Raw genomic sequence first — 52,293 nt, 5'->3', positions numbered from 1 at the left:
GGAGCGACCCCGCCGTGTCTGATGCACCAGACCGAGCAGCCCAACAGCGCCTACGAGGGCGGCCCGGACTCGCAGCCGCCTCAGCAGCTGACCTTCCTCGCCTACTACACCGCAGCCGGCAAGGAGCCCTTCTGCGACGGCGGGACCGCCACCGACACCGACAAGGCCTGGGCCCAGCTCTACGTGCAGCTCACCACGAGCGCGGACAACGTCTCCACGGTCCTCGGCTGAGGGACTCCGGGTCCCTCCTCGCGGGGCGCCGGTTCCCGCCGATGACGGGCCCGGCACGGAACACTGCCCCCCGCGGGGGCCCGAGGGGCAGCGTGCCCGTCGATGGCAACGGGGCTCGCCGGTACCCGCCCGATCCGGGCCGACCGCTCCCACCACCCCCGTTCTCGTGGGGCCGCACCACCCGCGCGACGGTGCGTCCTGACCGGCCCGGACCCGGCCGCCGACACCGCACGACGGGGACGGGGCTCCCGGCACCTGATCGGAGTCGGCGTCGACCGGCATCCCTCCGTTCGCGCTTCGTCACCTCCGGACGCCCGCTGCGGCGCGCCCGGCGATCTACCGTCGTCCGGGTGATCACCACGCGTCGCCGGGCGCGGACGGCACCCGGCATCGTCCTGGTCGGGGTGCTGCTCGCCGCGTGCGGCACCGCCGCGCCACCTGCGGCGGCCGGGACCACCCTGGTCGCCACGCCGCTCCCGTCGACGGCGCAGGTTCCCGGGACGGCGACGTGGGCGCCGTGGCCGTCGGCCCAGCACGACGCCCGCCACAGCGGAGCGTCGACGACCGACGGCCCGACGACGGGCGCGATCCGCTGGAGCCGCGACCTCGGCGGCGGCATCACCCCGGGTCCCGTCGTCGGACCCGACGGCACGATCCACGTCGCCGGGAACGACGGCGTCCTGCACGCGATCGACCCCGCCACCGGTTCCGACCGCTGGACCCACGACTCCGGGCACCCCGGCGGCGGTGACCTCTCCACCTCACCGCTCGTCCTCCCTGGGCGACCCGGTGTACTCCTACCCGGCGCTGACGGGGGACGGCGTCCTCGTCGTCGGCAGCCGCAGCGGCCGGCTGGTGGCGATCGGCTGAGGCGCGCAGTGTCGAAGGACCCCGTCGACCGGTCCGGACCTTCCGCCGCTGCTGGCCGGAGCGCACCCGACGACGGGGGCGGCCGGCACTCAGCGGACGACACGCCCGGCCGGCCGCACCGGGCTGACGCCGGAGGCGGCGAACCGCAGCCCCGTCACGCCGGGCACGGCCCCGATGATCGAGGCGAGGGCCCAGCGCTCGACCGGGTCGGGGTCGGGTCCGGTGAGCACCACACCACCCCGACGCACGGTCACGCCCCACCCGCCGAGCCCGCGCTGCCGGGCGAGCCGGCCCCGCACGTCGTCGCCGATCTGCGCGTCATCCGGCGCCAGGGCCCGGATCAGGTCCCGTTCGGTGACCGTCCCGAGAACCACGCCGTCCTCGACCACAGCCAGGCGGCCGAGCCCGGAGAGGCGCAGTACGCCGATCACCTCCGCCACGTCCTGCTGGGGATGGGCGACGAGCGCACCGGCACCGGGAGCCTGCTCGGCCGGGCCCAGCACCGACATCTCGCACACCCGCATCCGGTCCCCCTTCATCGCACGACGCCGCCCGACACGACGCCGCCGGCCCCGATCCGGGGTGAGCAGCAGGGGCGGATCCGGCCGGGCTCGGTACTCGTCCCGAGCCTCGCAGCCGCTGCCCGCACCCGGCAGGGCCCTCCGGCCCGAACCGGCCGACCTTCGCCCCTGGCCGCCGCGGCGCACCCGCAGCAGCATCGACGGCATGTCCGAGAACCCGCACGCCGCCCCACCGTCCGGCCTCCGACGCAGCCGGGCGGACCAGGTCCTCGGCGGCGTCTGCGCCGGGATCGCGATCCGCCTCGGGGTGGACCCGGTCCTCGTCCGCATCGCCGCCGTGGCCGCCGCCCTCGTCTCCGGTGGCGTCGCCGTCGGGGCGTACCTGCTCGCGTGGATCGTCCTCCCGCAGACCGACGACGGCCCGCACGGCGTGCTGCCACCGGTCGGCCCCGGACACGCCCGCCAGGCCTGGACCGCGGCCCGAGGTGACCTGCGGTCCCTGGCCACGTCGCTGCAGGGGCCGCCGTCGGAGGCCGAGCGCCAGGAGCGCTCCCGGGCTGCGGCGATCGACGCCGCGCTCACCTCGCTGGGCGACCGGCTCCGCGACCCCGAGGTGCGCGACGGTGCCCGCCGGGCCGCCACGGGCGTGTCGACGGCGGTCGGCGCCAGCGTCGACGAGCTCGCCGCCCGGGCCCGCAGCACCCGATGAAGTACGTCTACGCGTTCTCCGAGGGGAACAGGGACCTCAAGGACCTGCTCGGCGGCAAGGGCGCGAACCTCGCCGAGATGACGAACATGGGGCTCCCGGTGCCCCCGGGGTTCGTCATCACCACCGAGGCCTGCCGGACCTACCTGCGGACGGGCGTCGAGCCGCCCGGGCTCGGCCCGGAGATCGACGAGCACCTCGCCGCCCTGGAGGCTGCGACGGGCCGGCGGCTCGGGCAGGCCGACGACCCGCTGCTGGTCGCGGTGCGCTCCGGCGGCGCGTCGTCGATGCCGGGGATGATGGAGACCGTTCTGGACGTCGGGCTCACCGACTCCTCCGTACTCGGTCTGGCCCGGGTCACCGGCGACGACCGCTTCGCCTGGGACTCCTACCGCCGCCTGATCCACATGTTCGGCACGACCGTCCTGGGCATCGACGGCGCGCACTTCGACACCGTGTTCGACGAGCGGAAACGCCTCCGCGGCACGGCCTCGGACGTCGACCTCGACGCCGGCGACCTGCGGGCCGTCGTCGCGGCGTTCCAGGGCGTGGTGCGCGAGCACAGCGGCCACGACTTCCCCCAGGACCCCCACGAGCAGCTGACGATGGCCGTCCGCGCGGTCTTCGCGTCCTGGAACTCGCCGCGCGCCGCCACCTACCGCCACCGCGAGCACATCCCCGCCGACCTGGGCACCGCGGTCAGCGTCGTCGCGATGGTGTTCGGCAACCTCGGCGCCGGATCCGGGTCCGGTGTGGCGTTCACGCGCGACCCGGCCACCGGGGAGAAGGGCGTCTACGGCGACTACCTCGAGAACGCCCAGGGCGAGGACGTCGTGGCCGGCATCCGCAACACGCTGCCGCTCACCGAGCTCGAACACCGCGATCCTGTTTCCTACCACCGGCTGCGCGAGATCATGGCGACGCTGGAGCACCACTACCGCGACCTGTGCGACGTCGAGTTCACCATCGAGCGCGGCACGCTCTGGATGCTGCAGACCCGGGTCGGCAAGCGCACCGCGGCGGCCGCGTTCGTGATCGCCTGCCAGCTCGTGGACGACGGCCTCATCGACGACGACGAGGCCCTGCGCCGCGTCACCGGTGACCAGCTCGCCCAGCTGATGTTCCCGCGCTTCGACGCCGCGGCCGGGGCGAAGGTCCTGACGGTGGGGATGAACGCCTCCCCCGGCGCCGCGACCGGCGTGGTGGTCTTCGACAGCCCGACCGCGGTGGCGCGCGCGGCCGCCGGCGAGCGCGTCATCCTCGTCCGGAACGAGACCACCCCCGACGACCTCGACGGCATGATCGCCGCGCGGGGCGTGCTGACCAGCCGCGGCGGGCGCACCAGCCACGCGGCGGTCGTCGCCCGCGGGATGGGCACGACGTGCGTGTGCGGCGCCGAGGAGCTCGACATCGACGTGGCCGGCCGCCGGCTGACCGGCCCCGGAGGCGTCGTGGTGGCCGAGGGCGAGGTGATCTCCATCGACGGCGGCACCGGTGAGGTCTTCCTCGGCGAGGTCCCCGTCGTGCGCTCCCCCGTCGTCGACTACTTCGAGGACGGATCCACCGCCACCGGTGGGCTCGTGCACGCCGTGCACCGGCTCATGACCCACGCCGACACCCGCAGGCGCCTGGAGGTGCGGGCCAACGCCGACACCGCCGAGGACGCGGACCGCGCCCGCCGCTTCGGGGCCCGGGGCATCGGCCTGGCGCGCACCGAGCACATGTTCCTCGGCGACCGGCGCGAGCACGTCGAACGGCTCGTGCTCGCCGACACCGACGCCGGGCGCGATGCGGCCCTGGCCGCGTTGCTGCCGTTGCAGCACGACGACTTCGTCGAGCTGTTCACCGCCATGGACGGGCTGCCGGTCACGATCCGCCTGCTCGACCCGCCGCTCCACGAGTTCCTCCCCGACCTCACGACGCTCGCCGTACGCGTGGCGCTCGCGCAGGAACGTGGCACCACGGACGAGCGCGACGTGGCCCTGCTCGCCGCGGTCCGCCGACTCCACGAGGAGAACCCGATGCTCGGGTTGCGAGGCGTCCGCCTGGGCATCGCCGTCCCGGGCCTGTTCGGCATGCAGGTCCGCGCGATCGCCCGGGCCGCCGTGACCGCGACCCGTGCGGGGATCGACGTCCGCCCGGAGATCATGATCCCGCTGGTCGGCGCCGCGGCGGAGCTGCGCGACGTGGTCGCGGAGATCACCGCGGTCCTCGAGGAGGAGGCCGCCGCGACCGGCGTCCGGCTCGACGCGCCGCTCGGCACGATGATCGAGCTGCCCCGCGCCGCGCTGACCGCTGGTGCGATCGCCGAGACGGCCGCGTTCTTCTCCTTCGGCACCAACGACCTCACCCAGACCACGTGGGGCTTCTCCCGCGACGACGTCGAGGGCTCGTTCTTCTCCCGCTACCTCGACCACGGCATCTTCGCGGCGTCACCCTTCGAGACCCTCGACGTCGAGGGCGTCGGACGGCTGATCGCGCTCGCCGCCGCCGAGGGCCGTGCGGTGCGGCCGGACCTGCAGCTGGGGGTCTGCGGCGAGCACGGCGGGGACCCGGACTCCGTCCACTTCTTCCACCGCGCCGGCCTCGACTACGTCTCGTGCTCACCGTTCCGGGTACCGGTCGCCCGCCTCGAGGCCGGTCGGGCCGCCCTCTCCGGAGCGGTCGGGCCGTAGACGTGGGAACCACCATGGAGCCCTCAGGGCGTGGCTGCAGGGCGGAACCAGGCGTGTGCACGCTGCTTGGTCGTGCCCAGGGCGGCCCCGATCGCCGTCCAGGTCGAACCGGTCGCGCGGGCCGCCAGAACGGCGTCACGACGCCATCTCAGCAAGACCTCGACTAGACGCCGATTGGCCTCGATGGCGTCCATGGCGGACACCTCGGGGAGCCCGGCCAGGGATTCCCCCGCAACGGCAGGATCCTCGCCCCGCTCCAGCGCCTCACGCCACGCCATCTGTGCCTGATATGCGGTGCACACGAGGTAGAGCCGCTGCACGTCGGTGATTTCTCTCGCCACAGCACCGCACCCATTCGGCTGGACATCAGATCGGGATCGCCGAGCCGGGCGATCGGCCACCGCAGGTTCCGCGTTCGTCGCGAGCGCGCCGGCCCGACCAGCGTCATACTGTCGCGGGCGATCGGTCCGAGCAGGTCGGACGGCCGACGCCCAGCGGGTCGACCTGGCCCGCAACCGGCCAGGTCGACCCGCGTCACACGGTGATCAGCTGGTCAGCGCACGCCACGGCGACCGTAAGCGCCGGCCACGATGGCTACTCCGATCGCGGCGATGACGACCTGGATGAGCAGCAGGATCCACGGGAAGCCACCGTTGGAGTTGCCGTAGCCGAGCGCGCCGGCGATGAAGCCGCCGATGAACGCGGCCACGATGCCGATCACGATGGTGAGCCAGATCGGGATGTGCTGCTTTCCGGGCACGACGAGACGCCCGAGCAAACCGATGATCGCGCCGATGATGATCGCGGAGATGATGCCGGTGATGGTCATGCGAGAACTCCTTCAGGGTCGGATGAGGGTGGATACCCCGACAAGTGCCGAACAAAGCACCAGCTCGCCGCCGGTCATGAATGACACCAGAACGTGACCTGTCCGGCCATCCCGTGAGCCCATTGCGATGCAGCACCGGAGGCCGTTCGGCGCAGTGCTGAGCGCATGTGACGGAAGCGTCGTCAGGCGGGGCGCCCACCATCGAGCAGACGGGACTCGATGGCCTGCGCGGGGAGCGGACGACCGAGCAGGAACCCTTGCCCGATCACGCCCAACCTCCCCCGGATCCCGCCCGGCTGGAGGCTGCTGATCAGGCACTCGCACTGGACAGCGGACTCGATGCCCTCGACCACGCAGCTCAGCCCCAGCTCGTGAGCGAGACCGAGCACCGCACGCACGATCGCCACGCTGGCGGGGCTCTCCGGGAGACCCGCCGTGAAGGATCGGTCGATCTTCAACGAGGTCACCGGCAGTCGGGCGAGATGACGCAGGCTCGCGTATCCCGTACCGAAATCTCGAGGGCGATCTTGACACCGTGCTCGCGGAGCTCGTGCAGAGCACGGACGGCCGCATGGCCCGCATCGAGCATCGCGGTCTCGGTGAGCTCGAGAGTGAGCGACCCGGCCGCGAGGCCCGTCCGCCGCAGAGTCTCGCGCACCTCGGCTGCGACGTCGGAGAGATCGGCCTGGTGGGCGCTGAGATTGACCGAGACACCGAGGTGCCGCCCCGTGGGATGCCGCGCATGCCATCCGGCCAGGTCGGTGCAAGCGGTCTCCAGTACGTGCCGCCCGAGCGGGCCGATCATCCCCGTCCGCTCGGCGACCGGGATGAAGTCGACGGGGGGTACGGCGCGCCCCCACTGGTCATGAAGGCGGGCCAGCGCCTCCACCCCGACCAACCGACCGTTCATCAGGTCGACCATGACCTGGTAGTCGACCGAGAGCCCGGCCTGGCCCGGCCGGCGGACCTCATGATCGGCAGCCGGTGCCGCGTCCAGCCTCAGCGCGGCACGCAGACGCGGGATGATCTCGCCGTACTCACGCGTCACCGCCGCGCGGCTACACGGCCGAGCGGCGCTCGCTGAGCCTGCACGACCCGGAGAGGCTGCGCGGGGTCATCGAGGTTCGCGGGGCCGAGCTGCGGGAGCTGACCGTCCTGGCGAACGGACGTCAGGAGCGACTGAGGGCACCGTGAGGCCGCCCTCTGTCGACCACGACTCATCGACAGGGCTATGACGGATTGAGATACCTGAAGTAAAAGGCGCCAAAAATGAGAACAATTCCAATATTTACGGCCAGTCGCGGCCAGAAGAGGTTCCTGAAAAACAGGATGTCCACGCCGATCACGATGACGACCATGGCGAGCACGTAGAGCACGACGATCGCAGGCCTTCCCATCGTGGCTTTCTACTCTGTGCGGCGGCTGATCGACAGAGGTGGGCTGGCCCGGCTCGCTTGGCCGTGACCCGCGCGCCGACGGTCGGCATCGGGCCCCAGACCCGCTGTCGAGTCACGGGACAGGTCCGATCACCTGCCCCGGTCACCGTCAACAGTCCTCGCCGGTGCCGACGTCTCGTGGCCGTGACGTCGCCGAGGATTCCGTTGCCCGGGAACCGTCACGGCATCCGATCGCGGGTCCGTGGCCCGAGCGGACGCTACGTGTTCACCGTGTACTGGGTTCGGACTCATCATCACCTGATCGGTCGTACGTAGCAGAGAGTCGCCACCGTAGGTGACTTTCTGGCGCCGACGCTGGAGGGGGGGACGGGCGACGCCGTCACCAGCCCTGCCACCGACGCCCCGAACACACGCGGTCGACACCTTCCATGCACCGCCGCCAGGAGTCCGGTCGTGGCCTCCTGCGTCGCCGATGTCCGGTGGGCGGGGGCCGTTGGTCCCTGGTCGTCCCGCCGGACGGATGTGGATGCTGGACGGGTCGCGACCGACAGCCGCGACCCGGGCGGGAGGTCGGTGGTGGCGACGCGGTCATGGTGGTCAGACGGTGTCCCGTTGCTGGCAGTGTGCGGGGCGGGCCTGGCGGGGGGCGGTACGGCCCACCTCTTCGGCGCCGCCGCGGCGGGTGATCTGCTGTGGGCGGCAACGGCCGTGGCCGCCGGGGTACCGGCGATCTGGTGGGTGGTGCAGAGCCTGCGGCGGCGGCAGCCGGGCGTGGACGTGATCGCCGTCCTCGCGCTCGCAGGCACCCTGCTGGTGAGCGAGTACCTGGCCGGTGCGGTCATCGCGGTCATGCTCGCCTCCGGCCGGGCGCTGGAGGCCCGCGCAGGTGCCCGCGCCACCCGCGACCTGCACGCCCTGCTCGCACACTCGCCCCGCGTGGTGCACCGCTACCTCGACGGCCAGCTCACGACCCCCGCCCTGGAGGACGTTGTCCCCGGTGACCTGCTGATGGTCGCCGCGGGCGAGGTGGTCCCGGTCGACGGCCGGGTGGAGTCCGGCACCGCGGTGCTCGACGAGTCGACGCTGACCGGGGAACCGCTGCCGGTCGACCGGCCACGGGGCGACGCGGTGCGCAGCGGCGCGGTCAACGCCGGCGGCCCGTTCGACCTGCGGGTCACCACCACCGCGGCCGAAGGCGCCTACGCGGGCATCGTCCGTCTGGTCCGCGAGGCCCAGGCCGACACCGCACCGTTCGTGCGCCTCGCCGACCGCTACGCCGCGATCTTCCTGCCGATCACGCTCGGCCTGGCCGCGGTGGCGTGGTGGCTCTCCGGCGACCCGGTGCGGGCGGTCGCGGTGCTCGTGGTCGCCACCCCGTGCCCACTCATCCTGGCCGCCCCGGTCGCCATCGTGTCGGGCCTGTCGAGAGCGGCCCGCCGCGGAGTGATCATCAAGGGTGGTGGGCCGCTGGAGCGCCTCGCCCACGGCACGGTCCTGCTGTTCGACAAGACCGGAACCCTCACCGAGGGCCGCCCCGCGGTCTCCGACGTCATCACCGCTCCCGGTGTGAGCGGCGACGACGTGCTGCGGCTGGCCGCGTCCCTGGACCAGGTGTCCCCGCACGTCCTCGCCACCGCCCTGGTCGAGGCCGCCCACACCCGCGGCCTGACCCTCGCTCTGCCCGACGGGGCCGACGAGACCGCGGGGCAGGGCGTCCGCGGACGGGTCGAGGGCCACGAGATCCGGGTCGGCAAGGCATCGTGGGTTGCCCCCGATGCCGGACCGGCGCCCTGGCTGCGCGCCGCCCGCCGCCGCGCCGCCCTGGACTCGTCACTGCTGGTCTTCGTGGGGATCGACCAGGTCCCGGCCGGGGCGATCCTGCTCGACGACCCCGTTCGCGCCGACGCCGCCGCGGTGATCCGCCGGCTGCACCAGGCTGGGGTCACCCGCACCATCATGGTCACCGGTGACCGTGCCGGGGTCGCCGACACCGTCGCCACCGCGCTGGGTGTGGACGAGGTCCTCGCCGAGTGCACCCCGTCGAGCAAGGTCGACGCCGTCCGCGCCGCGGCCGCCCGCCACCTTCCCGCCGTCCGCGAGGTGTACCGGATGCTCACCGACGAACTGCTTCCGCACGAGGCCGCCGAGCTCTACCCGATCCTGGCCCGCACCCTCGGCGGCACCGACCCGCTCGTTCACCCTCGCCGAGCCGGGCGGGTGCAGCCGACATGACGGCGTCCTCGTCGACGTCACGGGCTCTCCAACCGCATCGTCGACCGCGGCCGACCCATGACCAACGCAATTCCGTGTGGCTGCTCGCCCGGCACGACAGCGCTCGCCATACTCCGTGCTCAGGTAATGGTCTCCGGTCCGGGTCGGGAGCACCGGCTTCGCGGCGGCCGCGTCACCGTTGATCGTGACTGCCATGGTCCGCGGGATCGAACAAGAAGGGTGAACCTCGTTGACCGACGACAGCACGACCGAGGCGGGAACCTCGCCGGAGGGACCCGGCAACACCCCCGTCGACACCACAGCGGGCGTCCGGCAGACACACCCCGGCGAGACCCACGTCGGCGGACTGAGCTCACGGCTCAACTGGCTGCGCGCCGGCGTGCTGGGCGCGAACGACGGCATCGTCTCCGTGGCCGGTCTCGTCGTCGGAGTCGCCGGAGCGACACTCGAACGCAGCCCCATCCTCATCGCCGGTGTCGCCGGGCTGACCGCCGGCGCGGTATCGATGGCCCTCGGGGAGTACATCTCCGTCAGCAGCCAACGCGACTCCGAGCTGGCCCAACTCGCCACCGAACGCCACGAGCTCACCGCGGACCCCGGGGCCGAACTCCACGAGCTCGCCGCCCTCTACGAAGCCAAAGGCCTCACGCCGGCCACCGCACGCACCGTCGCGGCGGAGCTCACCGCCCACGATGCGCTCGCCGCGCACGTCGATGCGGAGCTCAACCTCGACCCCGACGAGCTGACCAGCCCGACCCACGCCGCCGCGGCATCGGCGCTGTCGTTCCTGCTCGGCGCCGCGCTCCCGCTCATCGCCATCCTGCTGCCGCCCCCGGCGTGGCGGGTCCCGGTCACCGTCCTCGTCGTCCTCGTCGCGCTCGGCCTGACCGGCTGGACCAGCGCCCGCATCGGCGGCGGCAATGCCCGCCGCGCGGTCCTGCGGGTCGTCATCGGCGGCGCCGTGGGACTCGCCGTCACCTACGGAATCGGACATCTCTTCGGCGCGGCCGTCGGGTGACCGGCCGTGGCGCCGCCACCGGCCGGTCGCAGGATCCGCGGCGAGGCCGTCCCATCCGGCGTCGACGCACAGCTCTGAGGTCGGTACGGGATGCGATACCCCCATAGGTATCAAGCGTAGGATGGTCGCTGTACCCCAGAAGGCATCACCGGAGGAGGAGCGGGCATTGAAGATCGAGGACGATGTCGTCGGCAGCGTTGTCAACCGACTGCGCCGCGCGGAAGGCCAGCTCGGCGGCGTCATCCGCATGCTGCAGGACGGCCGCGACTGCAAGGACGTGGTCACCCAGCTCGCCGCCGTCTCGCGGGCACTGGACAAAGCCGGATTCGCGATCATCGCCTCCGGCCTCGTGCAGTGCCTCGCCGCCGGCGAGGACGGCGAGCTCGACCGCGCCCAGATGGAGAAACTCTTCCTCTCCCTCGCCTGACCCACCCCACCTCACCTCACCTCACGGAGACCGCCATGTCCGCACACACCGTCACCCTCGACCTCTCACACGACGACGCCATCGACGCCGTCACCGCCGCCCTGGCCACCCAGGGCTTCGGAGTGCTCACCACCATCGACGTCCGCGCCACCCTCAAGGCCAAGCTCGGCGAGGACGTCGAGGACTACACCATCCTCGGCGCCTGCAACCCCGCCCTCGCCCACCAGGCCCTGTCCACCGACCCCGAGATCGGCCTGCTCCTGCCCTGCAACGTCACCGTCCGCCAGGCCGACGGCCACACCCTCGTCCAGGCCGTCGACCCCGCCGAACTGCTCGCGATGGCCGGCAACGGCTACCCCCACGCCGAGCTCGCCGCCGTCGCCAAGGACGCCTCCACGCGCCTGCACGCCGCACTCGACTCCCTGACCATGAGCTGAGGATCGCGGTCCTCCGCCCGGGAAGGACATGATGTGAGGCCCTGCCCGACGCCTCGACCGGGTGGTCACTCCGACGGCGGCCGGGACCCGGCCCGTGTCGTGACTTCGGGGTCCACGCGAGGCAACACGCAACGTGCCGCCACCAGCGAAGCGATGCCGAGCAGCACTCCACCCGTGACGTCGCTCGGGTAGTGGACGCCGAGCATCACCCGCGACGCCGCCACCCCCGCGACGAACACCACGACCAGCCCCACGACCGACGTCCTGAGTGCCCGCCGTGCGGCCGACAGCTCACCCAGCACGACCACGAGCACCGCACCGAACACGGCCGCGCTGCCCGCGGCATGACCGGACGGGAAGCTGAAACTAGAGGCGTGGCTCACCGGATCGATCAACACGGGCCGCGGCCGGGCGACCAGGTCCTTGACCACCGTCTCCACCCCGAGCTCCAGCAGCCGGGCCACCACGACGAAGGCGGCGGCCCGCCACCGCCGCGCGAGCAGCAGGACCACCGCAGCCACGGCCGTCACCACGTCGACCGCCACCGGACTGCCCGCGTCGGTCACGATCACCGCAACGGTCAGCAGCCAGGAGTGGGCGAGAACGTCCGCGTGGGCGTCCAGCACAGCCACCCCGTCGAGACGGGCCAGCGGCTCCCAGCCCACCACCACGGCTGCGCCGAGCATGACGAAGGCCACGACGGCGATGGCGCCGACCGCGACGCTGCGCCGGCTCATGCGCGCGGGCCGCTACCGGCTTCGCGCCGGGAACAGATCAGCGGTCGCACCGAGGTGCCGAGCAGCCGTTCGGCCGCGGCGGTCGTCGGGCCGCGCAGCCCGAGAACCACGGCCGCGGCCACCGCCGCGCCGAACAGCAGACCCACCGCGACATCGCTGGGATAGTGGACACCGACGTAGACCCGTGAGAACGCGAGGAGCAACGCGAGTACCGCAGCCACCGCACCCAACCTGCGCTGCAGGATCCACAGACCGACCACGAGCGCACCGGCGATGACGGCGTGGTCACTGGGCATCGAATAGTCCGCGCTGCACGGCAGCAGCGCCTGCGCGTCCGGCATCGCGGCGCACGGCCGGGGCCGCCCGATCAGCGTCGAGACCACGTTCTGGTTGACCAGCACCGCGGCGACGGCGGCCACACCGGTGAGGACCACGACGGCCACCTGAGCGGCGGCGTCGGGCCGGACGCGGGCCCGCAGCCAGCCGATGACGAGGAGCAGCGCGATCAGCACCGGCCCGGCCCACAGCGCGTAGACGCTCAATACCCCGTGCAACGCGGGAGTGGCGCGTGCCCAGTTGTCGACGGCGAGGAACCAGGCGGAGTCGAACGACATTCGTGCAGATCTCATTTCGGGTCACGGCAGGGCGGTCTTGGCCTCGACGGTAGATACGGGCAGGTGAAGGAACCTGATGACCGTGGCAAACGGGCAGCAAGAACACCCGACGACACCTGATCACACAGTGAGGAGCCGGCCAACCGACGGTGTACGGGGCGCATGATCACCCATCGACGGCTTCGGTCGCCGACTGTGGAGACCTGGGTAAGGGGACGGTTAAACATGGAGGAGCCCGACGTCCGACCGGCCGACCCCGTTGACTCAGCGCCGCCGATAACTGAGGCTGACCTCGCCAGCACTGAGGCTGCACTCAGAGAGGAATCCGGCTGTGGGCGAAGGTCAGACGGTGGTGCTCGGGATCATCGCGGGTGCGACGATCCTGCTCGGTCTTCCTCTGGGCCGGCTACGTTCACCAGCCCCCGGGATGCGTCTGCTCCTCAACGCCTCCGCGATCGGGGTCCTGATCTTCCTGCTCTGGGATGTGCTCGCACACGCCTGGGAACCCGTCGACGCAGCATTGGGCGCCCTGCACGACGGATCCGGCAGCCTCGGACCGGTCGTCGGCTACGGGCTTCTGTTCCTCGGTGGGCTGGCGGTCGGCCTGCTCGCCCTGGTCTCCTACGAGGGTCGCCTCGCTCGCCACCGCTCGCCCCGCGCCGCCGGGCCCGGGGCGATGCTCGCCACGGAACTGACGGGCCGCGCCGAATGGTCGCCCGCCCGACGCCTGGCTCTGCTCATCGCCGTCGGGATCGGGCTGCACAACTTCGCCGAGGGCCTCGCCATCGGCGGCAGCGCGGGCCAGGGCGAGATCGCGCTGGCCACCCTGCTCGTGATCGGGTTCGCGCTGCACAACGCCACCGAGGGCTTCGGGATCGTCGCGCCGCTGGCCGCCGCCGGTGAGCGGCCCAGCTGGAGGTTCCTCCTGCTGATGGGCGTCATCGGTGGTGGTCCGACGATCATCGGCACGGTGGTGGGCCGCCAGTTCGGCAGCGACGTCGTGAGCGTGCTGTTCCTGACGCTGGCCGCAGGCTCGATCCTGTTCGTGATCATCCAGCTCATCGGCGTCGCCCTGAAGTCCCCGCAGCGCCACCTCCTCTATTGGGGCGCGCTAGCCGGGATGGCGGCCGGATTCGTCACCGACATGATCGTGACGGCAGGCGGTGCCTGAACCGGGAGCAGCAGCGTGAACGTCGGAGGCGAGGGACGGGTGAGTCGCAACCGGCCGCCCTCGGCCTCCGCGAGGCTCCGAGCGAGGGCCAGGCCGATGCCGTGCCCGGCGGCCCGGGACGAGCGGCGCACGAACAACTCGGCATCCGCCACCTCGATCCCCGGCCCCTCGTCGGCGACATCGACGGCCAGCGCACCGGCAGCATCACGCACGGAGACCGTCACGGCACCGCGACCGTGCACGGCCGCGTTGTCGAGCAACACCGTCAGCACCTGACGGACCGCGGCCGCCGATGCCAGCGTGACCGGCAGCGCAGGGTCGCACCGCACGGTGAGGGTGCGCCCGAGATCCCGGGCCCGCCACTGGGCGCGGACCTCCTCGAGCACCGCGTCCACGTCGAGGGGATCGGTCGAACGAGGCGTGTCGCGGGCCAGTGCGAGCAGGTCGTCCACGGTGTCCTGCAGTCGGTCCGTCGCCGCGAGCCCGGCCACGATGGCCGCTCGTGGGTCCCGGTCCGGATTCTCGATCGCCGACTCCAGCTCGAGTCGCAGCCCCGCGAGCGGCGTCCGCAGCTGGTGGGAGGCGTCGGCGGAGAATGCCCGTTCCCGCTCGAGGAGCGACCCGAGCCGCTCGGCGGTGCTGTCGAGCGCACCGCCGACGGCGTCGATCTCGCCGACGCCGCTGCGCGGGCCCCGGACGCTGAAGTCGCCCTCGCCCAGCTGTCGTGCGGCTACCGCCAGCTCCTCCAACGGACGGACCAGGCGCGCGGCGTACCGACGCGCCAGCACCCACACCGCCGTGAGCGCCACCAGCGCCAGCCCTGCCATCGCCGCCCACACGAGACCCGCACGGAGGTAGACATCCGAGCGCGGGGTGCTGGCCCGCACCACGAGTGGCGGGTGGCCGACGACATTCACCGGCACCGCGACCACCAGGTCCCCGCCGGTGTCACCCGCCACGGGATCATCGCCGACCGCCGCCCGCACCGGACCGTCCGCCACCTCCGGGCCGGTGCCGACCAACCGGGCCCCCGACGTGTCGTAGACGGCGAGCGTGCCTGTGCCGTCATCGGTGATGTCGATCCCGGCGGAGCTGGGGGGGACGCGGCCGGTGGCGATGTCGGCGGCGACCGTGATCGCGGCGACGTCCGCGCCGCGTTCGAGCTCGGCCCGCTCGTCACCGAGGAGGTAGGCCGCCACCCCGACGGCGAGTGGCAACCCGAACAGGACGATCGCCAGCACCGACGCAGCCACAGCCAGCCCGGCGATCCGTCTGCGCATCGCGCGATCCTCCCAGTAGTGCGTTGTCCTGCGCGCCGCAGGCTCGGAGTTCCACGACCTCAGCGAAGGCTTGCCGCGATGAAGTCGCGCTCGTCGGGGACGAGGTGACGCTCACCCCGGCCGGGCATGGTCGGGAGCAGCGTCGTCTCCACCGGAGCCGCCGAGCCCGGCCGTTCCGCTGCGCGACGGCGCTGCCTCGCTCGTCGTGCACCGTGACGGGCCTTCCCGATCGGCGGCGGACCGGGGGCCGGGACCGGCTCGTCGTCGCGTACGTCTCCTCAGGTCCACCCGTCGAGCCCGGGGTCAGAGCACGCCGAGGGTGTTGGCGGCCACGTAACCGCCGACCACGATCAGCATCACCGCGAAGGCTCTGGTCAGGATGTCGCCGGAGAACTTGTCCGCGACGCGCTTGCCGAGCAGGCTCCCCACGACGGCGAGCACGGTGAACGGCACGACGATCCGCCAGTCCAGATGCAGCGGGGAGCCCAGCCGCGACGCCATCGACGACACCGAGTTCAACGTGATGATCAGCAGCGAAGTACCGATGGCGTAGGTCATCGGCATCCGCAGGATGATCACGAGCGCCGGGACGACGAGGAAGCCGCCGCCGACGCCGAGGAACCCGGTCATGAAGCCGACGGCCAGACCGCTGAGGACCACCTTGGTCGCCGTTGCGACGAGTCGCCCGCGGTCGACGACGACCTTCGCGGCGGCCCCTCCGGTGGGCACGGTCGGGCTCTCGCCTCCCGGTGCGGGGGCCGGTCGACCGGACCGGTTGTCGATCAGCATGGCGGCGGCCGCCACGACGGTGATCGCGGCGAAGGCGAGCAGGAGGACGCGCTGGTCGACGGCGTGGTTCAGACGGGTGCCGAGGTAGGCGGCGGGGATACCCAGCACCCCGAAGGTCAGGCCGGTGCGCCAGTCGATCAGGTCCCCACGGAGCCGCGCGAGGGTGCCGAACAGGGCGGTGATGCCGACGATGAGGATGCTGCTGGTGGTGGCACTCTGGGCGGTGAGCCCGAGGACGTAGACCAGCAGAGGGATGGTCAGCACCCCGCCCCCGCCGCCGAGCGCGCCGATGACCAGGCCCATTCCCAGGCCGAGCGCTGCCGCCAGTACGAGCATCAGCCGACCGCGTGCGGAGTGCCGCCGTCGGTGGTGATCGGCAGGCTCTGCTCGGCCCAGGCCTTCATGCCGCCCGCCAGGTTGCGGACGTCGAGCAGCAGCGCGCCGTCAGCGGCCAGGGCGCTCGCGGCGGTGGGACCGATCTGCGCGACCGGGGCGGTGCCCGTCATCGTTTCGCGTCCTCTCCGGATGCGAATACCGGGAGGTCGGTCCGCAGTCGGTAGCCGTCGTGGACGGCGATGTCGGCGGTGACGGAGAACCGGTCGCCGCGCAGGAGGGTGTGGCGCCATTCGACAGGCCGGCCGTCCGAGCAGCCGACGCGTTCGATCGCGAACAGTGCCACGTCCGAGGTGATGCCGAGCAGCTCCTGCTCGGCTGGAGTCGGCACCACCGCACGGATGTGTTCCTCGCCGGAGGTCATCGCCACCCCGCACAGTCGGGCGTACTCCGTGTAGAGGGCGGTGTGGGTGAAGTCCACGTCCAGCAGCGGGGCCGCGATCCGCTCGGGCAGCCACACCTTGTCCAGCGCGAGGGGCTCGGGCCCGGCCAGCCGGAGCCGTTCCAGATAGACCAGCGGGGTCGATTCCTCCAGGCCCAGCCGGGCGGCCATCACCCCGTCACGACGAACGTCGAGTGCGCACACCACGCTGCGCTGCGGCACACCGGTGGCCTGTACGGACTCGAAGAGGCTGTAGATCGACCCGATCCGCTGGGCGATCTCGACCGGCGCGGCGACCCGCGGGGCCCGTCCCCGTCCGGTGACGAGAACTCCCTCTTCCCGCAGGATCCGCAACGCCTGCCGGACCGTGAACCGGCTCACCTGGTACTCCTCGGCCAGCGCCAGCTCACCCGGGAACTGGTCGTCGAACGCCCCGAGGTGCAGACGCCGACGGAGGTCGACGAGGAGATGCAGCCACAGTGAGCCGTCACCGCGGGGCAGGACGCGCGGGCCGATCTCGCTCCGTCCGACCACCGGTCACCCCTCCTGCCATCATGTGGACCCTACCGCCGGAATGTACGGTCATTTGAGCCCCCCGGCAAGGACGGTCACGGTCCGCGTGGGTCCCTCGCTTCGGACGGATTGCCCGGCGGCGCCGTGAAGTGGTCGAATGGGTCCGTGACGGCAGCGAACTCCCCCGGGCGGAACACGTTCTGCGTGTGCCTGCTCGCGATGGATCAGCTGTCGGTCGACGACCGTCGGTGTCCGGCCACCTCCCAGCCTCGTTGACCTGATGGTCCAGGGCCCCGGGCCCGGATCACGTCGTCCGACACGGAAGCGTCGCCACCGATGAGCACCCCCACTCCACGCCACACCCCTGCCCCGCCGGACCTCCCGGCCCACCCCGACCCCCACGACGACGGCCGCGCGGCGGAGGCACCGGACCGAGGTCTCCTGGAACGGATCTCCGAGGCCGTTCGAGCCGCACACGCGGCCTCGGTGCCGTTCTGACCCCCCGGTCACCGACCGGTCAGGCGACGCCGCAGCGCCCCGTGATCGTGTCGATCACCGGGATCGACGGCTCCGGTGTCATCGAGTAGTCGCACTCGGCGAGCGGCATCGCGTGCCGTGCCGTGCCGTGGTCTGCGGGCACGAGGCGTACCCGTCGTAGCGGGCAGCGGGCGCCCGGCCGGCGAACTCCTTTCACCCCGAACATGCCCGGTGTCGGCAGCACCGGGTGGATGTCCATCCGGTCGAGCACGCCCTGCTCACGCCAGCAGTCCGCCGCCAGGTAGGCGATCTCCCGCGGAGCACCCGCGCACCTGATCGGCCCGGCCGGCATCATGAACACCGCCGTGCCGACCGCCACCGGGCGGATCCATGTCACGCCCTTCGGCATGACCGAGGCCTGCGGCTTCGCACCGGCCTCGAGTGGCGACGGTGGGACCCGCACCGTCTCCGCCCACGATGACGATCTCGTGTCGAGCCACGACCGACCCCTCGCGGGGCAATGTACGGACATCTTGCCGTGGGCGATCAGCGAATGAGAAAGCCAGGTATGCCGGCCTGCCGCCGATGACCACGAATACCCGTTCCGGTTGACCTGGCCCCGCCGGAGGCCTACCGTCGACGTTCAGATGTACGGACATTTGAACGGAGAGTCCGCATGTTGACCGTCGAAGTGATCGCCACGGAGGAGCTCGGGGATCGCAGCTACCTCGCGCACGACGGTGCTGCCGCCGTGGTCGTCGACCCGCAGCGCGACATCGACCGCATCGAGGCCCTCCTGGCCGAACGCGGCCTCACGCTGGAGATGGTGGTCGAGACCCACATCCACAACGACTACGTCACCGGTGGCTACCAGCTCGCCGCCCGCACCGGCGCCCGCTACGTCGTCAATGCCGATGACCCCGTCACCTTCGACCGGGTCGCCGTGCACGCCGGCGACGAACTCACCGTCGGCACGATGACCGTCCGCGTGGTCGCCACCCCGGGCCACACCTTCACCCACCTCGCCTACGTGATCAGCGACGACAGCGCCGACGGCGCAGACGCCGCACCGGCGGTGTTCACCGGCGGGTCCCTGCTCTACGGCAGCGTCGGCCGCACCGACCTGGTCGACGCCGCCCGGACCGACGAGCTCACCCGCGCGCAGTACCACTCCGCCCGTCACCTGGCCGAGAGCCTGCCGGGCGAGGCCGCGGTCTACCCGACCCACGGCTTCGGCAGCTTCTGCTCGGCGGGATCGGCCGCCGGCGGCGCGGACGGCACCATCGCCGACGAGCGCGCCCGCAACGACGCGCTGCTCGAACCCGACGAGGACGCCTTCGTCGCCCGGCTCGTGGCCGGTCTGACCGCCTACCCCGCCTACTACGCCCACATGGCCCCGGCCAACCTCGCCGGCCCCGCCGCGGTCGATCTCTCTCCGCTGCCCACCCTCGAGCCCCGCGAGCTGGCCAAACGCATCGCCGCCGGTGAATGGGTCGTCGACCTGCGCGACCGCACCGCCTACGCCGCCGAACACCTCACCGGCAGCATCGGCATCGGCCTGGGCCCGCAGTTCGCCACCTGGCTGGGCTGGGTCATCCCGTGGGGCACCCCGCTCACGCTCATCGGGGAGAGCCCGGACCAGGTCGCCGAGGCGCAGCGCCAGCTCGTCCGCATCGGCATCGACCGCCCCGAGGGCCAGGCCACCGGCACCATCGACGTCCTCGCCGACGGCCAGCCCACCCGCAGCTACGCGACCGCCACCTTCGAGGACCTCCACGCCGGACGCGGTGACCGCGCCGAGGACCCCGTGATCGTCGACGTCCGCCGCGGCGACGAGTACGCCGTCGCCCACATCCACGGCGCCCTACACATCCCGCTCCCGGAACTCGCCGCACGACTCGACGAGATCCCCGACCGGCAGCTCTGGGTGCACTGCCAGAGCGCCTACCGCGCCTCCGTCGGGGCGAGTCTGCTCGACCGGGCCGGGTTCGACGTCGTCCTCATCGCCGACGAGTTCCCCCACGCGCAGGAGCTGGGCCTCACCGCGCCGTAGCGGCGCTCCCCCGCCCGCACCGACGCCTCCCGGTCCGACCACGAGGAGTCCACATGTCAGTCCGACCCCACCGGGGGACCGCGACGACGACCGCGCCCCGTTCCGACCGGGCCTCCGCCGAGCCGCGACCCGGCCCGGCCGCAACGGCGGTGGCGAGTGTGCTGAACCGGGTCGGCCACGGCCTGCCCGGCCTGGTGCTGGCCCTCGCCGTCGCGGTCGTCGCCACCTTCGCCGGCACCGAGGTGCCGGTCGTCGGCGGACCGGTGTTCGGGATCGTGCTCGGCGTGCTGGTCGCGACGGTGCTGCGCCCCGGTGAGACGCTGCGCCCCGGGCTGGCGTTCGCCTCCCGACCCGTCCTGCAGGCCTCCATCGTCGTGCTCGGCGCGACCCTGTCCCTGCAGCAGGTCGCGCACGTCGGGGCGTCGTCGCTGCCGGTCATGCTCGGCACCCTCGCCGTCGCGCTGCTCGGCGCATGGGGACTCGGCAGGCTGCTCGGGGTCCGTGGCCCCACGCAGCTGCTCATCGGCGTCGGCACCGCCATCTGCGGCGCATCGGCGATCGCCGCGGCCCAGGCCGTCATCCGGGCCAAGGACTCCCAGGTCGCCTACGCCATCGGCACGATCTTCACCTTCAACATCGTCGCCGTGCTCGCCTTCCCGCAGATCGGCCACCTGCTCCACCTCGACCCCCACGCCTTCGGCCTCTGGGCCGGCACCGCGATCAACGACACCTCCTCGGTGGTCGCCGCCGCCTACGCCTACGGCGGCGACGCCGGCTCCTACGCCGTGGTCGTGAAGCTCACCCGCAGCCTCATGATCATTCCGATCGTCACGACCCTCGCGCTGTGGGTGGCCCGTCGCGACCCCGATGGGGATCGGCACGAGCGACGGTTCAGCTTCCGTACGCTGCCCTGGACGAAGCTCGTCCCCCTGTTCCTGGTCGGCTTCGTCGCCATGGCGGCCCTGAACTCGGCCGGGATCATCCCGTCCACCTGGCATTCCGCACTGACCTTCACCGGCACGTTCCTCATCACCACCGCGCTCGCCGGGATCGGGCTGTCGTTGCGCCTCGGCGACATCCGCCGCGCGGGGATCCGGCCGCTGCTGCTCGGGGCGGGCCTGTGGGTACTGGTCGCGGCCACCAGCCTCGGACTGCAGGTCCTCACCGGCACTCTCTGAGCAGGATTCCTAGTCGAGCTCGACGTTGAAGGTCCACAGGGCCAGCGCCTTCCCGGCGTGCCGCCAGGTGATCTGCGCGGCGCCGGCGTGGACCTCCGCCGCGACGCGGAGCGTGGCCGGCGCCGTTCCCGGTGCCGAGGCCACGGTGGCCGGCCCCACCGGCGCCAGGACGAGGTCGCGCCCGTGGTCGTCGCGGCCGGACAGGTCCGTCGCAGCGATGGCGACGCTGCCCGAGCCGGCGCTGACCAGCACGGTGAACACCGCCGACCCGCTCTCAGGCGGACCGCTCGTGCTGGCGGCCGGGGTGATGTCGGGCCCGAGCATCGTCACCCGGGCCGCGCCTCCGACGACCGTCGCATCGAGCGGCTCGCCGATGGCCAGGACCTGCGGGTGGCCGGCATCGGCCCGTTCGACCGGCGCGACGGGCGGTGCCGTCGGGACGGGAACCGCGCCCAGCCGGGCCACGACCGACGCCGCGTCCTGCGGGGCGGTCCCGGACGAACAGCCGGTCACGCCGAGCAGGACCACCAGCGTCGCAGCGGGGACCGTCCCGAGGTACCGCCTCACCGGGGAGCGGGTGCGGACGGGACCACCGGGTCGTCGGCGCTGGCCGTGGCCGGGTAGACGACGGTGCCGGACGGTGCCGGTGCCGACGCCTTGCCGCTCGGGTTGTTGTAGACGTCGGCGCCGAAGGGGCGCAGACCGTCGGCTCCCGCGAAGCCGAGGTGGCCGTCGCCGTCGCTGCCGCCCTTGCGGACCCCGAACAGGTCCTCCATGCTGCGCAGCCAGCTGTAGTGGTTGTAGGGCTGGTCGGTGACCGAGCCCGGCGTGATGTAGCGGCTGATGAACACCGCGCCGGTGATCCCACCGCCCGGGGTGGTGTCCTGACCGAAGGCCCGGAACCCGGGCTGGGTGGTGTTCGGACCGGGCAGCTCGTTGCAGCACGCCACGACCGACTGCGCCGTGTCGGTCGGCGTGTTCAGCGCCGTGGTGGTGTTGCCGGTGAAGTCGGCGATGGAGTTGCCGTACATCTTGTAGGGCGGGAACGCCTCGTCGAAGATCACCTGGATCATGCCGTCCTTCTGGAAGGCCGGCGAGGCCATGATCTGCGGCACGACCTTCTTGAGGAAGAGATCCGCGGAGTAGAGCCCACCCTGGTGGTTGTTCGGGTCACCGGAGAGGTTGTCGCCCTTGCAGGTGGCGTCGTGGGCGTCGGAGCAGTTGTTGGGGCTGATCCAGGAGAACTGCGGTGTGGTCTTCTCGCTGGCCAGGTCCTGGGCGAGGCTGTTGACCGCCGGGTGGCCGGCGGCGGCGGGCAACCCGTTGAGCGGCACCACGTTCTCGCAGTCGGCCGGGTTGTCGATGACCGAGTGGAACCACGGTGCCGGGTTGTGCTTGGCCACGTACTGGTCCTCGGCGGTGGCTCCGGCCGGGTCGGGGACACCGGCGCCGGACGGGCTGCCCGGGATCCCGCAGTGGTAGGGGTCCTCACGGCCGGGGGTGTTGCCCATGTCCTGCGCGTAGATCTTCCACGGCACGCGCGCCTGGTCGAGCTGGTTGAACAGGGTCGGCACCGACGCCGGGTACACGCACCCCGAGGACACGTTCACCTGGCCGTCAGCGGCCTTGGTGGCGGGCTTCGCATCGACGTAGGTCGGGCAGTCGTTCTGGTTGTCCGGTGCCGGGGACTGGCCGCCCACCAGGGAGATGTAGTTGTCCAGGCTGAAGTGCCCGGTGCCGTAGTACTGGCGCAACAGCAGCCCGTAGCTGGGCAGCGTCTTCCACAGGTAGTCGTTCTGGTTCAACCCCGTGAACGTCGCCTCGTACGACTTGTTCTCCAGGATGATCGTCCAGACGTGCCCGACCCGGGGAGCGTCGTGGCCACCGTCGCGGGCCTGCGCCACTCCCGGGGCGACCACCGCAAGCCCCGCCGCGGCCACCAGCGCGACCACCAGGGCCACCCACCGTGGCCTCGCACCGCTTCCCGCAATTCCTGCCATTACCGATGGGCTCCCTCGTCGCACGCACCGAACGCCGCCCGTCCGGTGCGCGAAGCATTCATACCCCGATCGAGTGACGGTAGGTCTACAACCGGCGCGGGGATGACCAGCACGTGAACAGTGCCGCGCATTGCGATAAACCGGACTCGCGCCCCGAGAATCACGAACAGCCGAATCCCACCGGACGGCGTGCGGGCAGCCCGTTCCCGACGATTCCGGGGACTACTGCTCCCGGGCCCCGAGCCGTCCGGAGTAGATCGAGTAGCCGTCCACCCGGCGGGCGACCGCGGTGGCCAGCGCCGTCGCGACCACCAGCGGCACCATCAGCCCGAACCCGGTGCGGGTCAGCTCCAGGACCAGCACCAGCGCCGTCAGCGGCGCCTGCATGCCCGCCCCCAGCATCGCCGCCGCCCCGACCAGCGCGAACACCCCCACCGGCGTGCCCGGCCACAGCGCCGACCACACGATCCCCAGGAACCCGCCCAGCGCCGCCCCGGTGGCCAGCGTCGGCGTGAGCAACCCACCCGACGCGCCGCTGCCCAGGCACAGCGCCGTGACCAGCGGCTTGAGCACGAACAGCGCGAGCAGTAGCCACACCCCGCTCGTGCCGAGGAACGCCTCCAGGGCGATCCCCTTCCCGTTGCCGAACAGCTGCGGGAGGAACTGCCCGACCCCGGCCAGCACCCCGAACGCCACGAGCGGCGCGATCAGCACGACCTTCCCGCGGGCCCGGTGGTGCGACACGACCGCGACCAGCCGGATGAACCCGACCGCCACCAGCCCGATCACCGGCCCGGCGACCACCGCCCACACCGCGGCCGACGCCGTGACCGGGTAGTCGGGCACCCCGAGGTAGGTGGCCTGCGCCGGCAGGTACACCCACGCCGTCACGGTCGCGACCCCCGAGCACACCAGCGCCGGCAACGCCACGGGCAGCGTGATCACCCCGATCATGATCTCCGCGGTGAACAGCGCCCCGGCCAGCGGAACGTCGTACACCGCGGCCAGCCCCGCCCCCGCGCCGCACGCCACCAGCAGCCGCCGCTGCCCCGCGTCCATCCCCGTCCAGCGCGCCAGCAGGCTCCCCGACACCGCGCCCATCAGCTTCGGCGCCGCCTCCCGCCCCATCGACGCCCCGAGCCCGATCACGATCTCCGACAGCACCGACGTGCCCAGGCTGCGCGGCCACGACAACGCCGACCCGAACCACGCGGCCTCGTCGGCCTCCGCCCGCTGCCCCCTCGTGAAACGCCGCAACAGGTACCAGCCCACGCCCCCGATCACCCCCGCCACGGCCAGCGCGACCGCCCGCCGCAGCCCCGACGCCTGCTCCACGCCGGAGGCGAAGCTCCCACTGTCGTAGCCGAACCCGATGTGCTCCACGGTGGTCAGCAGCGCCATCATCGCCACCCCGAACAGCCCGGCCGCGACACCGGTCAGCACCACCGCCACCCACAACCGGACGGTCAGTGCCGCCTCACCGTCACCGACCGCGTTGGGCTGCTCCGTCGCGCCACGTCCGGAAGCGATCCGGTAGCGGATCAACGGCGGTGGGACCCGGACCCGTTCCGACGGGGGATCGACCGCTTCGGGCATGCCCGAAGCCTAGGACGACGACCGGTCTGCCACCATGCAGATGTCCGGACCATTGGAGGACGCGATGACGCTGGCCTACCTGCCCAGCCCACCCCAGGGCGTCTGGTACCTCGGGCCCGTCCCGATCCGGGCCTACGCGCTGTGCATCATCGCCGGCATCGTCGTGGCGGTCTGGCTCACCCAGCGCCGCTGGGAGGCCCGGGGCGGGCGCCGCGACGACGTCCTCGACGTCGCCATGTGGGCCGTGCCGTTCGGCGTCGTCGGCGGCCGGCTCTACCACGTCATCACCGACCCCGAGTTCTACTTCGCCCCCGGCCAGCAGCCCATCCGCGCCCTCTACATCTGGGACGGCGGGCTGGGCATCTGGGGCGCGGTCGCGCTCGGCGCGGTCGGCGCCTGGATCGGCTGCCGCCGCCGCGGCATCGCGCTGGCCGACTTCGCCGACGCCATGGCCCCCGGCCTCGTCCTGGCCCAGGCCATCGGGCGCTGGGGCAACTGGTTCAACCAGGAGCTCTACGGCGGTCCCAGCACGCTGCCGTGGGCACTGGAGATCGACCCGGCGCACCGCCCGCCCGACACCCCGCTCGTCGCCACCTACCACCCGACGTTCCTCTACGAGTCGCTGTGGGACATCGGCGTCGCGGTCCTGCTGATCTGGGCCGGGAAGCGCCGGCTGCTCGACAACGGCCGCCTGTTCGCCCTCTACGTCGCCGCCTACACCGTCGGACGGGCCTGGATCGAGGCCCTGCGCGTCGACCACGCCAACCACTTCCTCGGCCTGCGCCTCAACGACTGGACCAGCCTCGCCGTCTTCCTCGCCGCAGCCGGCTTCCTCGCCTGGCGTCGGCGCCCGGCCCCGGTGACAGGTAACGGTGCCCCCGGCCCGGCCGATCAACGACCGTGAACACCGGGGACGGCCACCGCCCACGGCGGCCGATCCGCTGGACCGACCGCCTGATCGGCTCGACCCTCGTCGCCGCGGCGGTGACGGCGGTGATCCTGGTTCTGGCCCGACCGGCCGATCCCTCGCCGCCGGCCCCCGCCCCACAGCAGGCGGCACCGTCGCTCTCCCCGACCGCCCGGCTCGCCCTCGACACCCAGGACTGCCTCAAGACCACGCAGACCGTCGAGGACCTCTCCCAGGCCGTCTCCGCCGCCGGTGGCGCCCGGGGACCGGACGTCGTCGCGGCCGCCGACCACGCCGAGACCCGCATGGGACGACGCCTGGCCACGCGGAACGACCAGCTGCACGCCGTGTTCGCCGACCTCAAGGACGCCATCGCGCTCCTGCAGGACGCCGCCCGCAACGGGAAGGGCGGCAACGCGGCCATCGACCGCGTGCTCGCGCTGACCGACACCCTCGACGCCCGCTGCCAGGCCGCCCTCGTCCCGACCGGAACGGCATCCCCACCGACGAGCTGACCCTGCGTCGTTGCCGACCGACCTGTGTGCGGCTAAGCTTACCGTTCGTGTCAGCTTACGGAGATGCGGGGTTGGGTCTGCTCGGCGATCCGACCCGCCGTGCCCTCTTCGAGCTGCTCGCCCGCGGGCCCCGCTCCGTCCAGCAGCTCGCCGACCAGCTGCCGATCAGCCGGCCCGCGGTCTCCCAGCACCTGCGGGTGCTCAAGGACGGCGGGCTGGTCGTCAGCCACGCCGAGGGCAACCGCCGCATCTACAGCCTCGACCCCGAGGGCGTGACCGCCCTGCGGGCCTGGCTGGACGGGGTCTGGAGCGATGCCCTGGCCGGTTTCCACAAGGTCGCCGAGACGGCGACGTCACCCGATCCCGGGCAGGAGATCTCATGACCACCTCAGCGCCGATCCCTCCGATCACCGGCACGGTCACCGTCGCGGTACCGATCGACCAGGCCTTCCGGGTGTTCACCGGTTCGATCGACTCCTGGTGGCCGCACCAGTTCCACATCGGAGCGGCCGACGTCGCCGAGGTGATCCTGGAACCCGGCGTGGGCGGCCGCTGGTTCGAGCGCGGCGTGGACGGCACCGAGTGCGACTGGGGCCGCGTACTGCTCTGGGAACCGCCCCACCGCCTGACGTTCACCTGGCAGATCAACGGAACGTGGCAGTTCGACCCCGACCCCGAGCACGCCAGCGAGATCGACGTCCGGTTCACCGCGAACGGACCGCACGACACCACCGTCACCGTCGAGCACCACCACTTCGAACGACTCCACGGCGGCGGCACCATCAACGACGCGATCCAGGGCGGCGGTGGATGGACGCTGCTGCTCGACAGCTTCGCCAAGACCGTGGCGGACCTGCCGTGAGCACGGCGGTGGACACGATGAGCCTCGCCCACGACGAGCGGGCCGACCTCGCCGACCTCCTCGGGACACTCACCCCGGCCCAGTGGGAGGCGCCGTCACTGTGTGCGGGATGGCGCGTCCGCGACGTCATCGCGCACATGTTCAGCTACGAGGAGCTCGGCATCGGTGGGCTCGTCCGCCGTTTCGTCAAGGGCGGCGTGAACTCGGACCGCGTCAACGCCGCCGGAGTCTGCGCCTATGCCGATCGCAGCACCGACGCCCTGATCGAGCTGGTCCGCCACCACCTGCGGCCCCGCGGGCTCACCGCCGCCTTCGGTGGCCGGATCGCCCTCACCGACGGCGTCATCCACCACCAGGACATCCGCCGCCCGCTCGGCCTGCCCCGTGTCATCCCCGCCGACCGGCTGCTCACCGCCCTGTCCTTCGCCCGTACCGCCCCACCCATCAGGGCGTCGCGGCGGATCCGCGGACTCACCCTGGTCGCGACCGACCTCGACTGGAGCACCGGGAGGGGACCCGTCGTCGAGGGCCCGGCGGAGTCCCTGCTCATGGCCATGGCCGGACGCCGCGGCACCGCGCAGGAACTCACCGGCCCGGGCCAGCCGGTCATCGCCCGCCGCCTGGAGCCCTGACGGGGCCGGGCCCGAGATCGCCGCCCGCGGCCTGCGTCACCGCACGGAGCATCACCAGCCCCTCCACCGCCGCCGGGGTGATGTGCCCACCGACGTCGCGTGAGCGCCGGCAGGTCCTCCGCCGCCCCCGGCCCGAGACCGCGGGCAGATGTCGTCGGCGGCGGCCCGGATCCCCGCCACCGCCTGCTCGGCGCGAGTGGTCAGGCGCGACGGAACAGCCGACGCCACCCACCACCCGAGCTCGACGCCGGTGCACAGCTGCAGCGCTGTGCCGCCGGGACCCCGGCCAGGACCTGCTCGACGTGCTGCCCGCACCCGCGGTAGGTGGCCTTGCCGCACGTCCGGCACGTCGCCCGCTGACACATGTGAACCTCCGAAGTCGACCGATACCCTGTTGGGTATCCGGCATACAGGGAAGCATACCCCCAGGGGCATCCTCGGACGAGGAGCGGGCATTGACGACCGAGGACGATGTCGTCCGTGGAGAAGCTCGTCCTCTCCCTCTCCCTCTCCCTCTCCCCTGGCCGACGTCTGACCGACGGGCCTCACCGCAGCACGAAGGTGGTCATGGGTGACACTGCCGTGGTGAGCACAGCCCCCGACCACCCGCGCCTCGTTCGGCGGGGCCGCGCGCTGGAGTACACGACCCTGGGCTGGAACGTGGTGGGCGTCGCCGTTCTCGCCGTCGCCGCGGTCGCCGCGGGTTCGGTTGCGGCCGCCGGCTTCGGGCTCGACTCGCTGATCGAGATCGGCGCCTCCACCGTGGTGCTCTGGCAGCTCGCCGACACCGCCGACCCGCGACGACAGCACCGGGCGACCCGGCTGATCGGGGCCTGCTTCGTGCTGTTGGTGGTCTACCTGGTCGTGCAGGTCGCGGTCGTCCTCGCTGCCGGTACCCGGCCGGCTCCCTCCCCGGCCGGTATCACCTGGACCGCGGCGACTTTCGTGGTGATGCTGGCGCTGGCATCGGCCAAGACCCGCACCGGCACGGCTCTGGGCAACCCGGTTCTCCTCGCGGAGGGCCGGGTCACCCTCGTCGACGCGTTCCTCGCCGGGTCGGTGCTGGTCGGCCTCATCCTCAACGCCGTCCTGGGCTGGTGGTGGGCCGACCCCCTGGCCGGCCTCGTGATCGTCTACTACGCCGTCCGGGAAGCACATGCGGCACTGCGCCCACGGGCGCTGCCGTGACCAGCGCGAAGCCGGAGCGAGCTGCGGGTCAGCGGTCAGGCGCAGGTAGGAGCTTCACGCCACGGTGGTGAGGAAACATCCGCCCGGCCTCCTCGTCGTCGACGGTTCGAGTCGACCATCCGCGGCGGATCACACGCGGGTCAGTGCCGATGGTGCTCCCCGTCGGGATTGCCGCCCATCATCCGCAGCATCGGCACTCCGCCCGAGCGCACGAACCGCACCACCAGCGCCACGGCCAGCACCAGGAACACGATGTTGAGCCACGTCGTGTAGTTCCAGGAGATGCCCTCGTCGGGCAGGTGCGCGCCCGCCCGGTCGGGCACCAGCCCGAGGCCGCCGAACAGCAGCTCCACGACGTAGCCGGCGATCGCCGCCGTGAGAGAGAACGACGCCCCGAGGAACAGCGCCATCTTCAGACCGTAGTAGCGCCGGTAGATGTTCAGCACCGGGACGATGATCAGGTCGGCGAAGATGAACGCCACCACCCCGCCGAAACTGATCCCCCCGGTCCACAGCACCACGGCCAGCGGCACGTTCCCGATCGAGCACACGAAGCTGATCACCGCGACCAGCGGCCCGACGATGGGCCCCCACGCCGCGGCTGCGGCGGGGTGATCGGTGAGGAAGATGCTCTGCCAGAAGGCGTCGGGCACCCACGCGCCGATGGCGCCGGCGATGACCAGGCCGGCAACCAGGTCCTTCCAGATGGCCGCCCACTCCATCACGAACACATGCGACACCGACGTGAACGCCTCCGGTGAGAACAACCGCCGCAGCAGAGGTCCGCCGCCCTGGACCGACATGTCCATCGCGGCGTGGCCCTCCATCGACCCCGCGAGCCCCTTGTCGGCCTCCGCGCGCGCGGCGTCGAGGAGCCGCCGGCGCAGGAACAGCCGGAACAGCACCGCGAGCGCCACGATCATGACCGGCCCACCGACGAACTCGGCGACGGTGAACTGCCAGCCCATCAGCAGCGCGAGGATCACCCCCAGCTCGATCACCAGGTTGGTCGAGGCGATCTCGAACGCCATGGCCGCGGTGAAGTCCGCGCCCTTGCGGAACAACGAGCGGGCCAGCGCCACCGCGGCGTACGAGCATGACGAGGACGCCGCCCCCAGCCCGGCGGCCAACGCGAGGGTGCGTGGCCGGTCGTCACCCAGCAACCGCACGATCGCCGACCGTCGCACCACCGCCTGCACCACCGCCGACAGCGCGAAGCCGAGGATGAGTGCCCAGAGGATCTCCCACGTCATCGATCCGGTCAGGCGCAGCGCATGACCAACGGCATCCATCGGAACTCACCTCACTACCTAGGGGGGTATAGCGAGGTCTACGCTCGACAACCCCAGACGTCACATCGGAGGTCTGGTCACGGCCCGCCTGACGACCATCTGACGATCTCGCCGACCGGCTGACCGGGGTGCGGCGAGCACCGATGGGCAGGATGTGAGCCTCCTCCGACGCGACCGGCGACCCGACCCGACCCGACACGCGAAGCCGGTGCGGTGGGTCGACGGCCTGGCCGGCGCGCGCTGCTCGGCGGCGCCATCGCCGTGACGGTCCCCATCGCCCCGGCCGTCATCGCCAGGCCGCATGCGGCGGTGTCCGCGGCAGCGGCGCCCACCGTCGCGGCCGGACCTGGCCGACGGCGCCACCACCACGGCGACCGACGAGCTGCTCGAACCTCATCGACCGGCTCGACGCGAGCTGCCAGGCTGCACTCGCCCCCGGGAGCGGGGCCGCACCGACGTCATGACGGCGGCGGCACCCTCGGTGTCGGAGTACTCCCGGTCGGGGTAGGGGTCGGGGCCGGGGTCGTGGGCCGCTGAGTGACGGTGGGCGTCGCCATCCCCGGGGTGGGCACCCCGGTCAGCGGCACGGGCGCCGACTGCGACTCCACGCCACAGCCCGCCAGACCCACCGCGAGCCCGAGTGCCGCCAGACCCTGCACCAGAGCCGACGCCCTCACGGCGCCCCCACCGGCAGCTCCACGACGAAGCGTGCCCCCCCACCGGGGCGATCCTCGACCCACGCCGACCCGCCGTGCCGTGCGACGTGCTGGGTGACCAGGGCCAGCCCCAGTCCACTACCGGCGTCATCACCCCGCCGGCCGGCCCGGACCCCGCGGGCGAACCGCTCGAAGACCTGCCTGCGCAGCTCGGGCGGTATCCCGGGGCCCGCGTCGTCCACCTCGATGCGGGCTCCGGCCGTGGAGCGGAGCACCGCCACCCGGACCGGCCCGCCGGCGTACTTCTCCGCGTTGTCGAGCAGGTTCGCGACGACGCGGTCCAGCCGTCGGCGGTCGCCCTGCACGGCGGGCGCGGCACCGTCGATCTCGACGACCGGGCACGGGTGCAGACGCACACGCGTGACGTGGTCGACCAGCTCACCGAGATCGACCGTCTCCACCGCGGCGTCGTCGATCTGGTGGTCGCGCGAGATCTCCAGCAGATCGACGACCATGCGCTGGAAGCGGGTGACCTCCGCCAGGAGCAGCTCCACCGCCCGGCCGGCGGTGCCGGTCATCTCGTCGCGGCGCCGGTGCAGCACCGCAGCTGCATTGGCCATGGTCGTGAGCGGGGACCGGAGCTCGTGGCTCACATCGCCCGCGAAACGGGCGTCCTGGCGGACTCGGTCCTCGAGCTCTTCCACGGTCCGGTTGAACGTCGTGGCCATCCGAGCGAGATCCGGATCGTCCTGGGCCGGTAGGCGGGCCTGCAGGTCGCCGCCCGCCACGCGGGAGGCCGCCCGGGTCAGTTCGGTGAGGGGCCGCAGCGCCCGCTTGCTGGTCCACAGGCCGATGGCGATCCCGAGCAACGTGCTGGCGGCCACGCCCCCGATGAGGACGGCGCTGATGTAGCGGAACGCGCGGTCGATCTGCGTGAGGGGGAACAGCTCGACGTAGGTGCTGCGGTCACTCGACACCGGCAGCGTGACGGCGAGGACGGGCACTCCCTCGACGACCAGCCGCTGGCGCGCGGGAACCCCCTGCTCACCGAGCGCCAGGAGTGGTGTGGGCAGTCTGGCGGGGTCGATCTGCCGTCCGCTGGTCAGCCAGCCCTGCGTGCGCTCCAGGAGGACACTGGAGTCGGAGTCGGTGGTCAGGCCGGTGAGCAGGTCGCCCAGACCGCCCGAGCCCTGATGCAGTGCACTGTCGACGAGGCGGACGTTCACCTCGGCCTGGGCCGTCGCGCTCATCTCACGCTGCCGCAGCATGTACCCGGACGCGAGGTTCCAGGTGACGACGGCGAAGATCCCGGTGATCATCAGCGATCCCAGCCCGAAGGCGACCGCCACCCGCCAGCGCAGCGAAAGCCTCGTGATCCGCACCCTCGTCACCGTTCCTCATGCGAGCCCGCCGGCCTTGTAGCCACGACCGCGCACCGTCAGTACGCACGTGGGGTTGTCGGGATCGCGTTCCACCTTCCGCCGCAGCCTACGGATGTGGACGTCGAGCAGCCGGGTGTCGCCGAAGTAGTCATACCCCCACACCCGCCGCAGCAGCTCCTCACGGGTGACCACCCGGCCCTCCGCCATCGCCAGCTCCATCAGGAGCCCGAACTCCGTGCGGGTCAGGTGGACGGGGGCACCCCCGCGGAGAACGGCCTCCTCCGCCGGGTAGATCTCGACCTCCCCGACCCGGATCACGGGCCGCGGCTGCGTGGACGCCGGATGACGGCGACGCAACAGCGCCCGGATGCGGGCCGCGAGCTCGCTGGCCATCAACGGCTTCGTCACGTAGTCGTCGGCGCCGGCCTCCAGACCGGCGATGACATCGGAGGTGTCGGTCCGGGCCGAGACGATGATGATCGGCAGCTCGCCCTGGCCCCGCAGTCTCCGGCAGACCTCCAGGCCGTCGATCCCCGGCAGCATGAGATCCAGGAGTACGACGTCGACCTCCGTCGTGGCCAGCAGGTGCAGGGCCTCCTCCCCGGAGGCCGCCTCCACGACATCGCAGCCCTCGTCCGCGAGTGCGAGGCCCAGGGCGAGCCGGATCCGCTCGTCGTCCTCGACCATGAGCAGCCGGGCGCGTACCTCGGCGTTCCCCCGCCCCATGGTCGACGGGCGGGGAAGCGGGCTGGTCACGTCCACCATCCCGACGGATACGTGGCCCATCGCGGATCGGGTCCCTCGTCGTCCGGAGGAGGTGGGCCGGTCGGGTCGTCCGCAGCCAGGGCGAACACGAGCCACACGACCCCCAGGCCGGCGACGAGGACCAGTGCGGTCCCGCCCACCACCCACGCGGGCAGGACGAGGAGAACGACGGCGAGTACCCAGCCGGGGACCAGATCCCCGTCCGGCGGGCCCGTGGCGCTGCACCGCTGGTGCCAGAGCACGAACGCCTCGCCGAGCTGCGGGTCGTCCGCCACGAGGCGCCGCTCGATCCCGGTGAGCCGACGGGTGTCGGGATCCACGTGCCCTGTCCTCCTGTCTGCGCCGTACCTCTCGGCACGGTCCGCGCGAACGCTCCCACAGAGTGCCCGAGGGCGCCGGCCGATCACCTGCCGAACACCTTGCGATAGCTCCCTGCGGTCACGGCCGGCCCGACGGCGGCGAGCGCCGGGTAGCCGGACTCGTCCTCGACGGCCGGTCCGGCCCACGCTCCGGGCGCGGGCGACGTACGGTCCGCGCGGCCCCACCGGGTCACCAGGGCGACCACCGCGATCACGACAGGCAGCTCACCGATGAGCCACGCGAGCACCGCGCCGAGGCGCTGGTCGGCGAGCAGGTCCGTGGCATATGGCAGCCGCAGCGAGGCGTAGAACGTCTCCCCCACCGGCGTCGCGCTGCTGAGCAGCCACGCGGAGAAACCGGCGTGCAGGCCCATCACCGCGAAGATCATGACGATCCGGCCGACCGCCGGGAGCCCCCGTCCGGCCACGCTGTGCCCCAGGACCGGCCAGAACAACATCAGCCCGGTGCCCAGGAAGGCCGAGTCCATGGCTAGGTGCGCCCAGTGCTGCTGCAGGATCGCGTCGAAGACGCCCGTCGGGTAGAGACCGAACAGCGTGGCCGCCACCGCCGTCCACGCCACGGCCGGGTGCCGGGCGAGCCGGACGGCCGGGGAGTCGAGCAGGCTCAGCCACCGGCGCGCCGCCTCGTCGCCGAAGACGAGCAGCACGAGCGTCACGCCGTGGCCCAGGACGAGCAGCACGGGCACCAGCGTGGCGAGCAGCATGTGCTGCACCATGTGCACGCTGAACACCGCAGGCGCATAGGTGCCGATCCCCGACGACGTGGCGACGAGCAGCACCACGCAGCCCGACATCCACGCCGCGGTCCGCCGGGCCGGCCACGAGCGGCCGCTGCGCCGCAACCGGGCCAGCCCGGCGAGGTAGCCGAGCGCCCCGACGACCGCGAGCGGTCCGAAGATCAGGTCGGGACGCCAGCGCAGCACCAGGTCGGCCGCCGTGAGGTGCGGGGGCAGGTCGTAGCCGATGAGGTAGACCAGCCGGCTCGTGACGTAGTCGGCGTCGGCCGGGGGCAGCAGCCGCATGAGCCCGGTGCCCGTCGCCGCACCGGCACCGAGCAGCACGAGCTCGAGAACGGTGAGGCGCAGGGCGGTGGCCCGGCCCCGGGCCGCCACGGCCCGCAGACGGCCGCCGGCGACCACCAGCCCGGCGAGCAGCAGCGCGCCCGCCACGACCACCAGGCCGTACGCGCTCGTGAACAGGTCGGCCGGTCGCAGCGCGAGCGCAGCCGACTCGATACCGGAGGCCCCGACGACCACCAGCGCCACCGTGGCGATCCGCCCGTGCCGGCGCAGCACCGTCCCGTCCGGGTCGTCGCGGCGCAGCAGGTGCGCCACGACCGCGACGGAGCTGCCCAGCCACACCACGGCGGCCACGACGTGCAGGGTGACCGAGTCACCCGCGAGGTCGTGGGACCGCTCGGCGTTGGTCGATGCCGTCAGGGTGACCGGCACGATCGCCGCGCACGCCAGCACCAGCAGCCCGGTCGCGCTGCGCCAGGTGAGCGCGAACGTCGCGATCACCGCGATCGCAAGGCCCAGCAGCGCCGTGATCGCCCACCCGGCGGCCTGCTGCAACTCGGCGATCCCGACGCCGAGCGCCGCCGGCCTGGTCAGGAGGCGGCCGACCGGCTCACCCGTGGTCTCGGCGACGGTCAGCACCACCACCGCCGAGGACGCGGCGAACAACAGCAGCGCCCACGTGCGCGCGGCCTGTACGCCGGCGAAGCCCTCGGGCGAGACGGTGCCGTGCGGATCGCCGGGTGACAGCACGGCGGCACGCAGCAGACATGCGAGCACGACCACGAGCGAGCCGATCGCGACGACGCGCGCCGCCGGGAGCCCGGCATCGACCAGCGGCCCGAGGTCGGGCAGCCCGTAGAGCACACCGACCGAGGGAGCGAACAGGCCCAGCAGCCCCCCCGTGACGACGGCCACCGCCACCAACCAGGGTGCCGCGGCCCGGAACCGGACGACGGCGGGCCGCCGCGACGGGCCGGCGGTCATCGGGACAGCACCGCCGGCGCCGGCCGGGCCGGTTCGCCGTGGGTCGGGGTGAACCGGCGCAGCCGCAGACTGTGCGACACGACGAAGACCGACGACAGCGCCATGGCCGCCCCCGCGATCAGGGGCCCCAGGAGCCCGGCCATGGCCAGCGGCAGCGCGGCGACGTTGTAGCCGAAGGCCCAGGCCAGGTTCCACCGGATCGTGCGGTGGGTGCGCCGGGAGAGCTCGATGGCGTCAGCGACGACGAACAGGTCGTCGCGGGCCAGCACGATGTCGGCTGCCTCGATCGCCGCGTCGGTGCCGTGCCCGATCGCCATCCCGAGATCGGCGGCCGCGAGGGCGACCGCGTCGTTGACCCCGTCGCCGACGACGGCGACGCGGTGGCCCTCGCCCTGCAGCCGGCGCACGACCTCCGCCTTGCCCTCGGGCAGCACCCCGGCCACGACGTCGTCGATGCCCACCTCCGCAGCGACGGCCTGCGCGGTGCGCTCGTTGTCGCCGGTCACGAGCACGGCGTGCAGGCCCAGGGCCCGTAGCGCCGTGACGGCCGCGGCGCTGCTGGGGCGGGCCCGGTCCGCGACGGCGATAAGACCGCGGGCGGCCCCGTCCCAGCCGACGAGGACCACGGTGACGCCACCGGCCTCCAGCGATGCCCGCCGGGCCTGCAGGTCACCCGCGATGTCGAACCCCACGTCGGCCAGCAGCCGGTCCCGACCGAGCACGACGCCGCGCCCGTCCACCGTGCCCCGGGCGCCCAGCCCGGGCAGTGCGGAGAAGTCGGAGACGGGCGGAACAGGACCGCTGCCGGCGGCGGCCACGACGGCCCGCGCGATCGGGTGCTCCGAGGCGTGTTCGACGGCGGCCGCGACACCCAGCAGCTCGTCGCGGCCGGTGCCCGGGGAGGCCCACACGTCGACGACGTGCATGCGGCCCTCGGTCAGCGTCCCGGTCTTGTCGAAGATCACCGTGTCGACCCGGCGGGTGGACTCGAGCGCCTGCGGGCCCTTGATGAACACCCCCAGCTGGGCCCCCCGGCCGGTACCCACCAGCACAGCGGTCGGGGTGGCGAGACCCAGCGCGCACGGACAGGCCACCACGAGCACGGCGACCGCCGTGGTGACCGCGGTGGCGGTGTCGCCGCCGAGCAGGAGCCATCCGGCGAACGTCAGCAGCGCCAGGACCAGCACCACGGGCACGAACACGGCCGAGATCCGGTCGGCGAGGCGCTGGACGGCGGCCTTCTCCTCCTGGGCCCGCTCGACGAGCCTGCCCATCCGGGCCAACTGCGTGTCGGCGCCGACCCGGGTCGCGCGCAGCAGTAGCCGCCCGCCGGCGTTGACCGTGCCGCCGATCACGGCGTCACCGGGCAGCACCTCCCGCGGCACCGCCTCGCCGGTGACCATGCTCGTGTCCAGGGCGGAGCGTCCCTCCCGCACCACGGCGTCGGTGGCGACCTTCTCCCCCGGACGCACCACGAACTCGTCCCCGACCAGCAGCTCCGACACCGGCACCCGGACCGGCCCGTCCTCCCGCAGCACCTCGACGTCCTTCGCCGCAAGGGCCAGCAGGGCCCGCATCGCCGCGCCGGCGGAGCTCTTCGCCCGCGCCTCGACGTAGCGACCGGCGAGCAGGAACGTGGTGACGCCCGCGGCCACGTCGAGGTAGAGGGCGTGGTCGCCCCCGCCGAGCACCGCCAGCCCGCGCCCGAGGCCCGGCTCGACCGGGCCTCCCTTGACCATCACCCACAGCGACCAGAGCGTGGCCGCGACGATCCCGGCCGAGACCAGGGTGTCCATCGTCGACGTCCGGTGCCGCAGTCCGTTGACCGCGGCCCGGTGGAACGGCCATGCGCACCACGTCACGACCGGCCCGGCCAGCAGCAGGCAGACCCACTGCCAGCCGGGGAAGCGCAGCTCCGGGAACAGCGACAGCGCGAGGGAGAGGTCGCAGACGGGCACGGCGAGCACCGCGGCCACGGCGAGCCGCCATCGCAGCTCGGTGACGCGGCCGTCACCGGGCCCGTCGTCGGTCCGGACGTCGTCGACCCGGCGGGCGGTGTACCCGGCCCGCTCGACCTCGTTCATCAGCAGGCGGGGGTCGGTGTCGGCCGGGCACTCGACGCGGGCACGCTCGGTGGCGTAGTTGACCACAGCGGAGACGCCGTCGAGCTTGTTGAGCTTCCGCTCGACCCGCGACGCGCAGGCGGCGCAGGTCATGCCGCCGACCCGGATCTCGTAACGGCGCGACGCGGCGGAGTCGGCGGGGGCCGGACGCGTGGTGGGTGCGGACGTCGGAATCGCCTCCGGGCTCACAGGGTGGTGGGGGTACAGGCGGTCCGGGAAGGGCCGCCTCCTAGCTGTCGCCACCCGGCCGCTCGTGGTTCCCGCGGTCACCTTGCAGTGACCGGGCCGCTACCAGCCCAGGCCGACGGCGAGATCGCGCTCCGGCGCCTCGCCTGCGGCATCGGCGATCGCGTGCAGGGCGGTGACCACCAGCTGGTGCTGCTCGGCCGGCAACGCCCGCATCAGCTGCTCGACCTCCCGGCGCCGGCGCTGGGTGACCTCGGCGACCAGCTGGCGACCGGTCGGCGAGAGCGCCACCCGCACCGCGCGGCGATCGGCCCGCAACCGCGTGCGGCGGATCAGCCCGCCGCGGGAGAGCCGGTCCAGCAACCGCGTGGCCGACGACGGGTTCACCCCCAGCGCCTCGGCGAGATCGATACCCCGCTGGGGACCACGCGTGGCCAGCACCACCAGGGCGCGGTACTGCGGGAGCGTGACGTCCCCGGCCGCGGCGAGCGACCGTGCCGCGACGGCCACCAGCACCCGGCTGGCCGTCATCACCGCGTCCACGAGCTCCCCGCCGGGGACCGGCACGGGAGCCGGCGTGGGTTCGCTCACCCACGCACCCTCTCATGCCGCCAGGCAGGGCCCGGTCGCGCAGTGCAGCAGGCCACAACGTCGACCGGTTCTTCATTGCTCTATGCAAACATACGTGGATGCACGCAATGACGTCCGGTGACGTGTCCGCGGGTTGGCGGGTCCTGGCGGGCCGAGGGCACGGTTGGCTGCGCGGATCGTCACCTGGTCTCGTCGGCCTCGCCCTGATCGTCGGCGCGGGCTCCGGGCTCGGCGCAGTGGTGTTCCGCTACCTGATCCTGGGGTTCACCGAGTTCTTCACCGGCACGTCCGACTACAGCGACGCGGGCCGGGTCGCCAACCCGCACCTGCCCGGGCTCGGGGTGTGGTTCCTGCTCCTGGCGCCGGTGCTGGGCGGCCTGCTCTACGGCCCACTGGTCAACCGGTTCGCCCCCGAGGCCCGCGGCCACGGCGTACCCGAGGTGATGTTCGCGGTCGCCCGCAACGGCGGGCGCATCCCCGTCCGGGTCGCGATCGTCAAGTCGCTCGCCTCGGCCCTGTGCATCGGCTCCGGCGGCTCGGTCGGCCGCGAGGGCCCCATCGTCCAGATCGGCTCCGCGCTGGGCTCCTCGATCGGGCAGTGGCTGCGCGTGCCGCCGCACCGGATCCGGCTGCTGGTGGCCTGCGGCGCCGCCGGTGGCATCTCCGCCACCTTCAACGCCCCGATCGCCGGGGTGTTCTTCGCCCTCGAGCTCATCCTGCGCACCTTCACGGCCGAGGCCTTCGGCGTCATCGTGCTGTCCTCGGTCACCGCCGCCGTGGTCGGGCGGGCCGTGCTGGGCAGCGCCCCGTTCCTCGTCCTGCCCCCGTTCACCCTGCACTCGCCGCTGGAGTACCTCCTCTACGCCGCACTCGGGCTGGGCGCGGGACTGCTGGGGTGGGCGTTCGCCCGCGTCCTCTACCTGATCGAGGACGCCTGCGACTGGGTCTGGCGCGGCCCCGAGTGGCTGCGCCCCGCGGTCGGCGGGCTCCTGCTCGGCGGACTCCTCCTGCTGCTCCCGCAGATGTACGGCGTCGGCTACCCCGTGCTCGAGAACGGCATCGAGGGCCGCTACGCCGTCGGGTTCCTCCTCGTGCTTCTGATGGGCAAGATGATCGCCACCAGCCTCACCATCGGCATCGGCGGCTCCGGCGGGGTCTTCGCCCCCTCCCTGTTCATCGGGGCCATGGCCGGCACCGCGTTCGGCCTGGCCGTGCAGGAGGCGTTCCCGGCTCTCGGCATCTCCCCGGGCGCCTACGGTCTCGTCGGCATGGCCGCGGTGTTCGCGGGCGCCAGCCACGCCCCCATCGCCGCACTGGTCATCGTGTTCGAACTGACCGGCCAGTACTCGATCATCCTGCCCCTGATGACCGCCGTGGCGCTGGCCACCGGTGTCAGCCACCTCGTCTCCCACAAGACGATCTACACACTCAAACTGCTGCGCCGCGGCGTCGACATCGACGCCGACCAGACACCCGACCTCCTGCGCACGATGACCGTCGCACAGGCGATGCGCCCGGTGCCCGAGCCGGTCGGCCCGCAGACCCGGCCGGCCGAGATCGCCCGCCTGCCGGGCGCCTCCCGCTACGGCGCGTTACCGGTCCGCGGCCCCGGCGGTGGCCACCTCGGCGCCGTCCTCACCAGCGACGGCGACGCACCGGACGGAGCCGGCGGCACGGCCGCCGGGCGCGCGGCACACCTCCCTACCCTTCGGCCGGGTGACAGCCTCCACGACGCGGTGGCCCTGCTCCACGAGTACGAGGCCACCGGCCTGCCGGTGGTGCCCGCCGACTCCTCCGAACCGGTCGGCTGGCTCGACCACCGCGACGTGCTCGCGGCCTACGCGGCCGCCCCGAGCACTCCCGGCGCCAGCTCCGTGCCGCGCCTCCCCGTCACCTAGACCAGACCCGTACCCGGAAGGACCTGTCATCTCCCGCACAGCGATGTTCGATCCTTGCTCCGCCACCGCCAGCCCGCACCACCGCGAGGTGTACGGGCGCTACCAGAAGATCTACACCGCGATCGAGTTCGCCGCAGCCATGGCGTTCGTCGTCGGCAGCGTGCTGTTCTTCTACCCCGCCCAGCAGGTCCCGGCCACGTGGTTCTTCCTGGGCGGCTCGATCCTGTTCGCGGCCCGCCCGACCGTGCGCGTGCTGCGCGAGACCCACCTGGCCCGGATCCCGCTGCCCGGTGACGCCCGACCCGACCACACCTGAGGAGGTGGTCGGCCCCGGCTCGTCCGGCCCGGGGGCGGACGCCGTCATCGTCGGGGCATTCCTCAGGCGGTCGACGGTGGGGGTCATGCCTACCTGCGGTGCGTATCCCGCATGGCCCCGTCGTCGTGCGTGGCCGCGGTGTCGGTCTCGTCGGGCACCAGTGCGGCGACCCGGTCGGCGGGGAGCCGGTGGCGCTGCGCCAGCCACATCACGAGCGCGCTGAGCAGGAACGTCGCTACGAACCCGAGGTTGAAGTCGAGGACGCCGAGATTGCCCGCTCCCTCCGACGGCTCGGGGAACGAGCCGGCCCAGCTGATCAGACAGAGTCCGGCGAGCCAGGGCAGGACCCACATGCCGTGCCGGAGGTCGACCTGCGGGGTGCGGCCGCGGTAGAGCAGCTCGTGGGCTCCGAAGAGCACGAACCCGAGCAGCACCGCCACGAACAGCTTCCAGTTCGTGTCCCAGCCCGACCAGTAGACGATCAGGTTCGACGACCAGAACGCCAGGAACGGCACGACGATCCCGCCGCGCAGGAAGAACCGCCGCTCCCGGTCGGGCAGCTGCTTGCGCAGGGCGACGAGCGCCAGCGGCCCGGAACCGAACGACAGCACGGTGGCCGAGGTGATGAACCCGACGAGCTGCTGCCAACCGGGGAAGGGCAGGAAGAAGATCAGCCCCACGACGAAGGCCAGCACGATGCTCACCCACGGGGCTCCGCGCGGGTTGGTCCGGGCCAGCGCGGACGGCGCGTTGCCGTTGCGCGCCATCGCGTAGGACAGCCGCGAGGTGACGGTCGTGTAGATGAGCCCGGTGTCGGCGGGCGAGACGACGGCATCGACGTAGAGCAGCACCGCGAGCCAGCTCGCGCCCAGCACACCGGCGATCGCCGCGAGCGGCCCGAACTGGGCGAGGACGTTCGAGTCGCCGCTGAAGTTCGTGCCGACGCCCGACCATCCCTGGCTCAGCGAGCTGGTCGGGACGGCGCCGAGGAACGCGAGCTGCAGCAGGACGTAGATGAGCCCGCAGATGACGACCGATCCGATCAGCGTCAGCGGGATGTTGCGCTGCGGGTTGCGCGTCTCCCCCGCCAGTTCGACGCCCTGGCGGAACCCGAAGTAGGAGAACGCGATGCCACCCGTGGCGATCGCGGAGAACACGCCGTGCGCACCGTAGGGCGCGAACCCGCCGGCGGAGGCCAGGTGGTCGGCGTTGAACGACAGCACGAGGAACACCACGATCACCAGGACGATGATGGCGAGCTTCCACCAGACGATCGCGGTGTTGATCCGGGAGAACCAGCGCACGCCGAACACGTTGATCACGCAGAACACGAGCATCATCGCCGCGGCCACCGCGTAACCGGGCCCGGTCAGGACCGGTGTGCCGTCCGGGGACAGGGCGGTGAGCCAGGGGACGTAGTTGGTGGCGTACTGCAGCGCCGCCTCGACCTCGATCGGGGCCACGGACGCGGCGGCGAGCCAGGTGATCCAGCCCGTGGCGAAGCTGGCGAACGAGCCGAAGGCGTAGTGCGGGAACCGCACCACCCCGCCCGAGTGGGGGAACATCACCCCGATCTCGGCGTAGCAGAGGCCGATGAAAACGATCATCACGCCGCCGATCGCCCAGGACAGCAACGACGCCGGCCCGGCGATCTCGGCCGCGTTCAGTGCGCCGAAGAGCCAGCCCGAGCCGATCACCGACCCGATGCCGGTGAACAACAGTCCGACCGTGCCGATGTCGCGTCGCAGGCGATGGTCATCGCCGGTGGTCGGGGACGAGGGCCCCGAGGATGTGGTCACCACTGCCGTCCGCCTCCTCACGGGGCGCTTCCCGCCCCGAGCCGATCGGGCCCGGCGGTCGCCGCGCGCCCGGGCCCGATGGAAGACCCGGGCGCCGCGCCCGGCATCCCGGGACGGCCCCCTGCGGCTCTTCGTCAGGCGATCGTCAGACGGAACCGGACGAAGCGGACGATCCGGGATCCGGATGACCGTCGACCTGGTCCTCGAGGCCTGTGGCGGTTCCCGATGACGCCTCACGCGCTCCCGGCGGGCGCCATCCGGCCCGGCACCTCGGCGGCGGCACCCGGGATGTCGCGGCCGTGCAACGACGCCCCCCGCGTCTCGACGACGAAGTACAGCGCGATCATGCCGACCACGCAGGACAGCATCATGGAGAACGCGGGCACCAGGTTGTTGCCCGTGACGCCGATGAGGGCCTCGTTGACAGCCAGCGCCGTCCCGCCGAACGCCGCCGTCGCCACGTTGTAGGAGATCGCCATCCCCGAGTACCGCACCTGGGTGGGGAACATCGCCGGGAACGTCGCGGAGATCGTGCCCAGCTGCAGCACGTAGACCAGGCCCAGCACGGTGAAGCCGATGATGGCCGGCACCAGCCCCTGCGCCATCAGCAGGAACATGGGGATCGCGAGGACGAAGATGCCGACCAACGAGATCCACCAGCAGGGCTTGCGCCCGATGCGGTCCGACAGCGCTCCCGCGAACGGGATGGCCACCATCATGGCCACCTGCCCGATGATCACCAGCAGGTCCGTGTCCGACGAGGTGAGACCGATGGTGTCCTGCAGGTAGGTCGGCATGTAGGCGAGCAACGTGTAGTTGATGATGTTGAGGGCGATGACCAGGCCGAACAGCTGCAGGACCGGCTTCCGGTACTGCACGACCAGCGCGCGCAGCGCGAGGGCCCCGCCCGATTCCGCGGACCTGTCCCGCTCGCGAAACACCGGGGTGTCGTCCATCTTCAGCCGCAGGTACAGGCCGATACCGCCGAGCGGCAGCGACAGCAGGAACGGGATGCGCCAGCCCCAGTCGGCCATGGCCGCGTCACCCACGACGAGGTTGACGACGTAGACGACGACCACGGCCGCGGTGAAGCCGGCGAGCGTGCCGAACTCGAGGAAGCTGCCCCAGAACCCGCGCTTGCGGTCCGGCGCGTACTCGGCCATGAACGTGGCGGCGCCGCCGTACTCGCCACCGGTGGAGAAGCCCTGCACCACCCGCAGCAGGACCAGCAGGATCGGGGCCCAGATGCCGATCGTGTCGTGGTCGGGCAGCACGCCGACCAGGAACGTCGCCCCGCACATCAGGATGATCGTGGTGGCCAGGATCCGCGACCGACCCAGGCGGTCACCGAGCGGGCCCCACACGATCCCGCCCAGCGGGCGCAGGATGAACGACACGGCGAACACCAGAAGCGCGCCCAGCGTCGAGTACTCCCCCGGGAAGAAGTTCCGGCCGATCTCCGTGGCGACGTAGGCGTAGACGCCGTAGTCGAACCACTCGGTGGCGTTGCCCAGCGCGGACGCGGCAACGGCCCGCCGCAACCGGGGTGGGGAAACCTTCTGATCGGGGTCGATCGGTGGTTCCTGGTGCGCAACGTTCATCGGACGTCACTCTCCTCGTAGCGATCGGTCAGCAGGTCTAACCGGATCGGGGGAGCCCCGCAGGACAGGGGATCCGATCGTCAGGAGTCCGTCAGGTGCCCCCGTCCCGCCGAGCAGCGCAAGGACGCCGGACTCGACGAGGAGTGCCCGCCGGCCGGTCCGGAAGCGGTGCGGACCCGGCAAACATGTGTAGAACGTCAATCATTGCGGGTAGCCGTCGGTCGACACGTCAGGACGTACGGAACCAGGAGCCCCATCCATGAGCAGCACGGACAGCCCGTCCACCCCGACACCGCAGGTGGTGGTCGTGACCGGAGCCAGCGGCGGGATCGGTCGGGCCACCGCCGTCGCCTTCGCCGCGCGGGGCGCCAAGGTGGCGCTGATCGCCCGCGGGCAGGCCGGCCTCGATGCCGCGGCCGAGGACGTCGAGAACAGTGGCGGCGAGGCGCTCACGATCCCCGTGGACGTCGCGGACTTCGACGCGCTCGACGCCGCCGCCACCCGGATCGAGGACGTCCTGGGACCCATCGACGTCTGGGTGAACGTGGCGTTCACCTCGGTCTTCGCCCCGTTCCACCAGATCGAACCCCGGGAGTACCGACGGGTCACCGAGACCAGCTATCTCGGTTACGTGCACGGCACCATGGTCGCGCTGTCCCGGATGCGCCCCCGCGACCGCGGCACGATCGTGCAGTGCGGCTCTGCGCTCGGCGGCCGCGCCATCCCGTTGCAGACCGCCTACTGCGGAGCCAAGCACGCGATCAACGGGTTCACCGAGTCGCTGCGCACCGAACTGCTGCACGACCGCAGCAATGTCCACCTCACCATCGTGCAGATGCCCGCGGTGAACACCCCCCAGTTCTCCTGGGTGCTCTCCCGCCTCCCGCGCCACCCGCAGCCGGTCCCGCCGATCTACCAGCCCGAGGTCGCCGCCCGCGGCATCGTGTTCGCCGCCGACCATCCGAGACGCAAGCAGTACTGGGTGGGCGCGAGCACGGCCGGGACCCTCATCGGCCAGAAGCTGGCCCCCGCTCTCCTGGACCGCTACCTGGCCCGCACCGGGTACGCCTCGCAACAGACCGGCGAGAAGATCAGCCCGACCAGACCCGACAACCTCTGGGAGCCCGCCGACGGCCCCGACGGGCACGACTTCGGCGCCCACGGAACGTTCGACGACCGCGCGCTCGCCCACAGCCCCCAGATGTGGGTCTCGCACCACCCCGCGCTGGTCGCCGCCACGTGCGGCGCGGGCGCGGTCGCCGGGCTGGTCGGCGCGCTCACCCGCCGGAGCGGACGGTGACCGGCGCGTCGGGTGTGCTCGCCGTACGTGTGGCGTGGGGCGTGGTGCTCCTCGTCGCGCCGCACGGGGTCCTGAAGGTCTCCCACGGCGACGACCCGCACGACCGCACCGCCCGGCGGGTGCTGCGGATCCTGGGATTCCGCCACCTCGCCCAGACCGCGGTCGAACTGGCCGGGCCCCGCCCCGCCGTGCAGTATCTCGGCGCGAGCGTGGACGGGATCCATGCTCTGACCAGCGCCGGACTGGCCGCAGTGGACCGCCGTTGGCGGCGCAGCGCGGTGCTCGACGCCGCGGTGGCGTCCGGCTTCGCCCTCGGGACCGGGTTCACCGCCCGCGGACGCAGGTCAGGCACGTGAACGGCGCAGCGCTCCTCCCCGCCGACGAGGAGCAGGGCCGGGCCCGACCACACGGTGGTGCGGGCGTAGGCGCTGACCGCCGACGGGGGCGGGCGCGCTCATCGGCGGTCCCGGACGAACTCAACCCGGCCCGGCTACCCCGGCGCCCACCGTGTGGTGGCCGGCAACCATGCCCGTGTCCGGCTGCCCGCGGCCGCCGCCCGCCACGTGACGACATCCCCCACCGGCAACCTCGGGGCCCTCTCGACATACGACCGAGCCTCAGTGCGGCGAGCTGAACAACGGTCCCGGCTCGGCCGGCGGCTCGGCGAGGAGCAGCACCTCGTCGCCGGCCTCCAGCACGGTGTCACCCGTGAGGTGGACGGGCACGCCGTCCCGGACGAGCACGCTGATCCACACGTTCTCGCTGCGGTGCAACTGCGCGACCGTGCGACCCTCGGCGGCGGCCCCCGGGCCCACCCGGTACTCCCGTGCCGACTCCGGCTCGTCGCGCAACCGGATCCCCATGGCGAACGGCCGTGGCTCGACCTCGTCCATCCGCACCTTGCACCGCGCGGCGACGGTCGGTACGAGCCCGCCCTGCACGACGACCGAGAACGCCACGACAACGAAGATCACGTCGTAGGCGAGCCGGTCCGAGGAGTTCCCACCGGCGAGGATGTAGGTCCCGAGCAGGATCGGCACCGCACCCTTGAGACCGGACCACAGGACGAACACCCGCTCTCCGACCGTCAGCCGTACCGCCAGCAGGAGCGGACCGACCAGGAGTGGCCGCACGACGAACGCCAGGAGCACGGCGAGCACGAACCCGACCCACAGGGTCCCGCTGCGGACCACGTCGCTCAGCGACACCGTCAGGCCCAGCACCACGAACGCGACGATCTCGGCCAGGCCCGCGAGCGACGAATGGAACCGTTCGATCTCCCGCTTGAACGGCGCCCGGGCGTCGCCGAGCAGGATGCCGGCGATGAACACCGCGAGGAAGCCCGACCCGCCCGCGGCCGTCGCGAGGCCGTAGAGCATGACCGAGATGGCCAGCGTCCGCAGTGGGTAGAGCCCTTCGCTCGGGAGCGGCAGGCGCCGGATCGCCTGCAGCATGAGCCACCCGCCGCCGACGCCGACCGCCGCGCCGACGACCATCTGCACCGCGAACGTGCCCGCCACCGCGCCGATCGCGCCGACGTGGAGATCCCCGCCCAGCGCGAGCAGGCTCACCAGCAGGGCGATGCCGACCGGGTCGTTGGCCCCGGACTCCCCCTCGATGATCACCCCGGCGCGTCCGCGGACCTCCCGGTTGCCCAGCACCGAGAACACGACCGCCGGGTCGGTGGGCGCGAGCGCGGTGCCCAGCAGGAGCGCCAACGACCATGGCACGCCGAACAGCAGGTGCGCCAGCACCGCCATCGCCGCGGCGGTCAGGAGGGTCCCCACGACCCCGACGACGAGGATCGGGGTCACGGCCACCCGGAGCTTGCGGACACCGATACCCATCCCGCCGTCGAACAGGATCATGATCAGGGCGACCGTGACGACCTTCTCCACGACGTCCACCGACAGCCCGCCCAGCGCCGGAAAGAGATCGGACGCCGCGGCCGCCCCCACCAGGAAGATCGCCGGCGCCGGGATGCGCAGCCGGCTGCTGATCCGGTTGGACAGCAACGCGACGGACATCGCGATCCCCACGACCAGCAGGGTCAACCCGAACGGTTCGATGCTTTCCACCACGGGTCGCAGCATCCCCCATGGCCGCCCGGCTGACGAACACCTGACGATCTGCTCGCCGCCGTTCCGCCCCGGCGACGACCGCGCTGGAATCGGCGACGGTGGCCGAGGGGTGAGTCGGTGTCCGATGGCTGCCCGGCCGTTGGGCGCGGAGGGGCGCCTTCGGCCACCTCCACCGTCGCGGGCCCACCCTTCCTGACGACCGGCTTGCGATCGTCGTGGGCGGGTTCACCGCGACCGCGCACCGGGTACAACGGTGGTGGTGGCCGACGGGTCGAGGGATCCGGCGTCGGGCGTCGAGAGTGCGACTGGGGAGCCCGCCTCCGCCGACGCCGTTCACGCGTTGCCGCGTACCCTCGGGCTGGTCGTGGGGAACGACCGCACCCGTCGGCCACCTGTTCATCACGACCGACCGGAGACTGCGCTGAACAGCCGCACCACGACGACGCACGACGCCCCGCACCGGTACCCCGGCCGTCTCCTGATCCAGGAGCTCCGACGATGGCCCACCCTGGTCCTGCTCGCGATCTGCCTGGTCGTCGGTATTCCCGTGGTGATCGCGCTCAACCCCCCGGTCGACGTGGTCAGCTTCGGCCAGCACATCGGCGTCGGCGCACGGGCACCGGATCTGTCGCTCTCCGGTCCGGCCCAGCTCGTGCAGGTCGGCAACACCCGGCTCGACGTCCCGCGCCTGCAGGTGGACGGCCCGCTGCGGCCACAGCTGACCATCGGGCCCGTGCAGCGCAACGCGGCGGCGGCTCAGCTCTTCGACCGCGCCTCGCTGGGGTCGGCCGCGACCGAGGCGGTCGCAGCGCTCGAGGCCGGCTTCGTCCACTGGTACCTGCGCGGGGCACTCGGCCTGGTCGCCTTCGCGGTGGTGGCGGCCGCGGCCGGGGGCTGCCTGCGCATCCTGGTGGCGCTGAGGCAGCACGGGCGCTCGGAGGAGACCGTCCCGCACATCGGCGAGATCGCGCGGCGGTGGAGCGGCACGATCCGCCGGACGACCGTGCTGGCCGTCGTCGTGTCGCTGCTGGGATGGGCGGCCGCGGGGGTACTCGCCTACGCCGGCGCCGCGAGCGGGCTGCAGGACGTCCGCTCACTGTCGGACCTCGTCGGCGCCAGCCACGTCACCCCGGCCCCGGTGGGTCCCGTCCTGACCGGTTACACGGGGGCCGTCATCGGCGACTCGCGCGCCGTCCGGGTGGGCGGGCCACCGGTGGCCGACCCGACCGGTGACGACACGACGTGTGAGCGCAGTGCCGACTCACCCGCCGTCGAGATCGGTCGTGTGACCGGTGAGAAGGTTCTCAACCTGGCCTGCCCGGGCGCGACGATCGCGAGCGGTCTGCGCGGGGCCCAGCAGCGCGACGGCACGAGCGTGCCTCCGCAGATCGGCCGGCTCAAGCAGGTCCAGAACCTGCGCTTCGTCGTGGTCGTCATCGGTCCCAACGACCTCGGGTGGACCGACTTCATCCAGTACTGCTACGCCGTGGCGGACTGCGCGGACAACCTCACGCAGGGCGAGTTCGACTACCGCCTCGCCGCGTTCGACCGCGACTACGGCGACCTCCTGCAGGACCTGGACGCCCTGGACGGCCACCCGCAGATCGTCGTCATGACGTCCTACGACGTACTGGACCCCGACGCCGACCCCGCCTGCCCGGCCGTCCGAGGACCCGCCGGAACGGCCGGGCTGAACCCGACGAAGATCGAACTGCTGGCCAGCCGCAACGCGGCTCTCAACCACGTCCTGGCGGCGGGGGCGGAGAAGTACGGGTTCTCCGTGGCGTCGCCGGCGCTGACCCCGCTCTGCACGACAGGCGCCGACCAGATCGGCGCGGATCTGCAGGGCCTCACGGACCCCGAACCGTTCCATCCCACCGCGCTCGGCTCGCTGCGCATGGCCGCCTCGGTAGCCGCGCTGGTGGAGCAGGCCGTGCCGATCAGGGACCGGGGCTCCGGGTGAGCACGTCAGCTCTCGACGTCGCCGACCCCACGAACCTGCGTGGCCGACCGGTCGCCACCCGGCGTCACGCCGTGCAGCGACGCGAGCCGGGCGTTGTACGCGGCGAGAGCGTCATCGTCGTCGTCCACGCGGGTGAAGCCGTCCGCGGCTCCGGAGTCGAGCAGCGTGCGGGCCCGGGCCCCCTCCAGCCAGCGGCCCATCGTCTGGTCCGCCGCACCCGCCATTCCCCAGCGCACCCCGATCACGATCATCAGCAGCATCATCAGCCCGTCACCGCCGACCCACATGATCGCGCCCGCCACCTCCTGGTCGCCGAGAGCGCCGGGGCCCCAGCCCGGGTGCCCCGCCTCGAAGCCCGGGGCGACCGCGTACGGGGTGAGCATCAGGACGATGCCGACGAGGGTGTCGACCCCCATCGACACGGCGAGCACCACCAGGCGCAGCAGATAGGGGACGTTCCACGGCGTGCGCTCGGACCCGGCCAACGACACGAAGAACAGGTAGCCCGACAGCAGGTAGAGCACCACCTCCAGGTCGTGCACCCAGGGGTTGGCCACCATCAGCGACTGGAACCCGGTCAGGTGGGTGAGCACGAGGACCGTCGTGTAGAACGCGAGCGTCACCGGTGGCGCTGTGGCCAGGCGCGTCGCCCGGGCGCCGAGCACGGCTTCCACGCGGCCACGCAGCCGCGGCCCACCGCGCTCGACCGCGAGCCGGACCGGCTGCGCCCACACCAGGAGCACCGGGACGACCATGATCAGCATCAGGTGCTGCACCATGTGCACCCAGAACAGCACGTGCGCGTAGGTGGCCACGCTGCTGTCCAGAGCCACGACGAGGACGAGCACCGCCCCCGCCCACGCCGCGCTGCGACGCCGCGGCCACCGCTGCCCGCCCCGCGTCGCGAGCCGGAAGTAGCCGGCAGTGGCAAGCAGGATCAGGGCGTCCGCGACGGGCGAGACCGTCCAGGTCGTCACGGCTGCGGACAGGTCCGGGACATCAGCAACGACCATCACGCGCGACCCGCCCCGTGATCTCCATCAGATCCATGCACACGGCAACGGTACGCCGCAGCACGTTTTCACCCCGTGCGGCCGACGGATCCCCAGGGGGTGCTCAGCCACCGACGACGAGCACCCGCGCGAGCGCGGCCGCACCCGCCAGGCCCGAGTCGTCCCCAGCCCGGCCGCCACGAACCGCGGGTCAGGATCGGGCCGCAGCATCCAGGGCGCGGTGGCTCCGGCGATGCGGTCGGCCAGGTCCTGACCCAGCTTCTCCGCCAGGCCGCCGCCGATCACCACCGCGGTACCCGAACCGAATGGAGTCACGGGCCAGGACACCGCAACACAATCGCAAGGAAATGCCGCACCCATTGGCCCGTCTGCCGCCGCCCGACTTTTCGATCGGCGCAGTCCCTCGAGCGGTTCGTTTCATCCTGCTACGGCGGAAGATGCTGTGTAGCGTCCCCGGGAAACACATTGCTCACATTCCTTCCCGACCGGTTCGTCGAACGGACCACATCGCACGGATTGGTACTCACATGGGCGCTCTGAGCCCCGTCCACTGGCTGGTCATCGCCGCACTGCTCGTCCTGCTCTTGGGGTACAAGCGTCTCCCGGACGTCGCCCGGGGCCTGGGTCGCGCGACCCGGATCCTCACGGCCGAGGTGAAGAGCATGACCTCCCGCGGCCGGGGCACTCCGCCCCGTACGCCACCGGACGAGGGCGACGACCGTCGGCAGCGGTGACGATGAGCTCGGCATTCCGCGCCCGGCTGAGCGTGGTGCGGGACACGACCCGCACGCAGCTGTGGCCGTTCCCGACCCTGGCCGTCGTGCTCGCCGTGGCGGCGGGGGTGGTGCTGCCGCTGGTCGACGCCCGCATCGACGACTCCTTCCCGGTGTCGGCGGCGCTGTTCAGCGGGGGTGCCGACGCCGCCCGCACCGTGCTGTCGTCGATAGCGGGGTCGCTGATCACCGTCACGTCCCTCACGTTCTCGCTGACCGTGGTGACGTTGCAGCTGGCCAGCAGTCAGTTCTCACCCCGGCTGCTGCGGACCTTCACCCGCGACAGGTTCGTCCACCTGACGCTGGCGTTGTTCCTGGCGACCTTCACCTACGCCCTCACCGTGCTGCGATCGGTCCGCAACGACACCGGCGGCTCGGCCGAGTTCGTACCCCGCCTGTCGGTGACCGTGGCGTTCGTCCTGGCCGTGGCCGGCGTGCTCGGGCTCGTGGTGTTCCTGTCGCATCTCGCCCGGCAGATCCGGGTGGAGACGATGGTGCGCGCGGTGCACGACGACGCCCGCTCCACCGCGGCCCTGCTCCTCGACGAGCGCACCCCCGACGCACCGGCGCCCCCGCGGCCACCGATCCCCCCGCCCGGCGCCGTCCCGCTGCTCGCGCACGACTCCGGCTTCCTGGTCCGGGTCGACGGGTCCGTGCTGCTCGACGCGGCCGCCGGGACCGGCGCGGTGGTCCTGCTGGACCGGCATCCCGGCACCTTCGTCGTCGCGGGCACCCCCATCGGACTGGCCTGGCCGCTCGATCCGCTCCGCCCCCTCGACGACGACGCCCGCGACCGGCTCGCCAGGTGCGCCGCCGCAGCGGTCACCACCGGGTACGAGCGCACCGCCGCCCAGGACGTCGGATTCGGCCTGCGGCAGCTCACCGACGTCGTGAACAAGTCGCTGTCCCCCGGCATCAACGACCCGACGACCGCGGTCCACGCGCTCGGGCACTCCGCTGCGCTGCTGTGCGAGCTCGCCGGACGTGAGCTCGGCCCCAGACTGCTGCGCGACGACGACGGCTGCACGCGCGTGGTACTGACGCGGCCCACGCTCGCCGACCTGGTCGATCTCGCGATCGCCCAGCCGCGCCGCTACGGGGCCACCGACCCGGCCGTCCTTTCCAGGATCGCCGTACTGCTGCGCGAGCTCGCCTGGTGCGTCCCGACCGGGCAGCACGCCGTCGTGGTCGACCAGCTCGGCCGGCTGCGCGCGACCGTGGCCGCCCAGGGCTTCGACGACCACGAGAATCGGGAACTTGCCGAACTCGGCGAGGCCGTGGAGCAGGCCCTGCACGGACGCTGGACCTCAGGCGCCGACGCCCACTGACCGGGGTCCCGCCGAGATCTTCCGGGACTGCGGGCCGTCAGGAGATCGTCAGGTGCAGACGCGATCCGTGGCTCGACGATGGAAGCGATGGACTCCTCACTCGACATACTCAACGGCGCACAAACGGCCTTCGACATGGAATCCCGGGTGCGCAGCTACTGCCGTTCCTGGCCTGTTGTCTTCGACACCGCCGTCGGGTCGCGTCTGACCGAT

48 protein-coding genes and 2 pseudogenes are annotated in these 52,293 nt (G+C 72.4%); 25 read left to right on the top strand and 25 right to left on the bottom strand.

Going from position 1 to position 52,293, the window contains the following annotated elements:
• The 3 genes and pseudogenes from BGP03_RS33385 to BGP03_RS33380 form a co-directional block, all read left to right on the top strand.
• Positions 1-231: hypothetical protein (locus BGP03_RS33385; RefSeq protein ID WP_299738736.1), on the top strand; the 231-nt coding region annotated here is incomplete at its 5' end.
• A gap of 41 nt (positions 232-272) precedes the next feature.
• Positions 273-947, top strand: a pseudogene (locus BGP03_RS36175) (PQQ-binding-like beta-propeller repeat protein); the annotation flags it as partial.
• A 31-nt stretch (positions 948-978) separates the two neighbouring features.
• Positions 979-1,101, top strand: a complete 123-nt coding sequence (locus tag BGP03_RS33380; RefSeq protein WP_296374596.1) for a PQQ-binding-like beta-propeller repeat protein — start codon at positions 979-981, stop codon at positions 1,099-1,101.
• An 89-nt stretch (positions 1,102-1,190) separates the two neighbouring features.
• On the opposite strand, the gene BGP03_RS33375 is transcribed toward BGP03_RS33380, so the two are convergent.
• Positions 1,191-1,640 (bottom strand): CBS domain-containing protein, encoded by a 450-nt coding sequence (locus BGP03_RS33375; RefSeq protein WP_296374593.1) that lies wholly within the window; start codon positions 1,638-1,640, stop codon positions 1,191-1,193.
• A 187-nt stretch (positions 1,641-1,827) separates the two neighbouring features.
• Between BGP03_RS33375 and BGP03_RS33370 the strand changes: the two genes are divergently transcribed.
• Entirely contained in the window at positions 1,828-2,331 is a 504-nt protein-coding gene (locus tag BGP03_RS33370; RefSeq protein ID WP_298799334.1) for a PspC domain-containing protein, read from the top strand.
• The gene (gene ppdK / locus BGP03_RS33365) at positions 2,328-5,003 is read left to right on the top strand and encodes a pyruvate, phosphate dikinase (protein WP_296374589.1); all 2,676 of its coding nucleotides are present in this window, start codon (positions 2,328-2,330) and stop codon (positions 5,001-5,003) included. Before BGP03_RS33370 ends, ppdK begins: the two co-directional genes overlap by 4 nt.
• 23 nt (positions 5,004-5,026) lie before the next feature.
• Here ppdK and BGP03_RS33360 read toward each other — a convergent pair whose 3' ends face one another.
• From BGP03_RS33360 to BGP03_RS33350, 3 genes and pseudogenes are all read right to left on the bottom strand, one after another.
• Positions 5,027-5,344, bottom strand: a complete 318-nt coding sequence (locus BGP03_RS33360; RefSeq protein WP_298799335.1) for a hypothetical protein — start codon at positions 5,342-5,344, stop codon at positions 5,027-5,029.
• A 212-nt stretch (positions 5,345-5,556) separates the two neighbouring features.
• A complete protein-coding gene (locus BGP03_RS33355) occupies positions 5,557-5,832 on the bottom strand; it encodes a GlsB/YeaQ/YmgE family stress response membrane protein (protein ID WP_296374586.1) in 276 nt (91 codons plus the stop codon).
• 182 nt (positions 5,833-6,014) lie between these two features.
• Positions 6,015-6,742, bottom strand: a pseudogene (locus BGP03_RS33350) (EAL domain-containing protein).
• Between the two features lie 1,108 nt (positions 6,743-7,850).
• Between BGP03_RS33350 and BGP03_RS33345 the strand changes: the two are divergent.
• From BGP03_RS33345 to BGP03_RS33330, 4 genes are all read left to right on the top strand, one after another.
• The gene (locus BGP03_RS33345) at positions 7,851-9,461 is read left to right on the top strand and encodes a heavy metal translocating P-type ATPase (RefSeq protein WP_298799357.1); all 1,611 of its coding nucleotides are present in this window, start codon (positions 7,851-7,853) and stop codon (positions 9,459-9,461) included.
• 346 nt (positions 9,462-9,807) lie between these two features.
• Complete coding sequence (locus BGP03_RS33340) at positions 9,808-10,479, top strand: VIT family protein (protein WP_296374687.1); 672 nt, start codon at positions 9,808-9,810, stop codon at positions 10,477-10,479.
• Between the two features lie 166 nt (positions 10,480-10,645).
• Positions 10,646-10,906 (top strand): metal-sensitive transcriptional regulator, encoded by a 261-nt coding sequence (locus BGP03_RS33335; RefSeq protein WP_296374579.1) that lies wholly within the window; start codon positions 10,646-10,648, stop codon positions 10,904-10,906.
• 35 nt (positions 10,907-10,941) lie between these two features.
• A complete protein-coding gene (locus BGP03_RS33330) occupies positions 10,942-11,343 on the top strand; it encodes a DUF302 domain-containing protein (protein WP_296374578.1) in 402 nt (133 codons plus the stop codon).
• A gap of 65 nt (positions 11,344-11,408) precedes the next feature.
• Here the strand turns inward: BGP03_RS33330 and BGP03_RS33325 are convergent, their stop codons facing one another.
• Entirely contained in the window at positions 11,409-12,080 is a 672-nt protein-coding gene (locus BGP03_RS33325; protein WP_298799336.1) for a phosphatase PAP2 family protein, read from the bottom strand.
• Positions 12,077-12,694, bottom strand: a complete 618-nt coding sequence (locus tag BGP03_RS33320) for a phosphatase PAP2 family protein (protein ID WP_298799337.1) — start codon at positions 12,692-12,694, stop codon at positions 12,077-12,079. Before BGP03_RS33320 ends, BGP03_RS33325 begins: the two co-directional genes overlap by 4 nt.
• Positions 12,695-13,025: 331 nt before the next feature.
• Between BGP03_RS33320 and BGP03_RS33315 the strand changes: the two genes are divergently transcribed.
• Positions 13,026-13,865: a ZIP family metal transporter gene (locus tag BGP03_RS33315; RefSeq protein ID WP_296374572.1), complete on the top strand. Its 840-nt coding sequence runs from the start codon at positions 13,026-13,028 to the stop codon at positions 13,863-13,865.
• Here the strand turns inward: BGP03_RS33315 and BGP03_RS33310 are convergent.
• The 5 genes from BGP03_RS33310 to BGP03_RS33290 form a co-directional block, all read right to left on the bottom strand.
• Positions 13,793-15,145, bottom strand: coding sequence for a HAMP domain-containing sensor histidine kinase (locus BGP03_RS33310; RefSeq protein ID WP_296374570.1), 1,353 nt, complete (start codon positions 15,143-15,145; stop codon positions 13,793-13,795). The genes BGP03_RS33315 and BGP03_RS33310 overlap by 73 nt on opposite strands.
• A gap of 303 nt (positions 15,146-15,448) precedes the next feature.
• Complete coding sequence (locus BGP03_RS33305; RefSeq protein ID WP_296374569.1) at positions 15,449-16,270, bottom strand: sulfite exporter TauE/SafE family protein; 822 nt, start codon at positions 16,268-16,270, stop codon at positions 15,449-15,451.
• On the bottom strand, positions 16,270-16,440 hold the full coding sequence (locus BGP03_RS33300) for a hypothetical protein (RefSeq protein ID WP_296374567.1): 171 nt from the start codon (positions 16,438-16,440) through the stop codon (positions 16,270-16,272). The genes BGP03_RS33305 and BGP03_RS33300 overlap by 1 nt, the downstream gene beginning before the upstream one ends.
• The gene (locus tag BGP03_RS33295) at positions 16,437-17,243 is read right to left on the bottom strand and encodes a GntR family transcriptional regulator (protein ID WP_296374565.1); all 807 of its coding nucleotides are present in this window, start codon (positions 17,241-17,243) and stop codon (positions 16,437-16,439) included. Before BGP03_RS33295 ends, BGP03_RS33300 begins: the two co-directional genes overlap by 4 nt.
• 496 nt (positions 17,244-17,739) lie before the next feature.
• On the bottom strand, positions 17,740-18,096 hold the full coding sequence (locus BGP03_RS33290) for a hypothetical protein (protein ID WP_298799338.1): 357 nt from the start codon (positions 18,094-18,096) through the stop codon (positions 17,740-17,742).
• Between the two features lie 279 nt (positions 18,097-18,375).
• On the opposite strand from BGP03_RS33290, the gene BGP03_RS33285 reads away from it, so the two are divergent.
• Together BGP03_RS33285 and BGP03_RS33280 are read left to right on the top strand one after the other, a co-directional pair.
• A complete protein-coding gene (locus BGP03_RS33285) occupies positions 18,376-19,752 on the top strand; it encodes an MBL fold metallo-hydrolase (RefSeq protein ID WP_298799339.1) in 1,377 nt (458 codons plus the stop codon).
• Between the two features lie 158 nt (positions 19,753-19,910).
• Positions 19,911-20,930, top strand: coding sequence for a putative sulfate exporter family transporter (locus BGP03_RS33280; RefSeq protein WP_298799340.1), 1,020 nt, complete (start codon positions 19,911-19,913; stop codon positions 20,928-20,930).
• A gap of 9 nt (positions 20,931-20,939) precedes the next feature.
• Here BGP03_RS33280 and BGP03_RS33275 read toward each other — a convergent pair whose 3' ends face one another.
• The 3 genes from BGP03_RS33275 to BGP03_RS33265 form a co-directional block, all read right to left on the bottom strand.
• Positions 20,940-21,497 carry a hypothetical protein gene (locus tag BGP03_RS33275; RefSeq protein WP_298799341.1) on the bottom strand — a complete coding sequence of 186 codons (558 nt, stop codon included), beginning with the start codon at positions 21,495-21,497 and terminating at the stop codon, positions 20,940-20,942.
• Positions 21,494-22,891, bottom strand: coding sequence for an alkaline phosphatase family protein (locus BGP03_RS33270; protein ID WP_298799342.1), 1,398 nt, complete (start codon positions 22,889-22,891; stop codon positions 21,494-21,496). Before BGP03_RS33270 ends, BGP03_RS33275 begins: the two co-directional genes overlap by 4 nt.
• 261 nt (positions 22,892-23,152) lie before the next feature.
• The gene (locus BGP03_RS33265; RefSeq protein WP_298799343.1) at positions 23,153-24,526 is read right to left on the bottom strand and encodes a chloride channel protein; all 1,374 of its coding nucleotides are present in this window, start codon (positions 24,524-24,526) and stop codon (positions 23,153-23,155) included.
• Between the two features lie 40 nt (positions 24,527-24,566).
• On the opposite strand from BGP03_RS33265, the gene lgt reads away from it, so the two are divergent.
• The 6 genes from lgt (at position 24,567) to BGP03_RS33235 (ending at position 28,630) form a co-directional block, all read left to right on the top strand.
• Positions 24,567-25,430, top strand: coding sequence for a prolipoprotein diacylglyceryl transferase (lgt, locus tag BGP03_RS33260; RefSeq protein ID WP_298799344.1), 864 nt, complete (start codon positions 24,567-24,569; stop codon positions 25,428-25,430).
• Positions 25,427-25,948, top strand: a complete 522-nt coding sequence (locus BGP03_RS33255) for a hypothetical protein (protein ID WP_296374549.1) — start codon at positions 25,427-25,429, stop codon at positions 25,946-25,948. Before lgt ends, BGP03_RS33255 begins: the two co-directional genes overlap by 4 nt.
• 47 nt (positions 25,949-25,995) lie before the next feature.
• Positions 25,996-26,331, top strand: a complete 336-nt coding sequence (locus tag BGP03_RS33250; protein ID WP_296374547.1) for a metalloregulator ArsR/SmtB family transcription factor — start codon at positions 25,996-25,998, stop codon at positions 26,329-26,331.
• Positions 26,328-26,810: an SRPBCC family protein gene (locus tag BGP03_RS33245; protein ID WP_298799345.1), complete on the top strand. Its 483-nt coding sequence runs from the start codon at positions 26,328-26,330 to the stop codon at positions 26,808-26,810. The genes BGP03_RS33250 and BGP03_RS33245 overlap by 4 nt, the downstream gene beginning before the upstream one ends.
• Positions 26,807-27,442 carry a maleylpyruvate isomerase family mycothiol-dependent enzyme gene (locus tag BGP03_RS33240; protein ID WP_363094961.1) on the top strand — a complete coding sequence of 212 codons (636 nt, stop codon included), beginning with the start codon at positions 26,807-26,809 and terminating at the stop codon, positions 27,440-27,442. Before BGP03_RS33245 ends, BGP03_RS33240 begins: the two co-directional genes overlap by 4 nt.
• A gap of 567 nt (positions 27,443-28,009) precedes the next feature.
• The gene (locus BGP03_RS33235) at positions 28,010-28,630 is read left to right on the top strand and encodes a cobalt transporter (protein ID WP_298799346.1); all 621 of its coding nucleotides are present in this window, start codon (positions 28,010-28,012) and stop codon (positions 28,628-28,630) included.
• Between the two features lie 140 nt (positions 28,631-28,770).
• On the opposite strand, the gene BGP03_RS33230 is transcribed toward BGP03_RS33235, so the two are convergent.
• The 7 genes from BGP03_RS33230 to BGP03_RS33200 all read right to left on the bottom strand — a co-directional run bounded on the left by BGP03_RS33230 (position 28,771) and on the right by BGP03_RS33200 (position 38,008).
• The gene (locus BGP03_RS33230; RefSeq protein WP_296374542.1) at positions 28,771-29,922 is read right to left on the bottom strand and encodes a permease; all 1,152 of its coding nucleotides are present in this window, start codon (positions 29,920-29,922) and stop codon (positions 28,771-28,773) included.
• A 673-nt stretch (positions 29,923-30,595) separates the two neighbouring features.
• Positions 30,596-31,960: a HAMP domain-containing sensor histidine kinase gene (locus BGP03_RS33225; RefSeq protein WP_363094958.1), complete on the bottom strand. Its 1,365-nt coding sequence runs from the start codon at positions 31,958-31,960 to the stop codon at positions 30,596-30,598.
• Between the two features lie 15 nt (positions 31,961-31,975).
• Positions 31,976-32,686 (bottom strand): response regulator transcription factor, encoded by a 711-nt coding sequence (locus tag BGP03_RS33220; RefSeq protein WP_296374682.1) that lies wholly within the window; start codon positions 32,684-32,686, stop codon positions 31,976-31,978.
• A gap of 26 nt (positions 32,687-32,712) precedes the next feature.
• Positions 32,713-33,045, bottom strand: a complete 333-nt coding sequence (locus BGP03_RS33215; protein ID WP_298799347.1) for a DUF3040 domain-containing protein — start codon at positions 33,043-33,045, stop codon at positions 32,713-32,715.
• 83 nt (positions 33,046-33,128) lie between these two features.
• The gene (locus tag BGP03_RS33210; protein WP_298799348.1) at positions 33,129-35,108 is read right to left on the bottom strand and encodes a cytochrome c oxidase assembly protein; all 1,980 of its coding nucleotides are present in this window, start codon (positions 35,106-35,108) and stop codon (positions 33,129-33,131) included.
• Entirely contained in the window at positions 35,105-37,420 is a 2,316-nt protein-coding gene (locus tag BGP03_RS33205; protein WP_298799349.1) for a heavy metal translocating P-type ATPase, read from the bottom strand. Before BGP03_RS33205 ends, BGP03_RS33210 begins: the two co-directional genes overlap by 4 nt.
• A 99-nt stretch (positions 37,421-37,519) precedes the next feature.
• A complete protein-coding gene (locus BGP03_RS33200; protein ID WP_298799350.1) occupies positions 37,520-38,008 on the bottom strand; it encodes a MarR family transcriptional regulator in 489 nt (162 codons plus the stop codon).
• 107 nt (positions 38,009-38,115) lie between these two features.
• On the opposite strand from BGP03_RS33200, the gene BGP03_RS33195 reads away from it, so the two are divergent.
• Both BGP03_RS33195 and BGP03_RS33190 read left to right on the top strand, forming a co-directional pair.
• Positions 38,116-39,906, top strand: a complete 1,791-nt coding sequence (locus BGP03_RS33195) for a chloride channel protein (protein ID WP_298799351.1) — start codon at positions 38,116-38,118, stop codon at positions 39,904-39,906.
• A 43-nt stretch (positions 39,907-39,949) separates the two neighbouring features.
• Positions 39,950-40,222 carry a YrhK family protein gene (locus tag BGP03_RS33190; RefSeq protein ID WP_296374534.1) on the top strand — a complete coding sequence of 91 codons (273 nt, stop codon included), beginning with the start codon at positions 39,950-39,952 and terminating at the stop codon, positions 40,220-40,222.
• Positions 40,223-40,311: 89 nt separating this feature from the next.
• Here the strand turns inward: BGP03_RS33190 and BGP03_RS33185 are convergent, their stop codons facing one another.
• Both BGP03_RS33185 and BGP03_RS33180 read right to left on the bottom strand, forming a co-directional pair.
• A complete protein-coding gene (locus BGP03_RS33185; RefSeq protein WP_296374531.1) occupies positions 40,312-42,021 on the bottom strand; it encodes an APC family permease in 1,710 nt (569 codons plus the stop codon).
• Between the two features lie 233 nt (positions 42,022-42,254).
• Positions 42,255-43,622 carry an MFS transporter gene (locus BGP03_RS33180; RefSeq protein WP_298799352.1) on the bottom strand — a complete coding sequence of 456 codons (1,368 nt, stop codon included), beginning with the start codon at positions 43,620-43,622 and terminating at the stop codon, positions 42,255-42,257.
• A 259-nt stretch (positions 43,623-43,881) separates the two neighbouring features.
• Here BGP03_RS33180 and BGP03_RS33175 point away from each other — a divergent pair, with 259 nt between their 5' ends.
• The gene (locus BGP03_RS33175) at positions 43,882-44,922 is read left to right on the top strand and encodes an SDR family oxidoreductase (RefSeq protein ID WP_296374526.1); all 1,041 of its coding nucleotides are present in this window, start codon (positions 43,882-43,884) and stop codon (positions 44,920-44,922) included.
• On the top strand, positions 44,919-45,278 hold the full coding sequence (locus BGP03_RS33170) for a hypothetical protein (protein WP_296374524.1): 360 nt from the start codon (positions 44,919-44,921) through the stop codon (positions 45,276-45,278). The genes BGP03_RS33175 and BGP03_RS33170 overlap by 4 nt, the downstream gene beginning before the upstream one ends.
• A gap of 261 nt (positions 45,279-45,539) precedes the next feature.
• On the opposite strand, the gene BGP03_RS33165 is transcribed toward BGP03_RS33170, so the two are convergent.
• Positions 45,540-47,003: a cation:proton antiporter gene (locus BGP03_RS33165; RefSeq protein WP_296374522.1), complete on the bottom strand. Its 1,464-nt coding sequence runs from the start codon at positions 47,001-47,003 to the stop codon at positions 45,540-45,542.
• A gap of 547 nt (positions 47,004-47,550) precedes the next feature.
• On the opposite strand from BGP03_RS33165, the gene BGP03_RS33160 reads away from it, so the two are divergent.
• The gene (locus BGP03_RS33160; RefSeq protein WP_299738712.1) at positions 47,551-48,966 is read left to right on the top strand and encodes a GDSL-type esterase/lipase family protein; all 1,416 of its coding nucleotides are present in this window, start codon (positions 47,551-47,553) and stop codon (positions 48,964-48,966) included.
• Between the two features lie 5 nt (positions 48,967-48,971).
• Here the strand turns inward: BGP03_RS33160 and BGP03_RS33155 are convergent, their stop codons facing one another.
• Positions 48,972-49,943 carry a cytochrome c oxidase assembly protein gene (locus tag BGP03_RS33155; RefSeq protein ID WP_298799354.1) on the bottom strand — a complete coding sequence of 324 codons (972 nt, stop codon included), beginning with the start codon at positions 49,941-49,943 and terminating at the stop codon, positions 48,972-48,974.
• 563 nt (positions 49,944-50,506) lie between these two features.
• Here BGP03_RS33155 and BGP03_RS33150 point away from each other — a divergent pair.
• A complete protein-coding gene (locus BGP03_RS33150; protein WP_298799355.1) occupies positions 50,507-50,713 on the top strand; it encodes a twin-arginine translocase TatA/TatE family subunit in 207 nt (68 codons plus the stop codon).
• 2 nt (positions 50,714-50,715) lie between these two features.
• The gene (locus tag BGP03_RS33145; RefSeq protein WP_298799356.1) at positions 50,716-52,080 is read left to right on the top strand and encodes a DUF2254 domain-containing protein; all 1,365 of its coding nucleotides are present in this window, start codon (positions 50,716-50,718) and stop codon (positions 52,078-52,080) included.
• Positions 52,081-52,293: the final 213 nt, after the last annotated feature.

Source organism: Pseudonocardia sp. 73-21, assembly GCF_001899645.1.
Lineage (GTDB): Bacteria > Actinomycetota > Actinomycetes > Mycobacteriales > Pseudonocardiaceae > Pseudonocardia.
The sequence above is the reverse complement of the archived record's forward strand: the minus strand, read 5'-3'. Positions and strand labels throughout refer to the sequence as shown.

Excerpts from the sequence above, each read along its gene's own strand:
- BGP03_RS33375 (WP_296374593.1), bottom strand. The coding sequence starts at position 1,640 with ATGAAGGGGGACCGGATGCGGGTGTGCGAGATGTCGGTGCTGGGCCCG.
- BGP03_RS33370 (WP_298799334.1), top strand. The coding sequence starts at position 1,828 with ATGTCCGAGAACCCGCACGCCGCCCCACCGTCCGGCCTCCGACGCAGC.
- ppdK (WP_296374589.1), top strand. The coding sequence starts at position 2,328 with ATGAAGTACGTCTACGCGTTCTCCGAGGGGAACAGGGACCTCAAGGAC.
- BGP03_RS33355 (WP_296374586.1), bottom strand. The coding sequence starts at position 5,832 with ATGACCATCACCGGCATCATCTCCGCGATCATCATCGGCGCGATCATC.
- BGP03_RS33330 (WP_296374578.1), top strand. The coding sequence starts at position 10,942 with ATGTCCGCACACACCGTCACCCTCGACCTCTCACACGACGACGCCATC.
- BGP03_RS33325 (WP_298799336.1), bottom strand. The coding sequence starts at position 12,080 with ATGAGCCGGCGCAGCGTCGCGGTCGGCGCCATCGCCGTCGTGGCCTTC.
- BGP03_RS33320 (WP_298799337.1), bottom strand. The coding sequence starts at position 12,694 with ATGTCGTTCGACTCCGCCTGGTTCCTCGCCGTCGACAACTGGGCACGC.
- BGP03_RS33310 (WP_296374570.1), bottom strand. The coding sequence starts at position 15,145 with ATGCGCAGACGGATCGCCGGGCTGGCTGTGGCTGCGTCGGTGCTGGCG.
- BGP03_RS33305 (WP_296374569.1), bottom strand. The coding sequence starts at position 16,270 with ATGCTCGTACTGGCGGCAGCGCTCGGCCTGGGAATGGGCCTGGTCATC.
- BGP03_RS33300 (WP_296374567.1), bottom strand. The coding sequence starts at position 16,440 with ATGACGGGCACCGCCCCGGTCGCGCAGATCGGTCCCACCGCCGCGAGC.
- BGP03_RS33285 (WP_298799339.1), top strand. The coding sequence starts at position 18,376 with ATGTTGACCGTCGAAGTGATCGCCACGGAGGAGCTCGGGGATCGCAGC.
- BGP03_RS33265 (WP_298799343.1), bottom strand. The coding sequence starts at position 24,526 with ATGCCCGAAGCGGTCGATCCCCCGTCGGAACGGGTCCGGGTCCCACCG.
- lgt (WP_298799344.1), top strand. The coding sequence starts at position 24,567 with ATGTCCGGACCATTGGAGGACGCGATGACGCTGGCCTACCTGCCCAGC.
- BGP03_RS33245 (WP_298799345.1), top strand. The coding sequence starts at position 26,328 with ATGACCACCTCAGCGCCGATCCCTCCGATCACCGGCACGGTCACCGTC.
- BGP03_RS33235 (WP_298799346.1), top strand. The coding sequence starts at position 28,010 with ATGGGTGACACTGCCGTGGTGAGCACAGCCCCCGACCACCCGCGCCTC.
- BGP03_RS33230 (WP_296374542.1), bottom strand. The coding sequence starts at position 29,922 with ATGGATGCCGTTGGTCATGCGCTGCGCCTGACCGGATCGATGACGTGG.
- BGP03_RS33220 (WP_296374682.1), bottom strand. The coding sequence starts at position 32,686 with ATGGGGCGGGGGAACGCCGAGGTACGCGCCCGGCTGCTCATGGTCGAG.
- BGP03_RS33210 (WP_298799348.1), bottom strand. The coding sequence starts at position 35,108 with ATGACCGCCGGCCCGTCGCGGCGGCCCGCCGTCGTCCGGTTCCGGGCC.
- BGP03_RS33195 (WP_298799351.1), top strand. The coding sequence starts at position 38,116 with ATGACGTCCGGTGACGTGTCCGCGGGTTGGCGGGTCCTGGCGGGCCGA.
- BGP03_RS33190 (WP_296374534.1), top strand. The coding sequence starts at position 39,950 with ATGTTCGATCCTTGCTCCGCCACCGCCAGCCCGCACCACCGCGAGGTG.
- BGP03_RS33180 (WP_298799352.1), bottom strand. The coding sequence starts at position 43,622 with ATGAACGTTGCGCACCAGGAACCACCGATCGACCCCGATCAGAAGGTT.
- BGP03_RS33175 (WP_296374526.1), top strand. The coding sequence starts at position 43,882 with ATGAGCAGCACGGACAGCCCGTCCACCCCGACACCGCAGGTGGTGGTC.
- BGP03_RS33150 (WP_298799355.1), top strand. The coding sequence starts at position 50,507 with ATGGGCGCTCTGAGCCCCGTCCACTGGCTGGTCATCGCCGCACTGCTC.
- BGP03_RS33145 (WP_298799356.1), top strand. The coding sequence starts at position 50,716 with ATGAGCTCGGCATTCCGCGCCCGGCTGAGCGTGGTGCGGGACACGACC.